A 53,565-nucleotide genomic window follows, 5' to 3' on the forward strand; every position below is an offset into this window, starting at 1 on the left:
TGTTCTCCGCCAGGAAGGCGCCGAGGCGCGCGGGCTCGGGCGCCTTGGCGCGCAGATCCTCGATGGGGCAGGGCAGCGGCGCGTTCTCGTCGAGTGTGACGAGGCGCAGCGAGATGCGCGCCATCTCCGCATGGGTCTGCAGCAATTCGCGCCGCTTGGGCTGCTTGATCTCGCCTGCGCGGGCCAGCAGCGTCTCGAGGTCGCCATATTCGGCGAGCAGCGTCGCCGCCGTCTTCACGCCGATGCCGGGGACGCCGGGCACATTGTCCGTCGCATCGCCGGCCAGCGCCTGGACCTCGGCCACCTTGTTCGGCGCCACGCCGAATTTCTCCAGCACCTCGGGCTCGCGGATCGGCTTCTGCTTGATCGGGTCCAGCATGATCACGCGCTCCCGGATCAGCTGCATCAGGTCCTTGTCGGAGGAGACGATGGTGACGCGGCCACCCTGCGCCTCGAACGCCTTGGCATAGGCGGCGATCAGATCATCCGCCTCATAGCCCGGCAGCTCCACGCGACAGACGCCGAAGGCTTCCGTCGCCTCGCGGATCAGCGCGAATTGCGGGACGAGTTCCTCGGGCGGTTCCGGGCGGTGGGCCTTGTATTCGGGGTAGATGTCGTTCCTGAAGGTCGTGCGCGCCGTGTCGAAGATGACGGCGATATGCGTCGAGACATTCTGGCTGAGGAAGCGCTCCAGGATCTGCGCGAAGCCGAAGACGGCGTTCACCGGCGTGCCATCGGGGCGCGTCATCGGCGGCAGGGCGTGGAAGGCGCGGAAGATGTAGCCGCTGCCGTCGATCAGGATCAGATGGGGATCAGTGGTGTCCGTCATCGCCCGCGCCGTCCTTCAGCCGATAGGTGCGCGAGCAATAGGGGCAGGTAACCTGGTGCTCCTCGATCCGCATCCAGATCAAGGGATGACCCAGCGCGCCCTTGCCGCCGTCGCAGCTCACGGCGCGGCTTTCCACGAGGATCACATCCTCGGGCGTCACGCCCTCGACGGGGTGGGGGGCATAGCCGGTCATCTGCGGGTCGCGCATCAGCGTGTTCATCCTTGGCCGCGTGGTGGCCGTGATCATAAACCGCTGGCCAGGGATGGGCCAGCGGGCCATATCCGGACGCGATGAAGCTGCTGGCCGCCCTGTTCCTCGCGCTGCTCTCGCTCGCCGGATGCTCGCCCGTGGTGGTTCCCGCCGGGCCGCCCGTGCGGGAGGCGGGCATTGAGCCCTTCGTGGCGCCGCCGCTGCCCTGGATGCCGGTGCCCGCCTGGGCCTTCGCGCCCTCGCCCCCGCCGCCCGAGCCCACGGGCCCGCGGCCGGAATCCATGCTCGTCATGCCCGATGGCGCGCGGCTGCCGCTGCGCGTCTGGCGACCGCCGGGAGGGGATGGCGCTGCGCCCCGGTTCCTCGTGCTGGCCATCCATGGCCTGGCCGATCATGGCGGCAACATGCTGATGGAGGGCGGGCCCATGCTCGCGGCCGGCGGCGCCGTGGTCTACGCCTATGACCAGCGCGGCTTCGGCTGGACCAGCCCGCGCGGCTACTGGGCCGGCGCCGAGACCATGGTGAACGACGCCAACACCGCGCTGGACCTCCTTCGCGCGCGGCATCCTGGCGTGCCGGTCTTCCTGCTGGGCGAGAGCATGGGGGGCGCCGTGGTGCTCGCCATGCGGCGCACCGATGTGGCGGGAATCATCCTCTCCTCCCCCGCGCTCTGGGGGCGGGCCTATATGCCGAGCGTCCTGCGCGGGCTGCTCTGGACGGCGGGGCATGTGCTGGGGCCGGTCGCCCTGCCGCCAAGCGCCCCCAACATCTCGGCCACCGACAACCGGGAGGCGCTGCTGCGCTTCGGGCGGGACCCGCTGACGCTGCGCGATGTGCGCTTCGACATGGTGAAGGGCCTGGTGGACCTGATGGACCAGGCCATCGCCGCCCTGCCCACCTGCTGCCGCACGGTGCCGACGCTGGTGATGGTGGGCGGCAATGACCAGGTGGTGCCGACGCCCATCGCCCGCCGCGCGCTGCGCGACGCGCAGGTGCCGCGCGTGGCGCTCTATCGCGAGGGCTGGCACCTGCTGCTGCGCGACGGCGTGCGCGCGGAGGTGGCGCGCGACATCCTGGCCTTCATGAACGCGCCCGACCGGCCGACGCCGCGCGAGGCGGATGGGGCGGCGTGGATCGCGCGGACGCCGCCATGAAGGGGGCCTCCGGCGGCTGGGGCCTCAGGCCCCAGACCCCGTTCATTGGAGCGATTGACCCCTCGCCCCGCGCACGGTCCCGACGCGATGGGGCGCCGACCCAAGGCAAGGGGTCTGGGGCCGCCGGAGGCCTTTCCTGCCTCAGGTCTCCGCCCCGCCATTCACCGCCAGCATCTGCCCGTTGATGAAGGCCCCCTCATCCGAGGCCAGCAGCCGCACCATCGCCGCCACTTCCGCGGGCTGACCGAGGCGGCCGACCGGCACGCGCACCACCATCTCCTGCCGGTGCGCGTCGGGCGCGACATCCTCGTCATCCGAGGCGATGGGGCCGGGCGAGATGGCGTTCACGGTGACGCCCTTCGGGCCGAATTCCTTGGCGAGCGACTTGGTGAGGCCCCAGACGCCATGCTTGGCGACGGAGACCGGCGCGCGCCCGGCATAGCCATGGATCGCGTTCATGCCGGCGAAGTTCACGATGCGGCCCCAGCCGCCCTCCAGCATGCCCGGCAGGCAGGCCTGGGAGAGCCAGAGCGCGGCGTCGAGGTCCACCGCCATCACGCGGCGATAATCCTGCTCGGTGAGGTCGAGGAATTTGTTGGTGGGGCGGAGTGCCGCGTTGTTCACCAGCACATCCACGCGGCCGAAGCGGGAGATGGCGGCCTCGGCCAGGCGGCGGCAGGTGGCGCGCTCGCCCACATCGCCCATGGCGACCAGCGCCTCCACGCCCAGGGCGCGGGCCTCGTTCGCCACGCGCTCGCAGGCCGCCTGGTCGGAGGAGCCGTTGATGACGACGTTCATCCCCTGCTTTGCGAGCGCGAGGGCGACGGCGCGACCGATGTTGCGGCCTGCGCCGGTGATGAGGGCGGTTCGGGTCATGGGCGTCTTCCTTCGGGTGGGGCTGTCGCGAGGGCCGGGTTTTCCGGCCAGTCATGCTTGGGGTAGCGGCCGCGCATATCCTTGCGCGCATCCGCCCAGCCGCCCTGCCAGAAGCCGGCGAGGTCGGCCGTGATGGCAATCGGGCGGCCGGCGGGGGAGAGCAGCGCGACCTGCAGGGGGATGCGCCCGCCGGCCAGCGGCGGCATGGCGCCCATGCCGTAGAGGTGCTGGGCGCGCGCCTCCAGCGTCGGGATCTCGGCGGTGTAGTCCACGGCGGCGCTGCGGCCCTGGGGGAGGGGGATGCGCGGCGGCAGCGCGGCGTCGAGCGCGCGGCGGAGATCATGCGGCAGCAGCATGGCGTGAAGGTCGAGCGACTTGAGCTCGGCCAGCTTCGTCATCCCGTTGCAATAGGGGGCAAGCCAGTCCTTGGCGGTGGCGGTGAGGGCGGCGTCGCTCACATCCGGCCAGGGCGCGCCTTCAAGGGCGTGCATGCGGGCGATGCGGGCGCGAAGCTGCTTCGCCGATTCACTCCAGTCGAGGTCGCGGAAATCGCGTCCAGCGGCGGCTTCGGCCAGCGCCTCGGCCATGGCGGCGGGATCCGCGCCGGCGAGCGGCGATTCTTCCAGGATGAGCGGGCCGAACATCAGGCGGCGGCGGGCGAGCACGGCGCCGGCGCGGGCGTCGAAGCTCGCACCTTCGACGGTCACGAAGCGTTCGGGGAAGCGGGCTTCCAGCACGGCGCGGCTGATGGGGGCGGCCATGCGGATGCGCGCCTCGGTGCCCTTGAGCTCGAGATCGGCGACGGCGAGCAGGCTCTGCTTGGCGAGCGGGTCGGCGCTGGAGAGGCGCGCGCCCTGGCCGGAGGCGAGGCGGAAGGCGCCATCCATCGTGCCGCGCTTGAGCGCGATGCGGTCGGGGAAGCCGGCGGCCAGCAGCGCGCCCGCATCGCCCTCGGGCGGGGTGTTGCCATGCACGCCCAGGCGCCGGCGATGCATGGCGGCGGAACGGCGGATGGCACGGATGGCGATGCCGTCGCTCTCGGCATGGGCATGGCCGTGCAGCACATCGAGGCGCAGCGTGATGTCGGCGGGGGGCTCGCGGCCACGGAGCGGGTCGCGTTCCTCCAGCAGCGCCGCGAGATCGGCGGCGAGGGCCGCTTCGCCCTCATTCTCCACGGCGCACATCATGCGGGCGAGGCGCGGATGCGTGCCCATGCGCGCCATTCGTTGGCCGGTGGTCGTGATGCGGCCCTGCGCGTCCATGGCATCCAGGTTGCGCAGCAGGGCGCGCGCGGCGGCGACCTGGCCGGCGGGCGGCGGGTCGAGGAAGGGGAGGGCGAGCGGGTCCGCGCCCCAGGCGGCGCAGTCGAGCACGAGGGAGGAGAGCTCGGCCTCCAGCATTTCGGGCCGGTCCTGGAGGGGCATGCCGCGCTGCACCGCCTCGCTCCAGAGGCGGATGGCGACACCGGGCTCGGTGCGGCCGGCGCGGCCGGCGCGCTGCTCGGCGGCGGCGCGGCTGATGCGGAGCGTGACCAGGCGCGTGAGGCCCGTCGCGCCATCCAGGCGCGGCGCGCGGCGGAAGCCGCCATCCACCACGATCCGCACGCCGGGGACGGTGAGGGAGGTCTCGGCGATGCTCGTCGCCAGCACGACGCGGCGGCGTTCGCCCTGGGTCAGCGCGCGGTCCTGCTCGGCGGGGGAGAGTTCGCCATGCAGCGGCAGGACATCGGCGTTCAGGCCGCTGAGGCGCTCGGCGGTGCGGCGGATCTCGCCCCAGCCGGGGAGGAAGGCCAGCACATCGCCCGGCTCGCGCGCCATGACGCCGCGGATGGCGGTGGCCATGGCTTCCGGCAGGTCACGCGGGTCGGTGATGTCGCGCTTCACATGCTCGACGCGGACCGGGTGCGCGCGGCCGGCGCTTTCGATCAGCGGCGCGTTGAGCAGGCGCGTGAAGGCGCCGCCATCCAGCGTCGCGGACATCGCCAGCAGGCGCAGTTCGGGGCGCAGCCCGGCCTGGAGATCGAGGCAGAGGGCGAGGCCGAGATCGGTGTCGAGATGGCGTTCATGCGCCTCGTCGAAGATGACGGCGGCGACCCCTTCCAGGCCCGGGTCGGATTGCAGGCGGCGGACCAGCAGGCCCTCGGTGATCACCTCGATGCGGGTGGCCGCGGAGACGGCGCGATCGAGGCGCGTGGAGAGGCCGACCACGCCGCCCGGCTGCTCGCCGAGCAGCGAGGCCATGCGGCGCGCGGCGGCGCGGGCGGCGACGCGGCGGGGTTCGAGGACGAGGAGTTTCTGGCCGCGCGCCCAGTCCTCGTCGCGCAGCGCCAGCGGCACGAGCGTGGTCTTGCCCGCTCCGGGTGGGGCGACCAGCACGGCGTTGCTGCCCTCGCGCAGCGCGTCGCGCAGCGCGGGCAGCGCCTCCTCGACCGGGAGCGTCATGGCCGCTGGATCCGTGCTCACCAGAGCGGGCGACGCGAAGAGGAGCGCGCCTTTCGAGGATGCGAAGGCGAAGAGCCGAGCCGAAAAGCTTCAGCTTTTCGAAGCCAAGCCGGCGGAGCCGGCGCCCAGCGCTTGAGGGCGGGAAAAATCTTCATTCCCAGCCTTCGGCGACCGCCTTGCCGATCATCGTGCCGCTTTCCACCAGCTGGTGCCCGGTGGCGAGGTTGGCCGCGTTGATGCGGCCCAGATGGCGCGTCATCGTGTGGCGCAGCTTGCCCTGCTCGATCAGCGTCGCGACCTCGTTCAGCAGCAGGTGCTGCTTCGCCATGTCGGGCGTCTGGTAGATGGCGCGGGCGAACATCCCCTCCCAATGGAAGCTCGCGGCCTTCGATTTCAGGCGGCCGATCTCGATGGTGCTGAGGTCGTCAATGGCGCAGAGCGCGCCTTGCGGGGCGATGATCTCGCAGAGCGCGCGCCAGTGCTTCGCGGTCTGCGTGGTGGAGAAGATCCAGGGGAAGGCATGGCCCAGCGCCCGGGCCTGGACGACGAGGTCCTGGCTGTGGTCCAGCACCTCATGCGCGCCCATCCTGTGGCACCAGTCGCGCGTCTCGGGGCGGGAGGCGGTGGTGACGACGGTGAGGCCGGTGAGCTGGCGGGCGAGCTGCACCGCCATGGAACCGACGCCGCCCGCGCCGCCGATGATGAGCACCGCGCCCGTCGCGTCGCGCGCGATCTTCAGCCGGTCGAACAGGGCCTCGTAGGCGGTGATGGTGGTCAGCGGCAGGGCGGCGGCTTCGGCGATGGAGAGGCTCTTCGGCTTGCGGCCGACGATGCGCTCATCCACCAGATGGAGCTGCGCGTTGCTGCCGGGGCGGTTCACGGCGCCGGCGTAGTAGACCTCGTCGCCCTCCTGGAAGAGCTGCGCCTTGTCGCCGCGGGCGCGCACCACGCCGACCGCGTCGAAGCCCAGGATGCGGGGCTCGCCCGCCGGGTCGGCCCCGGCGCGGAGCTTGGCGTCCACCGGATTCACCGAGACGGCGCGCACCTCGACCAGCAGGTCATGGCCGCGCGGGGCGGCGGGGTCGGCCAGGATGAGGTCGAGCAGCGCGTCCTCATGCGTGGCGGGGTGGCAATGGGTGTAGGCGACGGCCTTCATGGCTTGCGTTCCTCGGGGCGGATTTCGTCATGGATTCATACGCCAAGGGCTGACAGGGCGCGAGCCAGCCCCTAATTCTGCATTCCCCGTCATCAAGGAGCCATGTGATGCAGGATCTCGCCTTCGCGCGCCGCGCTGCCGTCCTGGGTGGTGCCGCCGCCGCCGCTTTCGCCGCCATGCCACCTGCCGCCGCCGCCGCCGCCGTGCCGCCGCAGCAGGGCGCCAACCCGCCGCGCTTCCAGCGCCTGAAGGTGGGCGATGTGGAGGTGACCACGCTGCTGGATGGCGCGATGCAGGGCACGAACGAGAACATCCAGCGCTTCTTCCCCGACAGCCGGCCGGAGGAGATCGTGCCGCTGCGCGCGCGCGCCTTCGCGATCGAGCCCGGGCTGCACCAGCCGGTCGGCGCCTATCTGCTGAACACGGGCCGCAACCTCGCCATGATTGATTGCGGCGGGCATTCCAGCTTCATCCCCACCACGGGACAGACGCTCGCCGCGCTGCGGGCCAGCGGCTACACGCCCGAGCAGGTGGACACGGTGGTGCTGACGCACATCCACCCCGAGCATGCGCTGGGGCTGAGCTATGACGGCGTGACGCGCAACTTCCCCAATGCCGAGATCGTCGTCACGCAGATCGACCACCAGTTCTGGACCGACCCCGCGATGGAAAGCCGCGTGCCGCAGGGGCAGCGCTTCATCGAGGCGGCGCGCCGCGCCATCCGCCCCTATCAGGGCCGCATCCGCACCACCGAGATGCGCGCGGGGCTCGAGGTCATCCCCGGCGTCTTCATGGAGCCCGCCCCGGGCCACACGCCCGGCCATGTGAGCTACCGCGTGACGAGCCAGAACCAGTCCATCTTCATCTGGGGCGACATCGCGCACCAGATGGTGATCCAGCTCGCGCGTCCGCGCTGGCGCGTCGGCGTGGATGTGGACAGCGCCATGGGCGTGGAGAGCCGCGTCCGCACGCTGGACATGCTGGCCACCGAGGGGGTGCTGATGGGCGGCGTGCATGTGCCCTGGCCCGGCTTCGGCCGCATCATCCGTGATCCTTCCGCCGGGGGCGAGGGCTACCTGTATGTGCCGCGCCCGGCGCAGTTCACGTAACGGCGGATCATTTCGCTGTTGGCTCGCGCGGGGGAATGTGCGGTGATGACCGCACCCTTCCCCCGGAGCCCCCCATGAAGCCCGCCACCCTCGCCTTCGGCTTTCTCTGCGCCTTTCTCGGCGTGTTGTTCTTCCACCAGGCGACGATCGGCTTCTACCACGGCATGGGCTGGAGCCCGAACCCGCCCTTCCGCCAGACGCCCATTCCGCCCTTCGGCGTGCCGCAGATCTGGAATGCCTGCTTCTGGGGCGGCATGTGGGGCATCCTCTTCGCCCTGCTGGAGCCGAAGCGCCCGGCCGCCATGCCGGTCTGGCTCTTCGCCGTGATCTTCTGCCTCGCGCTGCCGCTGGTGGTGGGGGCCTGGATCCTCGTGCCGCTGATCAAGGGCACGCCGATGTTCGCCAATGGCAACACCACCGCCATGCTGCGCAGCCTCGGCATCTACGGCGTCTGGGGCCTCGGCCTCGCGCTGTTCTGGCGCGGGCTGCCGGCGCTGTTCCGCAAGGGCTGATCAGGGGACGGGCGTCAGCACCGGTCGGCCCGCGAAATGCGCCTGGAGATTGGCGACGACGAGGCTCGCCGTCGCCAGGATCGACTCGGGCGAGCGGCCGGCGATGTGCGGCGTGATGATGAGGTTGGACAGCGCGCGCATGGCGTCTGGCACCTCCGGCTCGCCATCCACCACGTCGATCGCGGCGCCGGCGATGCGGCTTTCGCTGAGCGCGGCGATGAGCGCCGCCTGGTCCACCACGCTGCCGCGGCCGATATTCACCAGGTAGCCCGCCGGCCCCAGCGCATCGAGCACCGCCCGGTCCACCAGATGCCGCGTGCCCGCCCCGCCCGGTGCGGCGATGAGCAGCACATCGGCCCATGCCGCCAGGGCGTGCGCCGATTCCATCCAGGCATGCGCGCAGCCCGCGCGTGGGCGGCGGTTGTGATAGGCGATCTCCATCCCGAAGCCGCCCTGCGCACGGGCCGCGATCATCGCACCGATCTCGCCCATGCCGAGGATGCCGAGGCGCCGCCCGCTCACCATCGGGCGCGGCCAGCGCACGCCCATCCATTCGCCGCGCTTCACCGCCGCATCGAGGCGCGGGATGTCGCGCAGCAGCGCGAGGGTGAGGGCCATGGCGTGATCCGCCACGGAGGGCGCGTTGGTGCCCGGCCCATGCGTCACCACGATGCCGCGCGCCCGCGCCGCCGCGACGTCGATGTTCTCATGCCCGACCGCGATGGCGCAGATGATCTCGAGCTGGGGCAGCGCGTCCATCTCCGCCGCGGTGAAGCCGGTGGCGCCATTGGTCAGCACGCAGCGCAGCCCGGGCATCTCGGCGATGGCCTGCGCCCGCGCCTCTGCCCCCAGCGCCACGCGCGGCGCGAAGCCGCCCTCGGCGATGCGCGCCAGCCGGTCGGCGTCGAGCGGGTTGAGGACGAGGAGCGGGATCGGGGCCATGCCCCCTTTCTCCGGCGCGCGGGCTGGCCTGTCGAGGGCCTCCCCGGCGGCTTGCGCTGGATCATTGCCGCCGCGACGCGCCCACGCCTAGGCTGGCCCATGGAAGGACACGCATGCGCATCGCCCTGCTCGCGGATATCCACGGCAATCTCGAGGCGCTGGAAGCCTGCCTCGCGCATGCGCAGGCGCAGGGCGCCGCCCGCCTGATCTTCCTGGGCGACCTCGTCGGCTACGGCGCGGATCCGGAAGCGGTGACGGCGCGGGTGCGGGGCCTGATGGAAGCGGGCGCCATCACCCTGCGCGGGAATCACGACGAGGCGGCGCTGCGCGGGCCCGAGGGCTTCAGCCCCCTGGCGGCCGAGGCGATGCGCTGGACGCAGGGGCGGCTCGATGCCGCGACGCGGCAGTTCCTCGCGGGCCTGCCGCTCACGCATGAGGAGGGGGATTGCCTCTACACCCATGCCGACGGCTCCAACCCGGCCGATTGGCGCTACGTCACCGATGCGCGGGAGGCGCGGCGCAGCCTGGAGGCGACGACGGCGCGGCTCACCTTCTGCGGCCACACCCATGTGCCCGCGCTGTTCGGCCTCACCGCCACCGAGAAGCTGCTGCACCACCGCCCGATGGATGACCTGATGCTCCCCCTCCTCCAGCCGCGCCGCTGGCTCGGCGTCATCGGCGCGGTGGGCCAGCCGCGCGATGGCAACGCGGCCGCCTGCTACGGCCTGTTCGACACGGCGCGTGCCGAATGCGGCTGGATGCGCGTGCCCTACGACATCGAGGCCGCGGCGCGGAAGATCCGCGCCGCCGGCCTGCCCGAGGCGCTGGCCGCGCGCCTCTTCGCGGGGCGTTGAGCATGCCAACCGAAGTCGGCGGCTTCACCCTTGGCCCCGTCCTGCATGAAGGCGGCATGGCCGTGCTGCGATCGGCCACCCACCCCGACCATGCGGGCCCCATCCTCGTGAAGCTGCCCCGCCTGGCCGAGGGCGCGGACCCGGCCGCCATCGTCAGCTTCGAGATGGAGCAGATGATCCTGCCCCGGCTGGACGGCCCGCATGTGCCGCGCTGCCTGGGCGTGGGGCATGAGCCGCTGCCCTGGATCGCGATGGAGCGCATCCAGGGCGAGACGCTGCTGCCGCTGCTCGACCGCCTGCCCCTGCCCATCGCCGAGGTGGCGGAGGTGGGGGCGATGGTCGCCGAGGCGCTCTGCGCGCTGCACCGCCAGGGCGTGGTGCATCTCGACGTGAAGCCGGGCAACCTGATGCAGGTGGATGGGCGCGTGGTGCTGCTCGATTTCGGCCTCTCGCACCACGCGCACCTGCCCGACCTGATGACCGAGGAATTCCGCCTGCCCTATGGCTCGGCGCCCTACATGGCGCCGGAGCAGGTGATGGGCATCCGCGGCGACCCGGCCTCGGACCTCTTCGCGCTGGGTGCGCTGCTCTATGCGCTCACCACCGGCCGCAACCCCTTTGGCGATCCGCAGCACATGGCGCACATGAAGCGCCGCCTCTGGTGGGACCCGCCGCCGCCGCGCGCGCTGCGCCCCGACTGCCCGCCCTGGCTGCAGGAGATCATCCTCCGCAACCTCGAGGTGGAGCCGGTGCGGCGCCACCCGACGGCGGCGCAGCTCGCCTTCGACCTGCGCCACCCCGAGCAGGTGAGCCAGACCTCGCGCGCGACGAAGCTGAAGCGCGATGCCTGGTCGGCCCGTATCCGCCGCCGCTTCCACCCGGACCACCAGCCGCGCCTGAGGCGCGACGCCGTCGCCATGGCGCAATCCGGCGCGCCCATCATCATGGTGGCGGTGGACCTCGGCGGCATGACGGCGGCGCTGGCGGATGCGATGCAGGGCATGGTCACGCAGATCATGGCGACCTTGCCCGGCGCGCGCGTGGCCTGCGTGAACGTGCTGCAGACCCACCTGCTGCGCCCCGACATGACGCTGGATGACGAGGGGCGCAACAAGCACCTGCAACGCCTGCTGGAGCTGCGCCACTGGTCGGCGCCGCTGAAGCTGCCCGAGGCGCGGCTGACGCATCATGTGCTGGAGGCGACGGGCCCGGCCGCCACGCTGCTGGAATACGCGCAGCAGAACCGGGTGGACCACATCATCCTCGGCGCCCGCGCACACAGCCTGGGCCGCCGCGTGCTGGGCAGCGTCGCGGCCGAGGTGGCACGGGACGCGCCGTGTTCGGTGACGGTCGTGCGGCTGCGCGCGGGGTAGATCGCGGCTGCGCGCGGGGTAGATCGCGGCTGCGCGGCGCAACGTCGCATCCGCGCCCCGTGCAACCAGCCAAGCCCGCGGGCGTTTCCACCCTGAATCACACAGGGGAGCACCCGTGATGCGCAAGATCATTCATCTCAGCCTCGTCGTCGCATTGGCCGGCGGCCTGGCTGCCTGCGGGCAGACCACGGGGGACCGTGCCCTTTCGGGCGCGGGCCTCGGGGCCGCGGCCGGCGCCGGCGTCGGCGCGCTGACCGGCACCAGCGTGCTGGGTGGCGCGGCGCTGGGCGGCGTCGCGGGCGGCGCCGCCGGCGCGCTCACCTCGCCCAACACCGTCAACCTCGGCCGCCCCGCCTGGCGTTGACGCCCATTTCCCCGAAAGGAACTTCCATGTCCTACAAGCAGATTTCCGAGACCGCCGAATCCCTGGGCCATGACGCGGCCGAGGAACTCGCGCGGCTGCGCACCCAGGTGGAGACGCTGATGAATGAGCGCGTGACGCCCATGCTGGGCTCCGTCGCCCATTCGGCCGAGCACGCGGCGAAGGTCGCGACCGACGAGGTGCGCCACCAGGCGGCGCGGCTGACCGATGCGGTGCAGGAGAAGCCCCTGGCCGCGCTCGGCATCGCCGCGCTCGCGGGCTTCGTGCTGGCCTCCTTCCTGCGGCGCTGAGCATGCGCGCCCTCCGCCTGCTTTCCACCGCGGCGCAGGCGGAGGGCCTGCTGCTGCGGCGCCAGGGGGCGCGCATGGGCCGCGCCGCCGTGTTCGGCGCCATGGCGGCGGGCTTCGGCCTCGCCATGCTGGCCCTGCTGCACCTGGCCGGATGGCTCTGGCTGGAGGAGCGCCACGGCGCGCTTCCGGCCAGCCTCTTCGTGGCCCTGGCCGATGGCGTGCTGGCGGTGATCCTGCTGCTCCTGGCGCGCGGCGGCCGCGACCCCGTGGCGGAGGAGGCGCGTGCCCTGCGCCAGCAATCCGTCGCGCTGCTCACGGCGCCCAGCGCCATCCGCCCCGAATGGGAGCGGCTGGCGCTCAGCGTCGGCGGCTACCTGCTGGAGCGGGCGCTGCGACAGCGGCGCTGACCCGGCGGGGGGTGATCCCCCCGCTCCGGCCCCCGCCTTACCCCGCCAATTCGCGCGAGCGCGCCGTCGCCGCCTCGATCGCCTCCTGCATCAGCGCGGGCCAGGCCTCCTCGCGCATCAGCACGGCCAGCGCGCGCTCCGTCGTGCCCTTGGGGCTGGTGACGTTGCGGCGGAGCTGGGCCGCGTCCTCCGTGCTGGCGCCGAGCAGCGCGCCGGAGCCGGCCACGGTGGCGCGCGCCATGCGCCGGGCGAGATCCGCCGGCAGGCCCTGGGCGAGCGCCGCCTGCTCCATCACCTCGGCCAGCAGGAACACATAGGCCGGCCCGCCGCCCGAGACGGCGGTGACGGGATCGATCAGCCCTTCCTCCTCCACCCAGGCGGCCTCGCCGATGGCGCCGAGCAGGCGGTCGCTCAGCGCGCGCTGTTCGGCGCTCACCCCTGGCCCGGCGCAGGCGACGGTGAAGCCCAGGCGCAGCGCGGCCGGCGTGTTGGGCATGGCGCGGATGATGCGGGCCTTGCCGCCCAGCATGGCGTTCATGCCGCCGATGGTGCGGCCCGCCATGATGGAGAGGAACACCACCTCGGGCTTCGCCAGATGCGCCAGCGCGGGCAGGGCGTTCGGCGCCTCCTGCGGCTTGGTGGCGAGGATGATGGCGGCGGGCGCGAAGCCGGCCGGGATCTCCGCGATGCTCGCCACATGCCGCACGCGGCCGGCGAAGGCGCTGACCGCGGCGGCGTTGGGCTCCACCACCACCGTCTCGGGCGGCAGGCCCAGCTCGAGCCAGCCGGCCAGCATGGCGCCGCCCATCTTGCCGCAGCCGATGAGCAGGAGGGGGGGGAGGGCGGGTTCGGACATGGGCGGGTTCCTGGCGGCCGGTGGGGCGGTTTCGCCGGAGTGTAGCCGCTTGCCCGCCGCACCGGGAGGGCGGTCCGCCTCAGCAGCTGACGCGCAGGTTCAGCACCGCGACATTGGCGGACCAGGCGGGCATGGCCGACATCTGGGCGGGGATGGTGACGAAGGTGATCTCCTGGCTCTGGCCCGGCATGAAGCTGTAGCGCTGGGTCGGCACGGGCGGCGCGCCCTCCACCGGGGGGTGGCCGATCAGCGGCGCGATGGCGGGGCCGTTGTTCTGCAGGACGACGTTCAGGTTGACCCACTGCGGGTCCGGCGTGCGCGCGCCATAGATGCGCGTCGCGACGAGCTGGCCGTTGCACCAGCTGGGCGCGCCCTGCGCGGCGGCGGGGCTGGCGCCCGCGAGCGTGGCGGCGATCAGGCTGCTCCCCACCAGGGCGGCGGCGAGCAGGGGGCGGGGCGAGGGCATGCGCGGGTCTCCGTCTGGGCTCAGCGCAAGCTAGGCGGGAGACGACGCATCGGCCAATCGGCCCGGCCGATGCGCGGCATCGGCTTAAGCTTCCCTTCACGCGGAGGCTTTATCCGGCGGGGAATCCAGAAGGGGCTTTCTCTCATGTCGCTCTCCCGCCGTCTTTCGCTCATGCTCGGCGCGCTGTTGCTGCTCTCGCTGCTCGGCGCCGTGGCCACGCATGTCCTGCTTGGCCGGGCCGGCGCCGATTTCGGCCGCAACCAGGCGGCGTCCGATCGCCTGTCCCGCGTGCTGCAGCTCGAGATCGACCTGACCTCGGCGCGCAACCAGATCAACATCTGGCTGCAGCGGGCCAATCCCGCGCAGGTGCGCGCGGCGGATGACTTCCTGGCGCGGCTGGACGGCGGTGCGACCGGCCTCGCGCAGGAGCCGGCGCTGAGCGAGGCACAGCGCCAGCAGCTCACGGCCTTCCAGGCGGCGCGGGCGGGCTACCTCAATTCCTGGCGGCAGATGCAGGAGATCGTGGCCACGCGCCTCACGGCCGAGGCCGAGCAGGCCCGCGCGGGCGACGCGCTGTTCCAGGGCCTGGGCTCGCTGCCCTCGAACCAGGCGGAGGCGGTGGAGCGTTCGGCGGCGGCGGCACGCGTGGCGGCGCTGCGCTTCCGCCTCGATCCGCTGCCCGAGCAGCGTGACCTCGCGTCGCGCGCGGCGGAGGCGGCGGCGATGGCGCTGCGGCGCGCGGGGATCGAGGCGGGCTCGCCGGTCGGTGCGAATTTCGCCGCCTGGCAGGGCGCGACGCAGGTCATCCTCCAGCAATCGCAGCGCTTCGCCGATGTGCTGGTGGATTTCCGCGCCCAGGGCAACGCCATGTCCGCCGCCATCGCCGAGCTGCGGCGGATGGAGGGCGAGGCCGCGCAATCCGCGAAGGCGGCGGCCTCGGCCGGGCTCGCCTCGACGGAACAGGTCGCGATGCTCGCCTCGGGGCTGGTCCTGCTGGGCGGCATCATCTGCATCGTGGCGCTGATCCGCGCCATCGTGCCGCCGCTGCGCGGCATCAACGCGGCGATGGGCCAGGTGGCGGGCGGCGATTTCAACGCCGCCATCCCCTTCCTGCAGCGCAAGGATGAGCTGGGTTCCATGGCGCGCGCCCTGGCGGTGTTCCGCGACGGGCTGGCGGAGAATGCGGGGCTGCGCGCCGCGCAGGAACGCGAGCGGGCCGAGGCCGAGGCGGCACGCCGCGCGGCGCTCACCGAAATGGCCGAGCGGGTGGAGCGCGAGGCCGGGGCCGCGGTGGAGGAGGTGCGCGCCCGCGCCGATGGCATGTCCGAATCCGCCGAGGTGATGGCCGGCCGCATGCGCGAGGCGGCGCAGCGCAGCGAGGCGGCGACGCAGGCGGCCGGCCGCTCGCTCGACAACGCCCAGGCCGTGGCCTCCGCGACGGAACAGCTCTCGGCCAGCGTGCGGGAGATCTCGGAGCGGCTTGCCGGCGCCAATGCGCTGACGCGCCAGCTGGCCGAGCGCGGCGATGCGAGCCGCGCCGTGATCGCGGGCCTGTCCGACGGCGTGGGCCGCATCGGCGAGGTGGTGCGAATGATCTCGGAGATCGCGGGGCGGACCAATCTGCTGGCGCTGAACGCGACCATCGAATCCGCCCGGGCGGGCGAGGCCGGCAAGGGCTTCGCCGTGGTGGCGAGCGAGGTGAAGGATCTCGCCGCGCAGACCGCGCGCGCGACCGAGGAGGTGGGCAAGCAGGTGCAGCAGATCGGCCAGGCGACGGAGGGCGCGGTGCGCGCGGTGGCCGAGATGGCCGGCTCGGTGGGCGAAATCGACCGCATGGCGACCTCCATCGCGGCGGCGGTGGAGCAGCAGGCGGCCGCCACGCGTGAGATCGCGGCGCGTGTCTCGGATGCGGCGCAGGAGGTGCGGGCGGTATCGGACAGCCTGGGCGAACTGAGCCGCACCACGGTGGAGACGGCGGCCGAGACCGAGGCGATGCAGGACAGCGCGCGGCAGACCCGGGCCTCGGTGGAGGGCTTCAGCGGCTCGCTGGTGCGGATCGTCCGCAGCGCGACGGGGTGACGGGTCAGCCGACCTGCTTGTGGAAGAACAGCGTGTCCCGCGCCACGCCCTCGGCATCGAGCGCATAGCCCGGGATGCGGCCGGATTCCTGCCAGCCGAGGCGGCGGTAGAGCGGTGCCGCGCGATCATCCGCGCGGGTGTCGAGGGTGAGCAGGCGGCGGCCCAGGCGCTGGGCGGCCTGCTCGGCCCGGCGCATCAGCGCCTCGCCCACGCCCTGGCGGCGGAAGGCGGGATCCACCAGCAGCTTCGCGACTTCCGCGCGGTGGGGCTGGTTTTCAGGCGTGGCGAGGTCGAGCTGGACGGTGCCGGCAAGCGCGCCATCCGCCCAGGCCGCGAGCAGCACGCGGTGGCCCTGCGCGACATCGGTGGAGACGCGCTTCCAGAAGCCGCGCGCCTTGGCGGGCGAGAGCGGCGGCAGGTAGGAGACGCTGGCGCCATCGGCCACGCAGGCGATCAGGATCTCGGCCAGGCGGCGTTCGGCGCTGGCGGCGGCCGCGGCGTCGAGCATTTCCACCACCAGGCCGCGGCAGGGCTTGGCGTAGCGGAATTCGAGCGATTTCGAGAGGTCATCCAGGATGCGGATGGCACCCTGCCGGACATAGCCGGCCTTTTCGTAGAAGGCGTGCGCCGCCTCGAAGCGGGTATCGGTCCAGAGGACCATGCGCTCGGCGCCATGCGCGCGGGCATGCGCCTCGGCCGTGGCGAGGAGGCGCTGGGCAAGGCCGGTGCCGCGGGCGGATTTCGCCACATACATGCGGCCGATTTCCCAGGCCTGGTCCTCGCGCAGGGGGCGGGTGGCGACCATGCCGACCCCCTGGCCGGTGCCGTCCTCGGCCAGCCAGAGGGCGCCGTCGAGGGTGGCGAAGTGGCTGGCGAGCGCGCGGAGCTCCGGCAGCTCGCCATCCACGTCGAAGACGATGCCGGGGAACTCCGCCCAGGCATCGCCGATCAGGCGGATATAGGTGGCCGCATCGTCGTCACGTCCCGCACGGAGCATCAGGAAAGCCCGCGGCAGAACTCCTGGATGCGGCCACAGGCCTCGCGCAGGCTCGCCATGTCGGTCGCGTAGCTGATGCGGATATAGGGCGACATGCCATAGGCCGCGCCCTGCACGACCGCCACATGCGCCTCGCTCAGCAGGGCCATGGCGAAGTCGGTGTCGGTCTCGATCTTCGCCCCGCCCTTGCTGGTCTTGCCGAGGCAGCCGGCGATGTTCGGGAAGACGTAGAAGGCGCCCTCGGGGCGGTGGCAGGCGATGCCCGGGGCCTCGTTCAGCATGTCCACCACGAGGTTGCGGCGCTCGCGGTATTCGGCCGCGCGCTCGCGCACCAGGTCCTGCGGGCCGTCCAGCGCGGCGGCGGCGGCGGCCTGGCCGATGGAGGAAACGCCGGACGTCGCCTGGCCCTGCATGTTGAACATGGCCGCGATGAGCTCCTTGGGCCCGCCGCAGAAGCCGATGCGCCAGCCGGTCATCGCATAGGTCTTGGAGGCGCCGTTCACCGTCAGCGTGCGGCTCTTCAGCCGGGGCTCGACCTCGGCGATCGTGCAGAATTCGAACCCGTCATAGACGAGGTGCTCATACATGTCGTCCGTCATCACCCAGACATGCGGGTGGCGCATCAGGACATCGGCCAGCGCCTTCATCTCGGCGCGGGAGCAGGCGGCGCCGGTCGGGTTGTTCGGGAAGTTCAGCATCACCCACTTGGTCTTGGGCGTGATGGCCGCTTCCAGATCCTCGGGGCGGAGCTTGAAGCCGTTGTTCTGCGGGCAGGAGATGGTGACCGGCACGCCGCCCGCCACCTTCGCCATGTCGCCATAGCTGATCCAGTAGGGGGCGGGGATCACTACCTCGTCGCCCGGGTCCACCGTCGCCATCAGGGCGTTGAAGATGGCCTGCTTGCCGCCATTGGTGATGAGGATCTCATCCATCGCGTAGTCCAGGCCGTTGTCGCGCTTGAACTTGCGCTGGACGGCGGCCTTCATCGCCGCGGTGCCGCCCTGGGGCGGGTATTTCGTGTCGCCCTTCAGCGCCGCCTGGTGGGCGGCCTCGATCGCGTGCGCCGGGGTGTCGAAATCGGGCTCGCCGGTGGTGAGGCTGATGACCTTGTGGCCCTGTGCCGCGAGTTCGCGCGCCTTGGCGCCCATGGCGACCGAGGCGGAAACCTTCACATTGGCAAGGCGTTGGGCGAGGGCGGGCATTGGAAAGTCCTGAGGTTGCGGAAGAGGCGCAAGTTTAGGCCGCCCCCCGGCCCCCGCCAACCCGGCGCCCGGCCCCTGTTTTCCCCGGCACGGGTTTCCGCTAGACGCCCAAGCCATGCGTCACTTCCTCGATTTCGAAAAACCCATCGCCGAGCTGGAAGGCAAGGTGGAAGAGCTGCGCCGGGCGACCGATGCGGGCGGAATCGACGTGGCCGAAGAGGTCTCCAAGCTGCGGGACAAGGCCGAAAAGCTGCTGGCCGCGACCTATGCCAAGCTCACCCCCTGGCAGAAGGCGCAGGTGGCCCGCCACCCGGAACGCCCGAAATGCCTGGATTACGTGGGGGCCTTGATCGAGGAATGGACCCCCCTCGCCGGCGACCGCGCCTTCGCCGATGACGCTGCCGTGATCGGTGGCCTCGGCCGGTTCCGCGGCCGCGCCGTGGCCGTGCTGGGCACCGAGAAGGGGCGGGACACCGAGACCCGCGTGAAGCACAATTTCGGCATGGCCAAGCCCGAGGGCTACCGCAAGGCGCGCCGCATCATGGAGCTGGCCGGGCGCTTCGGCATGCCCATCATCTCCTTCGTGGACACCTCGGGCGCCTTTCCGGGCATCGAGGCCGAGGCGCGCGGCCAGGCCGAGGCCATCGCGCGCTCCATCGAGGCCGGCCTCTCCGCCCCCGTGCCCTTCGTGGCGACCATCATCGGCGAGGGCGGTTCCGGCGGCGCCATCGCGCTGGCGGCGGCGGACCGCGTGCTGATGCTGGAACACGCCATCTATTCGGTGATCAGCCCCGAAGGCTGCGCCAGCATCCTCTGGCGCGACGCCGCCCAGGCGGCGACAGCGGCCGAGGCGCTGAAGCTCACCGCCGAGGATTTGAAGCGCCTCGCGCTGATTGACGCCGTGGTGACGGAACCGCTGGGCGGCGCGCATCGCGACCCCGGGGCCACGATGGAAGCGGTGGGCGATGCCGTCTGGGGCGCGCTGGAGCCCCTGCTGAGCCTGGATGGCGCCACGCTCAAGGCCCGCCGGCGGGAGAAGTTCCTGGAGATGGGCCGCAGCGCGGTCGCCTGATGGAGGCGCCCCAGCCTTCCTCCAGCGAGGCCCGCCGCGCGTTTTTCCGGGCCTTCCCGACGATCGCCATCGCGATCTTCGTCACCGCCATTGACCAGACGATCACGGCGACGGCGCTGCCCGCCATGGCCGCGCAGTTCGGCGTGGTGGAGCGCATCTCCTGGGTCGTCGTCGCCTATCTGATCGCGGCCACCATCGCGGCGCCGATCTTCGGGCGGCTGGGCGATGCCTATGGGCGGCGGCCCATGCTGTTCATCGCCTTCATCCTCCAGGGCCTCGGCATGCTGGCGGCGGGCCTCGCACCCAGCTTCGAGGCGCTGCTGGCCGGGCGCGCGCTGCATGGCTTCGGCGGCGGCGCGCTGCTGACGCTGGCCATGGCGCTGATCGGCGAATCCGTTCCGGCGCGGGAGCGCGGGCGCTACCAGGCCTATCTGGTGGCCTGCTTCATGGGCGCCTCGGCCGCCGGGCCGCTGGCGGGCGGCTGGCTGACGCAGAGCTTCGGCTGGCGCTGGGTGTTCCTGGCGGGGCTGCCGCTGATCCTGGTCGGCTTCGCCATGGCCTGGCGCCTGCCGAAGCGGGGCCTGATGGGCGGCAGCTTCCGCTTCGACGCGGCGGGGACGGCGCTGTTCACCCTCTTCGTGGCGCTGCTGCTGCTGATGTTGGACCGCGCGCAGCGGATGAACCCGGCGGATTACGCCGTGGCGCTGGGCTTCGGCCTGGCCGGGGCGGTGGCGCTCTGGGCGCTGCTGGTGATCGAGCGCCGCGTGCCGGACCCGCTGCTGCCTTTGCCGGTGCTGACGGACCCGGTGATCTGGCGGACCAACCTGCTGGCGGCCTGCGTCTCGGGCACCATGGTTTCGCTGATTTCCTTCCTGCCGCTTTATCTGAGCGTGGTGCGGGGCGTGCCGATCGCCACCGTGGGGGCCATGCTGCTGCCGATGAGCCTGGGGGGCGGGCTGGGGGCACTCGCCTCCGGCACCTTCCTGGCGCGGACGGGGCGGAACATGCTGCTGCCCTCGCTCGGCCTGGTGCTGGCGACGGTGGTGCTCTGCGTGATGGCCTTCGGCGCGGGGCGGATCTCGCTGACCTGGTTCCCCTGGCTGCTGGCGCTTTCGAGCCTGGGCTTCGGCTGCACCTTCCCGGCGGTGCAGACCACGGTGCAGGTGGCGGCGGGGGCGGCGCGGCTGGGCGTCGCGACAGCCTCGGTCCAGTTCATGCGGAATCTGGGGGCGGCGGCCGGGACGGCGGTGCTGGGGGCGCTGATCTTCGTGGCCTTCGCCCTGGCCGATGCGGAAGTGGCGGAACGCTTCGCCAGCGCGATGCGCGGGGGGCGGGAGGCGCTGGGCAACCTGCCGGCGGCCGAACGCGCGGTGATGGCGGAGGGGCTGGCCGTCGGGTTCCGGGCGATGTTCGCGGGGGCCGCGGTGATGACGGGGGTGGCGGCGGTGCTGGCGTTTCGGGTTCCGTTGAGGCGGGTTTAGCTAGCGTTCGATCTGGTCATTACTTTTCCCACGGAGTAGGCGGGTTCACTTTGGGGCCTTGGACAGCACTCTCCTTCATGCGTTCGATTTTTTTATCAGCAATTTCATTATTCTCTTTATATTGTTGATCTGACGCCGCCGTATCAATCAATTCTTTCTGTAGTTTGACGACATCGATGTCTCGCCAAACAACATAAATCATCCTTATAATTGATATACATATCGTAAACCCAACAAGGCCAACTATGAGTTTACTCGACGATCTGCTCCAAATTTTTATTTCATCTTGTCCAGCTATAGCGAGAGCCAAAAGAAATAGACAGGCGACCGCTGAAGACGCTACTATTGCGGCATACTCATAGGTAATCTCTACAATTTTCGTGGTTAGTTTTGCTCGTTTGTTTGGTTCTAGGGATTTCCATTCTAAGGTTGGCATGCCTCTATTTAGGCGAACAAAAACGGCGGCAACAATTATTGAAAGTGTGACAATTAGCGGCTGTAATCCAGAAAAAATATGCTCAATCGGTACATATTGAGCAAATGCCCATGCACCTGATAGGCACAGAAGTAAGGTTAGGATGCGATTCATTAGGCATCAATCTTTCGATCTTTTACAAATCGGCCGTAAACTTCTCGCAATTGATCGGCTACATGATCAAATTCAAGCAGGTTGCTGCCTTCATGCGGAAGATCAAATGGCATATTTGTGCGAAGGATAATATCACCACCTGACAGCTTGCCATCTTTCCCTTCGGCTTGGACTTTAGCGTCAGTCCAATCCGCTATTTCGTTTGCTATCTCACGCATTTGTTCGCGAGATTCAGTGCTTCGGCTGCCCATGACTTTGACCGACGCATCAACCGAAAGATACTCGCCTTTGCCCAGGCTCGCCACAAGACTTTCTGCGCGATCAGGTCCGAGTAGCGCCCTCACAATGGGTACGGCCTGTTCAAATTCAGCGGCCTTCTCAACTACGCGCCGGGCGGTTCGCCTCAGTCGGCCCTGGGGCGCTGCCGGGGCCTGGGGTGCAACCACGGTTACCTGGGGTGCCGATTTTCCGCTCACACGAAGCGCTCGGATATCCCCGATATCGCCAGCTAATTGTGATCTGTCGAATTCGGCCTTCAATACGAACCCCGTCTCCGGGGTGAGCGTTGCGGTTTGCACCTGAAAAAGCCACGAAAAATAAAAATGCATGAATTCGGCGGTCATGCCGTGCGTCTTAACGAAAAAGAGATGATTTCCGATAGCCATCCAGTACGCCATGCCACGAACAAACTGGGTGCCGGTCGGAGCGGTACGTTCATCTAAATTGTAGACACCTGCAGTTGTTATTTTCGAAAGTTTTACCGTAGACGCTTTACTTGATAGCAGCGCTTGTAAATCGTTTTCCTGTATAAGGCACATTTCGCCAATGATTGCGTCGGTCAGATCTGCTACTTTGTTCAGATGTACCTGGCGATCACTTTCTGCAATCTTACAGAAGCGATCTTCTGGGCGAATCCAAAGTTTCCTCTTTGCTGAATCTGCTGAATCTAACGATTTTCTGCAAAGGGACTCCAACGATTCATTGTTTATATTGGCTCCAACAATGCTAAATAAGCGATAGTGCACTGTATGGTAAACAGTAGCCATCAGATTTGCTCCGATTATGCTTGTTCAAAGCAGAGAGCGGATACTTATAGAACGGAATTCGTGCATTGCCTATTATTATTTGGAATAGTTCCATTGGCGTTTCGGTTTGGCGCGAAGAGTTTGAGGTTGTGAAAGTGTGCCGAGCGCGCTGGCCGGGTCTCTGCAGTGGGGATGGGGAGTGAATTAAAATCCTTAGCATAGAAATTGATTGATCTGCCATAGCTGACTGGTGATCCGCGAGTTCCACAACTGCTCACTAAGTTCTTGCTTTGTTCCATGGCTCGCGCTATAAAATCCGATGCGCGACGAACTCGACCTCCTCCTCCCTGCCATCTTCCGAGAGCCCCGGGTCTATCCGCGTGGCCCGCGCCCCCGGCGGCCGTCCTGGATTCTCGTGCCTTATGACAAGCTGACGGATGAGCAGTGGACGGTGCTCTCCATCTATCTGCCCATGCCGCAGCGCGGGCGGCCCTGTGACCAGCGGGCGCGGATGGATGCGATCTTCCGGGTGGCGGCGACGGAGGGGCCCTGGCGGGATTTGCCGGCGCATTATGGCCAGGGCGCCTCGGTCGCGCGGCATTTCCGGCGGCTGACGCATGCGGGCGTGTGGGAGCGGCTGCTGGTGGCGCTCGCGGCCGCGCGGCCGGGTTCGGTGTTGCGGCAGCTGGAGGGGTTGATCTGCCGGGCGGCGCGGCGGGCCATTCGCATCCGGGGCATTGCGCTGATCGCGCTGGTGCGGCGGCTCGGGCTGTTCCGCGCCTTGCCGGGGCCGCCCTTGATGATGCCGGACCCGGATTTGTCCGAAATCATCCGTCGCATGCCCATCGCCGCGCAATTCGCGCGGTGGCGGGAGGATCTGGCCGGCGTGCTGCGCATGATCAAGGCGCTGAAGGCGCTGCACAGCCTCGCCGGGGGCCGGAGACGCATCCCCCGCGAGGTTCGCGAAGCCTGGCTATAGATCATGGTCCAGGAAGCTGGCTTCCTGGTGGGGGTGAAGGGGGCGACGCCCCCTTCGTTACTTGCGGGCTCGTATGAGCACCCCCTGCACCGCCGCGCCCTTCTCCTGCCGCAGCACCGCATCCTCCCGCCGCACCAAGGTCAGGCCCGCGGCGGTGGCGAGGCTCAGGGCGTGGTCCGGGTTGTGGCGGAAGCGCATCCCTTCGCCCAGCGCCACGGGGTCCGTGCCGGTTTCCAGGCTGAAGAGGGCGGTGCCGCCGGGCTTCAGCGCGGTGGCGATGGCGGTGAAGGCGGGCGTCAGGTCGCCCAGGTAGTTCAGCACGTCGGCGGCGGCGATGAGGTCGTAGCGGGCCGGGTGTTTCGGCAGGAAGTCCAGCAGGTCGGCCTCGTGCAGGGTGGCGTAGAGGTTGCGGGCGCGGGCCTCGGCCAGCATGCGGGGCGAGAGGTCCAGGCCTTCCAGCCGGGTGGCGAAGGGCTTGAGCGCCAGCCCGGACAGCCCGGTGCCGCAGCCGAGGTCGAGCACGCGGCCCAAGGGGGGATTCCGGGGCAGATCCTCGATCATCGCGGCCAGCAAGGTGGGCGTGCGGTAGCCCAGCGCGCCTTCCAGCTCCGCATCGAAGCGCGGCGCGAAGGCGTCGAAGAGCTCCCGGACGTAGCTCGCTGGCGCCCGGGCGGGGAGTGGCGCGGCGCCGAGGGCGGCGAGCAGGAAGCCCGCCTGTTCGGCCAGCGGCCCGCGCACGCGGGCGGCGGCGGCGCGGGCGAGGTCGGGCTGGTTCGCCTCGCGGGCGGCATGGGCCAGCGCCAGCCAGGGCTCCGGCGCGTCGGGGTGCAGGCGCGTCGCGGCCTCGAGCGGGGGCAGCGCCGCCTCGGGCCGGCCGGCGGCGGTCAGCGCCTGGCCCAGGTTCCGCAGGCTGATGGCATCGGCGGGGTTGAGGGTGACGGCGCGGCTCAGCGCCGCGATGGCCTCGGCCAGGCGCCCGGCCTCGGCCAGGGCCGCGCCCTGGTTGGCGAGGAAGAGGGGGCTGTCGGGCACCGCGGCCACGGCGCGGGCGGCATGGGCCAGGGCGGCGGGCAGGTCGCCCTTCTGGCGGGCGGCGACGCCCAGCAGGTTCTCGGCATCCGGGTGGTGCGGGGCGAGGCGGAGCGCGCGGCGATAGAGGCTCACCGCCTCGTCCAGCCTTCCCTCGCGATGGCGGGCGATGCCGCGCTGCAGCAAATCCTCGGCGGTGGTCATGGCAGGTGGGTCACGGGCGAAGGCTGCGTGGCATGCATGGCGGATAGACAATCCCGGGGCGCGCGGCCAGTCGCTTTCCCATTGCAAATCCCGTTGAACATGACGAAGAAGCCATCACTTCACGGCCACCCCAAGAAGTTCCTGAGGAGGATCGCATGCCCCGTTTGACCCGGCGCCAGCTGCCGGCCCTTGTCGCTGCCGGTCTGGCGGCCCCCGCGCTGGCTTCGGCCCAGGCCTATCCGAGCCGCCCCATCACGATCATCGTCCCCTTCGCGGCCGGCGGCCCGACCGACACGGTGGCCCGCCTGCTGGGCGAGGCGATGGGCCGTGACCTCGGCCAGTCCGTCGTGGTCGAGAATGTCGGCGGGGCGGGCGGCACGCTGGGCGCGCAGCGCACGGCGCAGGCCCGGCCGGATGGCTACACGCTGCTGGTGCACCACATCGGCATGAGCACCATCCCGACGCTGTATCGCCGCCTGGCCTATGACCCGATCAACGGGTTCGAGACGGTGGGCATGATCACCGAAGTGCCGATGACGATCGTGGCCAAGCGCAACATCGCGGCGAACAACCTGGCGGAGCTGGTGGCGCTGGTGCGGCGCGAGCGGGACAAGATCAACCTCGCCAATGCCGGCGTGGGCGCGGCCTCGCACCTGTGCGGGCTGCTGTTCCAGCAGGCGATGAACGTGCCGCTGACCACGGTGCCCTATCGCGGCACGGGCCCGGCGATGAACGACCTGGTGGCCGGCACGGTGGACCTGATGTGCGACCAGACGACCAACACGACGGAGCACATCCGCGCCGGCACCATCAAGGCCTTCGCGGTGACGACGAACAGCCGCGTCGCCTCGCTGCCCGACGTTCCGACGGCGATCGAGGCGGGCATGCCCGGCTTCGAGGTGAGCGTGTGGCACGGCCTCTACGCGCCGCGCGGTACGAATCCTGAGCTGGTGACGCGCCTCTCGCGCTCGCTGCAGGTGGCGCTGCGCGATCCCGGCCTGATCCGGCGCTTCGCGGACCTGGGCACCGAGCCGGTGCCGCAGGAGAAGGCGACGCCGGCGGCGCACCGCGCCTTCTGGACGGCCGATGTGGCGCGCTGGCGCCCGGTCATCCAGGCGGCCGGTCAGTTCGCCGACTGATGGGCGCGGCCGGGGCCTCGATGAGGCGGAACCCGGCCGGCAACTGGAACAGGGTGGGATCCGCCGAAATCATGCGGATCCCGCTCTGGCGGGTTTCGAGGATCATGGGCCCCTCGGGGCCGGGCTGGAGCTGGCGCGCCTCCAGCAGAACGCCGTCGCGGCGGCAGAGGTGGCGCGCCACCTCATGCCACTGCCCGCTCTCCCCCTGCACCTCCTGGATGACGAGGACGCCGCCGCGCTGCGCCTCCTGCCGCTCGCGCCGTGCCGCGGGGCTGGGCGGGGGCGGCATGCGGAGCGCCACGGGCGGGCTGGCATTGGTGGCGAAGACGGCATGCAGCCCCGGCGTCATGAGGGTGACGAGGCGGGCCTCGCCCGGGGCGGGGGTCTCGAGGCGCAGCTTCGGGCCGGCCTGGAACATCTGCGCGGTGACCGGGGGCGCGGCGCCCCAGGAGGTGACGCGTGTGGCGGTGTAGCTCGGCTGCCCAAAGCGCGCGCAGCGCGGATCGGCCCAGGCTGAGGCCGGCCACAGGAGCATGGCGAGGCCCGGCCAGAGCAACGCCGCGATCGGGGGAAGGGCCCGCATCAATAGGGGATCGGGAAGCTGGTGAGCGGCATGACCATGCCCTGGATGGCGCGCGCGAGGCTGGTCTCGACCGAGACGCCGTCCCGCACGGCCTGGAGGGGGGAGGTGTTGGGCAGCCCGTCGCCACGGCGCCAGACGGCCAGCACGGCCCCGGTGAATTCGCGGCGGAACTCGTCATCCAGCATGGTGACCTGGCCGCGGATGGGGTCGGCCAGGTAGTGGAAGCCGTCGCGGCTGGCGCGGAGCACGGAGAAGTGTTCCCACTCGCCCTTGTCGAGATGGATGATGACGGGGCCGGCGATGCGCGGCAACTCGCGCACCTCGATCCGGGCGGCCTGGGCGGAGAAGCCGAGCTGGCCGGCGGCGAAGATCAGGTCCTCGAGGGAGAAGCCGGTCTCCTGCTTGCGGTGCCACTCGGCCTCGGTCGGGTAGCGGCGCATGAGCATTCCGATCACCTCGGCCTCGCTGGTGGGGCGGCCCAGGTAGTGGGTGAGCAGCGTGGCGAGCGAGGCGCTGCCGCAGGAGAATTCCAGCACCTGGCGGACGACGTTCGAGAAGCGCCGCTGCTGCCAGGATTGCGGCCGGCGCATCAGCGGTTCCTGCGCGCGGGCCTCGAGGGGCGCCAGGGCGGCGAGGGCGAGGAGGGTGCGGCGTGAGGGGCGCATCGTCAGAACCTGTAGCGAAGGCCGAGACCGACCTGGACATTGGGGCTTTCGGACACGAGGCCCATGCCGAGCGAGGGTTCGATCCAGAGGCCCTGGGCCAGGCGCTGCACGAGGGAGAGGCGAAACACCGCGGCCTCGCTCGCCGTGGCGCGGTACTGGATGGAATTGGCCTGCAGGGCCGCAGTGTAGTTGCCGATGAAGGTGAAGCCGAGGGTGGAGCGATCGCTCAGCGCGAAGCTGACCCCGGCATTGTAGCTGATGCGCCAGCCCGGCCTGAAGGTGATGCCCGACTGCTCGACGGGGAAGGCATATTCATAGGCGATGCCCCCGAAGATCACGAGCGGGTCCACCGTCTTGAACATCTGCACGCCGCCCCGCAACGCCCAGGCGGCGCGGGTGGAGATGAACTGCGTGATGTCCACCGGAACCTGTTGCGATGTGATTCCCTGCTCCGGATTCACAAAGGGCGAGGGGCCGGTCGGCGTGACGAGGGCCGCGGTGAAGACGGCGCCGGGGCGGTATTCGCGCTCGCCCCAGCCGCGGATGTTCACCTGCGCGGTCACGTCGCCCATCGCCCGCGTCTCGCGGTCGGTCACGAAGGTGGGCGAGAACTCGAAGGAGCGGGTGGCGATGAAGAAGGGCACGGTGACCGAGGCCTCCACGCCGTCCAGCAGGCCGACGCGGCCGGTCAGCACGGCGGAGCCGCTGCGGTCGGAGGAGACGGTGCGGCGGTCCCGCAGGTAGCCGAGGTCGAGCGAGAGTTCGGCCTTGCCGGGGCGAAGCGTCACGGCCTGGTCGCGGAAGACGAAGGCCTCTTGCGGGATTTCCTCCTCGCGCGGGTCGCGCAGGCGGCTGGCGGGTTCGGTGGGGGGCGGGGCGGGGGTGGCCACCGGTGCGATCGGGGCTGGCGCAGGGGCGGCGGCGCTTGCTGCGGCGGGGCGGGCGGGCGCCGGGCGCGTGGTCCGCTGCGGCGAGCGCTCGAGCTGCTCCAGCCGCTGCTCCAGCAGGCGGATGCGTTCCATCAGCGCGGCACGGTCGCCGTCGGACTGGGCGATGGCGGGGAAGGCCGCGCTCCCGAGGAGAAGGAGCGCGGCGGAAAGGCTTGCCCTCTTGGCGATGCGGGGCCTGACATCCTGTCGGCGCGATGGCATGGGGCGGCTACATGCCGGCCGCGGAATAGGCCGCCGCCCAGGCGCTGTAGAGATGCGCGTAATAGGCGTACCACGCGGCAGCCGTGTACCAGGACTGCTCCTGCGCGGAGCCGCTCACCGAGTAGTAGCGGGCATAGAACGCGAAGACATAGGCGCTGTAGGAGAAGGAGACGGCAAGCCCGCCGAAGTAGTTGGCCAGCTCGCCCCGCGCCGTGATGTCCCGCGCCGCCTCCTGCGAGATGGCCTCGATGGTCGCGCCGCCGAAGATCGGGCTGCGATCCGCCCAGGCGGGCGTCTGGAAGATGGCGGCGAGCGTCAGGCTGGCCGCCAGCCAGAGTCGTGAGAGTTTGGTGAGCATCATGAGGGACCGTCCTTTTTTGGGGGTCCCTCACGCTATCGAGGCCGGCTTAAGACAAGGTGAAGCGGCGGCCTCAGGCCGGTGGGTAGAGATCCGCCCGCGTCAGCGGCAGGCCCGAGGGGCCGCGGGTGCGCTTGGTGGCGACGGTCTGGAAGATGCAGACCGTCCCGCGCTCGAAGGCCAGCGCGCAGCCGGCGAGATAGAGCAGCCAGATGCGCGTCTTGGCGGCCCCCACCTCGGCCTCGGCGGCCTTGCGGTTGGCGTAGAGGCGTTCGGTCCAGATGCGGCAGGTGCGGCCGTAATGCTCGCGCCAGTTCTCGGTGTCATGGATCTCGAAGCCGTTGCGCTCCATGGAATCCGTGCTGCCACCGATGTGGTCCAGCTCGCCCCCCGGGAAGATGTAGTTCACCAGCGCCGCGAATTCCGGACGCTTCTTGCGGAACTCCCGTTCGTTCTTCTTCATCGGGCGCGCGATGGCGTGGTGCAGGTAGATGCCGCGCGGCCGCAGCAGGTTGCGGATCTGGCGGAAATAGCCCTCGCGGTTGTCGAGGCCGATCGCCTCATACATCCCGATGGAGGCGATCTTGTCGAACTCCATCCCTTCCAGGCTGCGGAAGTCGCGCAGCTCGATCGTCACGCGGTCTTCCAGCCCCAGGCGCTTCACCTTCGCCACCGCGAAATCGTACTGCGCCTGGCTCAGCGTCACGCCATGCGCCTTCGCGCCATAATGCTGCGCCGCGTGGCAGACGAGGCCGCCCCAGCCGCAGCCGATATCCAGCATGCGGTCGCCCGGCTGCAGGCGCAGCTTGCGGCAGATCATGTCGAGCTTGGCCTGCTGCGCCTCGGCGATGCTGTCATTGCCGTTGGGGAAGTAGGCGCAGGTGTAGACCATCTCGGGGTCGAGGAAGAGCGCGTAGAACTCGTTCGACAGGTCGTAGTGGAACTGGATCAGCGCTGTGTCGTCACGCCCCGCCTCGAAGCGTGCCGTCTGCGCGCCGGCATAGGCGTGGCTCGGGTTGGCCTCGCCCGGCCCGAAAAAGAAGGGCAGCAGCGCGCGGAAGGCCGCGAACTTGTCGATCTGCTTCAGCAGCCCCCGCGTGCGCCGGTTGCCGATGCGATCGGAGAAGGCGAGCAGGCTGCCGCCCTCCAGGTCAATCTTCCCCTCGGCCATCAGGTCGAAGAGCGTCGGCGTCTTGGGCTTGCGCAACAGGCGCGTGATGGCGGCTGGGTCGTTGATGGCCAGCGCCAGGTCCCCGCTCCAGCGCGAGCCGAGCGGCACCGCCTCGCCATCCCAGAGCCGCACGGCGAGGTCGAGCTCGAGCTTGCTGCCGAGATCGGCGATCAGGCGGCGCAGGGCCGCGATCCGGCGGTCCGGCGTGGCAAGGGGGGATCGGTTGGGTTCGGGCGCCATGGTGGCGCCCTCATAAGCGCAAGCCCGCCGGCGCGGAAGGGTGCGGGGGAATGCCCCCTCAGCCGACCTTGCGCATCACGAAATCCGTCTTGGCCGCGCCGCAATCCGGGCAGGACCAGGTCTCCGGCACGTCGCGCCAGCGGGTGCCGGGCGGCAGGCCATCCTCCGGCGCGCCCTTGGCCTCGTCATAGACGTAGCTGCACAGCTCGCATTCCCAGACGTGGAACGGTTCCTCGGCGCTCATGCGGCCCTCCCTCGATCGGGGGCGAGCATCGGAAGCACGCGCCGCTTCCGTCAAGCCCGGGCGGCGTGGCAGGTTGGATTCATGCCGTCCGATCATATCGCCATGCTCCGCCACAGCCTCGCCGTCGCCCGCCGGGCGCGGCAGAACGGCAAGCACCCCTTCGGCGCCATCCTGGTGGATGCCGAAGGCCGCGTGCTGATGGAACAGGAGAACGCCTTCGACACGGAGGGCCGGACCGGCCATGCCGAGACGGTGCTGAGCCGCCGCGCCTGTGCCGCCTACACGGCGGAAGAACTGGCGCAGACCACGATGTATGTGAGCGCCGAGCCCTGCGCCATGTGCGCCGGCAGCCTCTACTGGGCCGGCATCGGGCGCCTCGTCTATGCGATGAGCGAGCACAAGCTCGGCCGCATCATCGGCCCGCACCCGGACAATCTGACGCTGGACCTGCCCTGCCGCACCGTGCTGGCGGCCGGCCAACGCCCGGTGGAGGTGATCGGCCCGCTGCTGGAGGATGACGCGGAGGCGGTGGCGCTGCACGATGGCGCCTGGGATCACTGAACTCAGCGCGGCAGCTCATACCCCGTCGCGGCCTCGTCCCGCAGCACGCGCTGCACGGCCGGGCGCGCCAGCACCCGGTCGTGATGCGCGGTGAGGCGCGGGAATTCCCCCGGCTCCAGCGTCGCGCCGCCCCGGAAGCGCCAGAACAGCCGGAACAGGTGGATATCCGCGATGGAAAAGGCCGCGCCCAGCGCATAGGGCCCATCCCCCAGCCGCGCCTCGGCCTGCGCCCAGACCGTGCGGGCATGCTCCAGCCCCTGCCGCCGGGCGGGGTGCACGGTCGCGGCCAGGAAGCTCATCCAGGAGATCGCCCGCGCCTCCGCCATGGCGCCTTCGGGCAGCAGGTGGGCCTCGGGGTGGCGGCGGGCCAGCCAGAAGAGGATCGCTGCCACCTCGGTCAGCGGCCCCTCCGGCGTCACCAGCACCGGAACCTGCCCGGCCGGGTTCAGCGCCAGGAATTCGGGCGTCCGCGTCTCCCGTGCCGCCAGGGAGACCGGCCGCGCCTCGAATTCCGCCCCCACCTCATGCAGCGCGATATGCGCCGCCATGGAACTGGACCCCGGCGCCAGATAGAGGGTCAGCACCGCCAAGCCCTCCCCATCCGCATCGTCATGGGATAGAAGCCGCGCATCCCTCTCCTTCCCTGCAGGACCGAGCCATGCCCGCCTACCAGTATGTCTATGTGATGAAGGACCTGACGAAGTCCTATCCGGGCGGCCGCGAGGTCTTCAAGGGCATCACGCTCTCCTTCCTGCCCGATGCCAAGATCGGCGTGCTCGGCCCCAATGGCGCGGGCAAGTCCACGCTGATGAAGATCATGGCCGGCATGGACAAGGATTTCGGCGGCGAGGCCTGGGCGGCGGAAGGGGCTCGCGTCGGTTACCTCGCGCAGGAGCCGCAGCTCGATCCCGACAAGACCGTGGGCGAGAATGTCCGTGCCGCCTTCGCCACTTTGGAAGCCCAGCTGAAGCGCTTCAACGAGATCAGCGAGCGCTTCATGGAGGAGATGAGCGAGGAGGAGATGAACGACCTCCTCGCCGAGCAGGGCACGCTGCAGGAGGCGATCGACGCCGCCGATGGCTGGGAGCTGGACCGCCGCGTGGAGATCGCGCTCGACGCGCTGCGCTGCCCGCCGGCCGAGGCCTCGGTCGAGAAGCTCTCGGGCGGTGAGCGCCGCCGCGTGGCGCTCTGCCGCCTGCTGCTGGAAAAGCCCGACCTGCTGCTGCTGGACGAGCCGACCAACCACCTGGATGCGGAAAGCGTCTCCTGGCTCGAACACACGCTGCGCGACTATCCGGGCGCCGTGCTGGTCGTCACCCATGACCGCTACTTCCTGGACAATGTGACCAACTGGATCCTGGAAGTGGATCGCGGCCGCGGCTTCCCCTACCAGGGCAACTACTCCTCCTACCTCGAGGCCAAGCGCAAGCGCCTGGAGCAGGAGAACCGCGAGGACACGGCGCGCATCCGCACGCTGGCCGCCGAGCAGGAGTGGATCGGGCGCAGCCCCTCGGCCCGCCAGGCCAAGAGCAAGGCGCGTATCGCCCGCTACGAGGAACTGCTGGAGAAGAGCCAGGAGAAGGGGCCGGGCGAGGTCGAGATCCTCATCTCCCCGCCGCCGCGCCTGGGCAACACCGTCATCGAGGCGGAGGGGCTGCGCAAGGCCTATGGCAACCGCCTTCTCATTGACGATCTCAGCTTCAAGCTGCCGCCCGGCGGCATCGTCGGCGTCATCGGCCCCAATGGCGCGGGCAAGACCACGCTGTTCCGCATGATCACCGGGCAGGAGACGCCGGATGCCGGCACGCTGCGCATCGGCGACACGGTGAACCTCGGTTACGTGGACCAGTCGCGCGACAGCCTGGACGACAAGAAGACCGTCTGGGAGGAAATCTCGGGCGGCGACGACACGATCAACATCGGCAAGCGCTCCATCGCGTCCCGCGCTTATACCGCCGCCTTCAACTTCAAGGGCGCGGACCAGCAGAAGCGCCTGGGCGTGCTCTCGGGCGGCGAGCGCAACCGCGTGCACCTGGCCAAGATGCTGCGCGTTCCGCACAACGTCCTGCTGCTCGACGAGCCGACCAACGACCTCGACGTGGACACGCTCCGCGCGCTGGAAGAGGCGCTGATGGAATTCGCCGGCTGCGTGGTGGTCATCAGCCACGACCGCTGGTTCCTCGACCGCCTCGCGACGCACATCCTCGCCTTCGAGGGCGACAGCCATGTCGAATGGTTTGAGGGCAACTTCCAGGCCTATGAGGAAGACAAGCGCCGCCGCCTGGGGGCGGCCGCCGACCAGCCGCACCGCATCAAGTACCGTCCGCTGGTGCGGTAGCCGATGATCGAATCCGCCTATGCGCCCGGCGTGCTCGTCGTGGGTCCTGATGAGGTGGGCATCGCCTGCCGCTACAAGGCGGGGCCCTTCGCGCGCAGCACGGATGAGGGCGGCCATGCGGATGCGATCCTGCCGCGCGGCGTCCCCGTGGGCTATTACGCGCGCACCAGGCGGGACCGGCGCCTCGCGCTGATCGCGCCCGGCATGGTGCGCGATGCGCAAGCCCTGCTGCGCGACCGGCCGGAATACATGCGCGCGGCCGAGGCGCGGGCGCGTATCTGCCCCACCACCTTCTGCATCCTGCGCGTGGGCGAATCCCGTGCGGCGGATTTCGTGAGCGTCTGGCAGGAGATCGCCGAGAAGCCGCCGCTCTTCCTGGCCGTCGGCGGCAATTGCGCGCAGGTGATCGCGGGTGCGCTGATCCGCATCGGCGCCATGCCGCGCGGCTGGATCCGCCCCGGCAGCCCCGATGGGCTCTTCCGCGCCCTGCATGCGGCCGCACCCCTTGCGCGCATCGCCACCGGCTTCGCCGAGTTCGAGCCCGACGAGGCCGGCGGCTACCTGATCCGGCTGGAAGGCTGAGGCGGTGTCCCAGGTCCTGGGCCAGCGGCGCAGCATCACCACCGCCCGCCTCTCGCTGCTGCCGCCCGGTCTCGAGCACCTGCCGGACCTGATCCGGCTGAAGGCGGATGAGGCGGTGTTCGGCTACATGCTGCACGGCACCCGCACGCCCGAGCGCACGCGCGAGGAACTCGAGGACGACATCGATTTCTGGCAGGTGCGCGGCTACGGCACCTGGAGTGTGTTTCTCCGCGAGACGGGCGAATTCCTCGGCATTGCGGGGCTCATGGAGCGGCCGGATGGGCGGGGTGTCGCGGTGCGCTTCGCGCTCTGGCCTGAATGTCGCGGCAAGGGCTACGCGCGCGAGGCGGCGCGGGCCGCGCTGGAATTCGGCCATGCGGTGGGGCTGAAGCGCATCATCGGCGTGGCGCGGGAAACCAACCTTGCCTCACGCGCCGTGCTGGCGGATTGCGGCATGCGTGAATGCGGCGAGTTCCAGCATCGCGGCCATCGCATGGTGGTGTTCGAAAGCCTGGCGCCGGCCTAGATCACGCTGCGTCCATAGGCGTCCACGCCGCATGGTCCAGCCTTCGCGGGGAGGGTGATTCGGCGTTTCGGCGATGCCGCCGCAACGCATCATGCGCTAGCCGGGCTTCGGCGCCTCGAAGGGCAGGATGGTGCTGCCTTCCGGTCGGCCCAGCGGCGCATCTGCCACGGCCCGCGCGGGCTGGCTCTGCGCCGCGATCTGGCGGGCATGGCGGTCGAATTCCGAGAGCATGATGAGCGTATTGCTGCGCGCCCGCCGCACATAGGGTGCCCAGAGCAGGGCGACGCTGCCGCGCTCCTCCGGCGCGAAGGCGGCGAGGCCGTCGAGATCCGCATGCAGGGTGCGCAGGGCCTGCGCCGTGCTGCTGCCGGCGGTATAGCCCTGCAGCCGCAGCCTGAGCCGCAGCGCCTGTGCCCGATGCAGCAGGGGCGGGCCTTCGCGCCGCAGCAGCGCGATGACACGGGCCACCGTCTCCTGCGTGCCGGAGAGAAGATCGTGATGCTCCGCCTCATGCGCTTCCAGCGCTTCCATGCGTTCGAAGACGCTCTCCAGCGCCTCCAGGCTGCGCGCCATGGCGTGCAGCGCCTGGCAGGTGCGCTGGATGAGGGGCTGCAGTGCGGTGGAATCGGCCCCGGCCGGTGCGTTGACGGCGGGTGGCGCCTCGTTCGCCTCGGGGGCCGGCGGGTCGGAGGGGAGGCTTTGCGGCATGGGCTTTTCCCGGTCTCTCACCGCGGCGCCAGGCTGGCCCGCGGCGCCGTCCTTCGCGGCTGTCCGCCGAGAGATGCGCGCAAAAGGTGAAGCCTTCGTGAAGGCGGCTCAGAGCAGGGTGGCGGCTTCGGCGCGCGGCGGTGGAACGGGCGCGGGCAGGGGGCGCGCGCCGCAGGCCTGGAGGAAGGCGGCGATCGCGTCCATCTCGGCGGCGGGACGTGTCGCGTCATGGAAGGGGTCATCGGCCGCGCTGCCGGGCGGCACCCAGATCACCGTCTCATACCGGGCGCGGGTGAGGAGGACGCGATAGGTGTTGCGGATGAACTCCTGCTCCGCCGCGCCGTTCACCTGCTGCCAGCCGCGCCCGGCGAAGCGGCGGCAGCGCCAGGCGGCTCCGGCGCGCATCATGTCGCCGCCCCAGGCCAAGCCCACCGCGTCCAGCTCAAGCCCCTGGCAGGCATATTCGGTGGCCGCGACCTCCAGCGCGTCGGAGGCCCGGATGTCAGGCCAGCGTTCCAGGAACCAGGCGACCGGCTCCTCCGTCCCGATCAGCTGCGCGTCGAAGCCCTCAGCGCGCAGCCGCCGCGCGCCGGAGGACCGCACGAAGCCCGCGCGGCGCAGCCCCGGCGTCCAGCCCCGCAGCGCGGCGCGGGCGGCGCCGAGCGAGCGGGTGAGGAAATAGGGCACGCCGCCAGCCTCCTCCGCGATGGCGCGGGCGCCGGCGGCATCGCCGCGCAGCATCGCATCCACCCAGGCGGCGCCTGCTTCGCTCCGGACGCTGCGGATGGGCACGGTGAGGTCGAGCGCATCATCCAGGGTGAGCCAGGGCGCAGGACCCGCGTTCAGCCGCTGCGCGGCTTCGCGCGCGGTCAGCGCTCGGGGGGCCGCGACGGCGCGCCAGCCCGGCGTGGCGGCGATGACGCGGCCCCATTCAGCGAGCCCGGCCTCGCCCGTGTTGATCTCCTGCCCATGGCCGATCAGCGCCACGATGGCGGCGAAGCCCGCATGCCGCCCCATGATGGCGAGGGCATGCGCGGGCTCGCTCATGGTCAGCACGCTCTTGCGGCGCTGCGTGTCGCGCCCGGCCTGGGCTGCGTCCCAGGCGCGCTGCGCCTCGTCGAAGATGATCACGCGCTCGGCCGGCGGCGCGGCGGCATGGGCGTTGTCGGCCAGGAAGCGGTGCACGTTCTGCAAGGCCTGCGCCGTCTCATGCCGCGCCTGGCGCAGCTTTCCGGCGCGCTGCCGCCGCAGCGGGTCGTGGCTCGGGCCGAGGGCGAGGTCGATTCCCGCGCGGTCGCAGGCCAGCGCCTCGCGCAGGACCGCCACCAGCGGTGCATTGCCGGTGAGGAAGGCGGTGCCGAGGCGCCGATGCTCGCCAAAGACGATGTTCAGCCCGCACAGCGTCTTGCCCGCGCCGGGGACGCCGGTGACGAAGACCACCACGCGCTCCTCCGCCGCGCGCGCCGCTTCCAATGCGCGCAGGATGGCCTCGGTGGTGCGCGTCAGGTTGTCCGTGTCGGCACGTGCGGCGGCGATGTCGGCCACGCTGTTGCGGGCAAAGAGCCGCGCCGCCGCCTCGACGATGGTGGGCACGGGCTTGTAGGGCGCGGTGATCCAGGCCGCCGGGTCGAGCGGTGCGACTGGCGCGGGCAGGGCGTCCTGCAGCGCGGCCAGGCGCTCGCCCAGCGCGGCGCCGTTGCAATCCGCGACGGGTGCGACGCCCGGCGTGGGCAGGCCGAATTGCAGGGGCGGGAGGCGCCGCGCCTCGGTGGCGACCAGCACCGGCAGGATCGGATGGGCGCGGCTGTTCGCGTGGAAATCCCAGAGGTCCTGTGCGTAATCCTCGGCCTGGGCGCGATCCACCGGGGTGAAGGCGGTGGCGCCCACCTTGAACTCCAGCACGAAGATCGCGCGCGGCGTGACCAGCACGGCGTCGATCCGTTTCTCCAGCCGCAGCATGTCGTATTCGAAGGCGATCCGCGCCTCCGCCCAGCGCGGCCCGGCCAGCGCCGCCTGGAGCAGCGCGACCTGCGTGGTCCAGGCGCGGAGTTGCGCCGGCTCCCCGCTCAGCCGCCGCGCCATCTGCGCCGCGGCGAGTGCGGCCGCGATGCCCTCCGGCGCACTGCGGAGCAGGTCAGGGACGGTCAGGTCGAGCCATGGGCGCATGCCCGGGCATGCTGGCAGCTTTCCCCCGCCCCGGCCAGGTCGCCAGCAGCAGGCTCGTCATCATCAGCACGAAGCCGGCGAGGTGGATCAGCCCGAAGTCCTCGCCCAGGAACAGCACGGCCGTCACCGCCGCGCTCGCCGGCAGGAAGGCGGTGAAGACGCCGGCCGTCGCCGCCGGGACGCGCTTCATGCCGGCATACCAGAGCAGCAGGCAGAGCACGCTTGCCGTGATTGAATGGAACAGCAGCAGGCCGAGCAGATACGGGTCCGCCAGCGCGGCAATGGCGGCGTAGCCAGGGGCGGCGAAGGGCAGCAGGAACAGTGCGGAGAAGGCCTGCATCCAGAGCGAGGCGGTGATCACCGGCACGGCACCCGCCACGCGGCGGGCCAGCAGCACATAGATCGCCTCACCGCAGACACCGAGGAAGACCAGCAGGTTGCCGAGGGCCGAGCCACCCCCGCCACCGCCCAGACGCGCCAGTGTGATCGCCGCCATGCCGAAGCCGGCGAGGCCCGCCGCCAGCCATTGCCGCGCCGAAAGCCGCTCGCGCAGCCAGAGGAAGCTGCCCAGCGCGACCACCGCCGGCAGCGTCGCCAGCACCAGCCCACCCTCCAGCGCCGAGGTGAAGCGCAGGCCCGCCAGCAGCCCCGCATTGTAGAGCGCCGTGCCGAACACCGCCTGGAGGAAAAGGTTGCGCTTCACGGCCGCGGGCACCGAGACGCGCCCCTCGATCATCCGCGCCAATGGCCAGAGCACCACGACGGCGAGCGCGCAGCGCAGGCAGGCGATCATCGCGATAGGCAGCGCATCGGCGAGCAGCTTCGCCACGCCGACATTGGCGCCGACCAGGATCATCGCCAGCGCCAATTGCCCGTAGGCGAGGATCATCTGCGCGAGGCCGGTGCATTGGCCGGCCGCTGCTGTCGCGGCACGCCATGCGGCAGCGCTGCAACATCCAGCGCGTCCGCCGCCTTGGCCACCACGCGCCCGGCTGGGAAGGCGGCGCGTTCCTCGGCGTCCAGCATCTTCAGGATATAGGCGACATGGCGGGGCATCACGTCCAGATGCGCGCCGATGTCGCGGAAGGTCACCACGCCGCCCTCCGGGATGCTCGCCACGATCGTCAGCACATCGGCCTTGATCCGCGCGAAGAAGGGCGACTTCGCCATCAGGCCTCGCCCTCGCGCCGATAGGGCGAGAGTGTCGCCAGCTCCGCCATGCGTTCCTCGATCGCGGGGCGTTCATGCTCCAGGAAGCGCGCCACCGCATCCGAGAGGCCGCGATGCGCGATGAGATGCGCGGAATAGGTCATGGCCGGCAGGTAGCCGCGCTGGATCTTGTGCTCGCCCTGCGCGCCGGCTTCGACGCGGCCGATGCCGTGCGCGATCGCGAAATCAATGGCGCGCAGATAGCACAGCTCGAAATGCAGGAAGGGCACTTCCTCGTCGCAACCCCAGTTGCGGCCGTAGAGCGCCTCGCCGCCCAGCAGGTTGAGCGCCCCCGCGACAGGCTTGCCGTCGCGCTCCGCCCACATCAGCACCACGCGATCGCCCAGCTTCTCGCCCAGCAGCGGCCAGAAGGCTTTGGTGAGGTAGGCGCTGCCCCAGCGCGCATCCACCGTGTTGCGATAGAAGCGGTTGAAGGCTGCCCAGTGCGCGGGCGTGATCTCGGCGCCGCGCAGGGTTTTCAACGTCAGCCCGCTTTCCGCCACCGCGCGGCGCTCGCGCTTCAGCGTCTTGCGCTTGCGGCTCGAGAGTGCGCCGAGGAAATCGTCGAAGTCGGAAAAGCCCTGATTCTGCCAATGGAACTGCACGCCGATGCGCTGCAGCCAGCCAGCCTCACCCAGCGCCTCCCATTCCTCGCGCGTGCAGAAGGTGATGTGGGTCGAGGAGAATTTCAGCGCGCCCATCGCCTGGGCCAGGCCCTGCGCCAGGGCCGCCACCGGCACGCCGGGCCGGCGCAGCAGGCGCGGGCCGGGCACCGGGCTGAAGGGCACCGCCACCTGCAGCTTGGGGTAGTAGCGCCCGCCCGCCTGCTCATAGGCCTGGGCCCAGCCATGGTCGAAGACGTATTCGCCATAGGAGTGCGATTTCGCATAGGCCGGCGCGCAGGCCACCAGCGCGCCCCCCGCATCGCGCAGCGCCAGATGCTGCGGCAGCCAGCCGGTCTTGGCCGAGGCGCTGCCGCTTTCCTCCACCGCGCTCAGGAAGGCATGGCTGACGAAGGGGTTGTCACCCGCGCAGGCATCCCACTCCGCCGCCGGAATTTCGGCGATGGCCGGGTGCAGGGAGAGGCGGAGTTCAGGAGAATCCATCGCCCCATAATGGGGCGAAACCTCCGATAGAGAATGATGCGTGAAGGCGGAATCGCCGGAACGCTGAATCATTCTCTCAAATGGCATCTAGACCAGTTCGAGAATCGCCTCGACCTCGACCGCGGCCCCGCCCGGCAGCGCGGCCACGCCGACGGCGCTGCGCGCATGCCGCCCGGCCTCGCCGAACACCGCCACCGCGCAATCCGAGGCGCCGTTGATGACGGTCGGCTGGTCGCCGAAGTTCGGCGTGGAATTCACATAGCCGGTGATCCGCAGCACCCGCGCGATCCGGTCCAGGTCCCCACCCGCCGCCACCTTCGCGTGCGCGAGCACCGAGAGGAAGCATTGCTGCGCCGCCGCCTTGGCCTCCTCGATGGAAACGCCGGCGCCGAGATGGCCCACGGGATGGATCGCCCCATCCTTCCGCGGCACCTGGCCCGAGACGTAGATGAGCTTCCCCGAGACGGTGAAGGGCACGTAGTTGGCGATGGGCGCGCCGGCCTCGGGCAGGGTCAGGCCCAGCTCGGCCAGGCGCGCTTCGATCTTCGACATCAGGCGACAACCCTCAGATTGCGTTTCGGGCGCTCGGCCACCGGCGGCAGGTCGAGCGGGAGAAGCGGCGATTGCTCGGCCGCGCGGGAGAGGCTGCCCGGCGCCACATCCTCGGCCTCGGGCTGCGGCAGCGCGCCGCCCAGATAGTCCATGGCGAGGCGACGGAAGGCCCAATCGAGCACGGAGGTGGCGCGGGGGATGTCCGGGTCGCCCTCCACCACGCCGGCCGGGCCGAAGCGGGTATAGGCGAAGGCGTCCACGTAGTCGGCCAGCGGCACCCCGCGCGCGAGGCCGGCCGAGACCGCCTGGGCGAAGGCATCCATCAGGCTGCGATAGGCGGCCCCCTCCTTGGAGAGGCTGAAGGCGATCTCACGCAGCGCGCCCTCCTCCTCGGCGGTCCGCAGCGCGACGCGATGGCCACCCACGGTGACATGCAGCGTCTGGCCCGATTGGCGGCGCAGCGTCGGGCGCGGCGCCGAGCGGGCGGCCGGGGCCGGGCGGGGGGCGGCGGGCAGCGCCACGGGCGCGGGCGGCGCCACATGCAGGAAGGGCGCGACGGCGGCCTGCATCGCCCGGCGCGAGGCCTGGCTGACCGGGCCGAGCAGCGCGGCGACGCGGGCCTGCGGCGCGCGCATCGCGGCGCGCGTGGGCACATCCACCACGCCGGTCGGCGTCTCGACGGCGCGCGTGGCGCCGGGGGCCGGCGCGATGCCGGCGGTCTCGGCGCCCAGCAGCGCCTCGGCCGCATCGGCCGGCGCGAGGGCGACCAGCGCCTGGTGCCGCAGCCCCGGCGAGGCCATGGCGGCGTCGAGCGCGGCACGGGCGGCGGCCGCAAGGCCAGGGACGACGGTCTGCGACGGCGGCTCGGGCCAGATCAGGGCGATGGGCTCGCGCGCGCCCAGGCGCTCGGCCATGCGGCCGCTCTGCGCCTCGGCCGCGCCGCGGGTGAGGGCCGCGATGCCGGCAGCCACCTCGCGCGCCTCGGAGCTGTCGTAGGGAAGGCCGAGGCCGGCCAGCAGGCCCGCGAGGTCGGCGAAGCCCAGGCGCAGCCGGGTCGCCTTGCCGGCGGTCACGGCATCGAGGAAGACCACGGCCAGCGCGCAGGCTTCGGCATAGCCCTCGAGGTCCAGGCCGCCCTCGGGTTCCAGGAAGGCGGGCAGGTTCAGCACGAAGCGCGGCTCGGCCTTGGTGTCGCCGCGCCAGCATTCGGCGCCGGGCGCGCCGCGGCGGGTCAGCAGCAAAGCGCGCCAGCCCTCGGCCAGGTGCGGCGCCTCGGCGGGGGTCACGAGCCCGGCCTTCTCGCCGGATTTCAGCGCGCGGGCGATCCAGGCCTCGGCGATGCGGGGGAGTGCCACTGGGCGCTCGCCGGGAACGAGCGCGGCCAGGGCGGCGGCGGCGTCATCCTCCCAGGAATCCGGCAGGGCGACGGCGCGGGGTGGCGCGTCGGGGTCCGCGCCGATCCGGGTGCGCCTGAGCGCGACCCCTTCCCACAAGCTTCCAGCGATGCGTGCCATGCCAGGAGCCTAGCCCGCACCCCGCCTTGCGGGAAGCCGCATGATGTGGCCAGAACAAGAACGGCCCACAACATCTTGTGGAAAACTCCCAAGCCCCCGCGCGCCCGGGGATGCTTTGCCGCGGCCCGGAATTGTGGGATCATGGGGCATGTCCACGATCGATCTTTTCCTGACCCGCCTGACCAGCCGCAAGATCGGCCGGGATGAGGCCGGCAACACCTATTACGAGTCGCGCCGGCCGGATCCGGTCTATGGCCGCACCCGCCGGACGGTGGCGCTGGCCAAGGGCCTCGACTCCTCGATCGTGCCACCCGAGTGGCATGCCTGGCTGCACCACACGACGGAGGCGCCCCTCGCGGGCCCCCGGCACGCCTGGCAGAAGCCGCACCAGCCCAACCTCACCGGCACGCCGGGCGCCTGGCGCCCCAAGGGGCATGACTATGCCGGTGGGCAGCGCCGCGTGACCGGCGGCGATTATGAGGCCTGGACGCCGGGCGGCTGACAGGCCATCTGTCCCCGCATGGAAAACATGATCGCATGAAGGCCCGCAGCCTCACCGAAGTGCTGACCGGCGCCGTGGTCCTGGTCTGCGCCGGGGCCTTCCTCGCCTATGCCATCCTGCATGGCGGCCGCTCCCCCCAGACGGACGGCATCGCGCTGACCGCCGAGTTCGACCGCGTGGACGGGCTGAACCAGGGTGCCGACGTGAAGATCGGCGGCGTGAAGGTGGGTTCGGTCAGCGACCTGCGGATCGATCCCCGCAGCTTCCAGGCCGTCGTGACGCTGCGCGTGCGCCGCGACCTCGGCCTGCCCATCGATTCCTCGGCCGAGGTCACCTCGGAAGGGCTGCTCGGCGGCAAATACGTCTCCATCGTGCCCGGCGGCGCCGAGCGCCTGCTGGCCGATGGCGGGCGCATCACCGAGACCCAGGGCTCCGTCAGCCTGGAGAGCCTGCTCGGCCGCTTTATCTTCTCGGTCACGCAGATGAATTCCGGCAGCGGTGCCGCGGCCGCCGAGGCCACGCCGGCCCCGCCGCGATGAGCACGCCGCCCGCCATCTGGCCGGGCAGCGACGGCCAGCCCATCTCCTGCCGCGAAAAGGTGAAGGTGCTGGTCGAAAACCACACCGAGGCGGCGCAGGTCCTGCGCGACGCCTTCGAGGATGCGGTGCTGATGGGCGTGGACGAAGCGGCGATGCGCGCCATCCTCGCCGAGATCATCGCCACCCTGCCGAGCCCGCGCCGGAAATGAGCTGGCTGCGCCCGGCCCTGCTCGCCCTGCTTCTCGCCGCTCCCCTGCCTGCCGCCGCCCAGGAATGGGTGCCGCGCCGCGTGGGCGAGATCCAGGCGCTGGACAAGGTGAATGCGCGCGTCGCCACGCTGCGCGCGACGGTGGGCGAGCCCACGCGCTTCGGTACGCTCACCATCACGCTGCGCGCCTGCCATGCCCGCCCGCCCGACGAGGTGCCCGACGCCGCAGCCTTCCTGGAGGTGACGGATGCCCAGCGCGGCGGTGGCAACCAGCCGGTGTTCCGCGGCTGGCTCTTCGCCGATGCGCCCGCAGTGAACATGTTCGAGCACCCGGTCTATGACCTGCGGATCCTGAACTGCCGGTAGCGGCGGTTCAGCCCGGCCCCTTCTCCAGCAACCGCGCCTCCAGCACGCGCAGCCGCTGCCGCAGCGGCGCCTGCGCCCCCTCGACCAGCGCCTCCACATGGTCGAGCGAGATGGCGGCCGAGAGGGTGGGGGCGGGCGGCACCGTGCCGGCCAGCCGCGCCTCCAGCGCTGCGATGCGCTCGGTCAGTTCCGTGCGCAGCCCCTCCAGCGCGGCGCCGAGCGCCATGATCTCCCCCGCGAGGGCGGAGGGCTGCCCGGTCCCGGCCGCCTCGCGCGGCGCGGCGATGGCGGCGCGCAGGACCTCGGTCCGAAGGCGCAACTGAGCGGCGAGCGCCTGCTCCGGCGGGACCGGGCCCGCCGCGTCCAGCCGGATGCCGGGCGGCCGCTGCCGCGCCTCCTCCGATGCCAGGAAGCCCTGGACCAGACCGGCACGGCCCTCGGGCTTGCCGGCGATCAGGTCCAGGTGATGCACATAGCCCGGCTCATCCGGCCAGCGGCCCAGCGCCGCGAGGTAGAGGTTGACGACGAAATCCTCATCCGTGCCGTGCAGCAATTCGCCGAGCGTGATCATGCGTCGCCCCCCGTGGGCAGGATCCCGAGCCGGGCGTAGAGCGCCCCCAGCCGCTCGGCGTAGCGGTCCGGGCTGAAGAAGGCGGCGCGCTTCGGCCCGGCCGCCTCCAGCCCGCGCCGCAGATCCTCGTTGCCGTCCAGTGCCTGCAACGCCTCGGCCAGGGCGCGCGTGTCGGTCGGCGTGACGGTGAGCGCCGCGTCGCCCACCACCTCGGGCATGCAGGAGGTGTTGGAGGTCAGCACCGCCGTGCCGGCCTGCATCGCCTCCACCGCCGGCAGGCCGAAGCCCTCGTAGAGCGAGGCGAAGCAGAGCGCGCGCGCGTGGCGCACCAGGATCTCCACGTCGAGCTGCGGCACATAGCCGATGTAGCGGATGCGCCCGTCGGCCGAGCGCGTGCCGCCGGCCTCGGTCAGCAGGCGCAGCTCCTGCTTGCCGTGATGCGCCATGCCACCGACGATGATGAAGGGGATCTGCGTGCCGGAGGCGAGATAGGCGTCCAGCATGCGGGCCAGGTTCTTGCGCGGCTCGATGCGCGAGAGGAAGAGGAAGTAGCCGCGCGGCTCCAGCTGGTGGGCGCGCCTGAGCCGCGCCACCGACATCTCCTCATCCATCGCGAAGGCCGGCGGGAAGACCGCCTGGTAGGTGTTGGTCACGCGCTCCTCCGGGATGCCGATCTGGTCGATCAGGTCCCGCCGGGCATGCTCGGAGACGGTGACGATGTGGTCCGCCTGCTGCGCGAGGCGACGGACGGTGTTCAGCCAGTTTGCCTTGAAGTCGAGCGTGGCCCAGGGCAGGCGGAGCGGGATCAGGTCATGCACGGTGTAGATGTTGCGCGTGCCGGCCAGGCGGATCGGATGGATGTGCGTCCAGTGCATCAGCGCCGGCGGGCTGGGGGCCCGGATGGACATCAGGCTGCGGCGCACGGCGAAATGCAGCTGCGCGCGGCCGAAGGCGTCGTCCGCGTTCCACAGCTCGTCCACCGCGGGCAGGTTCGCTGTCGCGAAGGTCTCGTAGGTGATGGCGGAGGTCGCCGCCGTGTCCACCATGCGCGAGAGGGGGATGGGCTGCGCCATCGGCCCGCGCGGGTTGCGCAGCAGGCCGAGGAAGCGCTGGTGCAGCGGCCGCCCGGGCAGCACGCGCGCGTCGAAGAAGCGCACCTCGCGCTCCGCGGGGTCGGCGATGGAGGGCAGGGGCCGGCCATAGAGCATGCCGAGCGAGAGGCCGAGGCGGCGCAGCGTCGCCGCATGGCCGCGGGCATAGGTCGTGATGCCGGTCCCGTGCGAGAGGGTCAGGGGGAAGCCATCCGTCCAGACCCGGGGTGCAGGGAGAGTCATCCCGACAACTTGCCTTTCGGGCGGCAACGGGACAAGGGTGCCATGAAATCACCGGGATTCCGTTTCATACGTCCGCCGAGTTCCTGAAAGGTCAGCCATGAGCGTTCCCGACATCGTTCCCGTCATTCTCTCCGGCGGCACGGGCAGCCGCCTCTGGCCTCTCTCCCGCGAATCCAACCCCAAGCAGTTCTGGCCGCTCCTCTCGGAGCACAGCATGGTGCAGGAGACGGCCCGCCGCGCGGCCGGCCCGGGCTTTGCGCCGCCGGTGGTGGTGGTGGGCGAGGCGCACCGCTTCCTGGTGGCCGAACAGCTGCGCGATGCCGGCATCGCCAGCCCGCAGATCGTGCTCGAGCCGGAGGGGCGCAACAGCGCGCCCGCCATCGCCATCGCCGCCCTGCTGGTGGCCGAGGCGCAGCCCGATGCGGTGCTCTGGATCATGGCGGCGGATGCCGCGATCAACGATGTCGCGGCGCTGCATGCGGCGCTGGAGCGGGCCGCCGCGGCGGCGCGCGGCGGCCGCATCGTCACCTTCGGCATGCGCCCGACCGAGCCGCACACCGGCTTCGGCTATATCGAACTGGGCGAGGCGCTGGCCGATGTCCCGGGCGTGCAGGCGGTGCAGAGCTTCACCGAGAAGCCCGACCACGCGACGGCCGAGCGGCTGGTGGCTGGCGGCCGCCATGTCTGGAACAGCGGCATGTTCGTGGCGACGGCCAGCACGCTGATCGCCGAACTGCGCGAGCATGCGCCCGCCGTGCTGGCCGCGGCGCGCGGGGCGCTGGACGGCGCGGCGCGCGACCTCGACTTCATCCGGCTCGGCGCGGATGCCTTCCGCCAGGCGCCCGCCATCTCGATCGACTACGCCGTCATGGAGCGGACGCGCCATGCGGCGGTGGTCCCCGCCGATCTCGGCTGGAGCGATGTCGGCAGCTGGGACGCGCTGTGGGACGCCACGCCGAAGGACGCCGCGGGCAATGCCACCAAGGGCCCGGTCGAGCTGCTCGACGCCGAGGGCTGCTACATCCGTTCCGAGGGCATCCTGACCGCGGTGCTCGGCCTGAAGGACGTGGTGCTGGTCACGACCGATGACGCCGTGCTCGCCATGCCGCGCGCCCGCGCGCAGGACGTGAAGAAGATGGTGGAGCGGCTGAAGGCGCGCGGCCTGAAGCAGGCCAGCGAGCATCGCCGCATGTATCGCCCCTGGGGCCATTACGAGGGGCTGATCATGGGCGACCGCTTCCAGGTGAAGCAGATCGTCGTCCGGCCCGGCGGCCGGCTCTCGCTGCAGAAGCACCACCACCGCGCCGAGCACTGGGTGGTGGTGAAGGGCACGGCGCGCGTTCATCGCGACGCGGAGAGCCTGCTGCTCTCGGAGAACCAGTCGGTCTACCTCCCGCTCGGCTGCGTCCACCGGCTCGAGAATCCGGGGATGATCCCGCTGGCCCTCATCGAGGTGCAGGTGGGCTCCTATCTGGGCGAGGATGACATCGTCCGCCTCGAGGACACCTATGGGCGGAGCTGAACCTTAGCGCTGAGCCGCCGAGATGTCCGCGCCCCGCTTCGTGGTGGATCTGACCGACCTCCTGGAGTTCCTGGAGCATTTCCGCACGCCCATGGGCGTCGCGCGCGTGCAGATGGCGCTGCTCGACGCCGCACTTGCCCTGGAGGAGGAGCCGCTCTTCGAGCTGACCGCCTTCTCGTTGGAGCAGGGGCGCTTCGTGCAGTTCCCGGCAGCGCTGATGCTGGCGCTGATCCAGGGCGGGCGGCAGGGCGGGCGGCTGGACGAGCCCGCCTGGCTCGCCCTGCAGGAGGCGCGCGCCGCCGCCTGCCGCGAGGGGCCGGCCTTCGCCTTCCAGCCGGGGGATCGGCTGCTCGCCCTCGGCCTCACCGGGCGCAATCCGGTGCAGCTGCGCCGCCTGCGCGAGGTGCGCCAGGCGCATCGCGTGCTGGTCTGCGTGCTGTTCTACGACGCCATCCCGCTGGCCACGCCCGAGCATTGCGAAGCGAGCCTGACCCGCAGCTTCGCCGAGCATTTCCTCGGCCTCTGCCTGCAGATGGATCGCGCGGTGGCGATCAGCGACTGCGCGGCGCGCGATTTCCGCCTCTGGCAGCGCCGCATGCTGCCGCATCTCGACATCCCCGTGGGCGTCATGCCGCTCGATGCGCGCTTTCCCGCGATGCCCGCGGCGGAGCCGCACAGGAGGAGTGCGGCGGAGCCGCACAGGAGGAGTGCGGCGGAGCCGCAAAGGGGAGCCGCGGCGGAGCCGCCTGACGCAGCCGCGGCGGAGGCACCGGAATGGCCCGAGCGCCTTCGCGACGGGCGGCCCTTCGTGCTCTGCGTCGCCACCATCGAATCCCGCAAGAACCACGCATTGCTGCTGCATGCCTGGCTCACCCTGCTGCGGCGCCATGGCGATGCGGTCATCCCCGACCTTGTGCTGGTCGGCCGCCCCGGCTTCCAGTCGGAGCCGGTGCTGCACCTGCTGCAATCGGCGCCCGAACTGCGCCGCCGCGTGATCCACCTGCAGGATGTGGGCGATGCGCTGCTCGGCCAGCTCTATGAACGCTGCCTCTTCACCGTCTTCAACAGCTTCTACGAAGGCTGGGGCCTGCCGGTCACCGAGGCGCTGGCCCATGGCAAGATCCCGCTCACGCCCGACCACACGAGCCTGCGCGAGGCGGGCGGCGCGGCCGCGCAATACTTCTCGCCGCAAAGCGAGCCCGAGCTGGCCGAGCTGGCCTGGAGCCTGATCCGCGACCCCGCGCACCGCCAGCACCTGGAATCGAAGATCCCCGAGCGCGTGCGCATCCGCTCCTGGCGGGAGGTGGCGGAGGGCCTGATCGCGACCCTCTCGGCCGAGGCGCCCGCCCTGCCGGACCCCATCCGCCGCCTTTTCTTCCCGCTGGGCGAGCGCATCGTCTTCGAGCAGCCCGCCGTGCCCGATCTGCCCGCGCTGCCGCAGCCCTTCAGCCTGCTGCACCAGCTCCTCTGCGAGGGCGAGGGCTGGGCCGAGCAGGAGCGCTGGGCGATCGGCGCCGGCGGCGGGCCTGTCCTGCTGCGCCTGCCGCTCGGCGCGCCGGCGCCGGAGGGCCTGGTCCTCACCCTCGAGATCGCCGCCTCCGTCACCGCTCCGGCGCAGTTCCGCCTGCGCGTGCGCCGGCCGGAGGAGCCGCCCGGCCCCTGGTTCCGCGAGGAGATCCCGACCGGCGCGGTGCAACTGGTCCGCCTCGACATCCCGCCCTGCCACCCGGGCGATCTTCTCATCGAGTTCGACACCGGCCCGCCGGTGCCCGGCGAGGGGCGCCGCCCGCGGATCTTCTTCACCGGGCTGATGCTCTGCGACGCCAAGGATCACGCGGCGCAGCTGCGCTACCTCGCGGTGCGTTCCGGCGTCCGCACCCCACGCCCTGCCTGACCTGGCCTGGACCTCCGCGCATCGCGGAGGGATCATCCTCGGGCAAGAGAGGGGATTGAGCATGAGCCGAAACATCATCGAGGCGGTGCGGGCCTGGCAGCCGGAGCTGGCGGCGATCCGCCAGGACATCCACGCCCATCCCGAGCTTGGCATGGAGGAGGTGCGGACCTCCGCCCTCGTCGCGCGCCACCTGCGCGAATGGGGCGTGGAAGTGACCGAGGGCGTGGGCCAGCTCGGCGTGGTGGGCACCATCCGTGGCACGAAGCCGGGCCAGCGCGTCATTGGCCTGCGTGCCGACATGGACGCACTGCCCATCCCCGAGCAGACCGGCCTGCCCTACGCCTCGAAAAATCCGGGCGTGATGCATGCCTGCGGGCATGACGGGCACACGACCATGCTGCTGGGCGCCGCGCGCTGGCTCTCGGAAAACCGGGACTTCGCCGGCACCGTCCACCTGATCTTCCAGCCGGCCGAAGAGGGGCGCGGCGGCGCGCGGGCGATGCTGGCAGACGGGCTGTTCGAGCGTTTCCCCTGCGATGCCATCTATGGCCTGCACAACGCGCCGCGCCGCCCGGCCGGGCATTTCGCCATCCGCCCCGGCCCCACCATGGCGGCGGCGGACCGCTTCGTCGTGATCTTCCGCGGCACCGGCGGGCATGGCGGCTCCACCCCGCATCTTGCGACCGACATCACCATCGTGCAGGCGCATTTCGTGCTTGCGCTGCAGACCATCATCGGCCGCAACGTGGCGGCGAAGGATGCGGCGGTGCTGAGTGTCGGCGCCATCAGCGCGGGCTCGCATGTCGGCCCTAACGTGATGCCGGCCGAGCTCACCATCAGCGGCACGGCGCGCAGCTACACGCCCGCCGTGCGGGACCTGCTGGAGCGCCGCATCGCCGAACTCGCGCATGGCCTCGCCGCCGCGCATGGCTGCACGGCCGAGGTCGAGTACCGGCGCGGCGTGCCGGCCACGGTGAACCACCCCGAGCAGACCAAGGTCGCCTATGCCGCCGCCGCTGCCGTGGTGGGCGAGGCCGCGGTGGACCCGAACCCCGACCCCAGCACGGGGGCGGAGGATTTCGCGCTGATGCTGGAGCAGCGGCCCGGCGCCTTCATGTCCATCGGCGGCGGCGCGCCGGATGGCTCCTCGCCCGCGCTGCACACGCCGCTGTTCGATTTCAATGACGCGACGATCCCGCTCGGCGTCGCCTATTGGGCGAGCCTGGTCGCGCAGGAATTGGGCAACCCCGAGGGCTGAGCCCAGGGGAGCGGGCAGGGGGCGCGAGGCAGGACTCGATTTGGCGCGCAACCCTGCTATGTGTGCTGGTAATGGTTCGTTGAGAATTGAGCGTCGCTTCGATGCGCTGGGAGAATGGCTATGGGTGAAGACGATCTGCGCCAGATGATCGGGCGCGTGAAGAATGGCAGCCTGTCGCGCCGCGGCTTCGTCCGGCGCATGGCGGCGCTTGGCCTGACGGCGCCGATGGCGACGCAGCTGCTCGCCATCGCGGGTGCGGGCTCGGCCCAGGCGCAGGGCAGCGTGCCGGTCTATCGCCCGACGCGGCGCGGCGGCGGCGGCCAGCTCAAGGTGCTCTACTGGCAGGCCTCCACGCTGCTGAACCCGCATTTCGCGGTCGGCACCACCAACCAGGATGCGAGCCGCGTCTTCTACGAGCCGCTCGCCGGCTGGGCCGCCGATGGCACGCTCCACCCCGTCCTCGCCGCCGAGATCCCCTCGCTGGAGAATGGCGGCCTCGCGGCCGATGGGCGCTCGGTCACCTGGAAGCTCAAGCGCGGCGTGAAGTGGCATGACGGCCAGGATTTCTCGGCCGATGACGTGGTCTTCAACTGGGAGTATTCGCGCAACCCCGCCGTGGCCGCCGTCACCTCCGGCAGCTATCGCGACGTGAATGTGGTGAAGGTGGATGACCACACGGTGCGGGTCGAATTCACCCAGCCCACGCCCTTCTGGGCCGATGCCTTCGTGGCCGCCACCGGCCAGATGATCCCGAAGCACCTGTTCCAGGCCTTCAACGGGCCCAATTCGCGCGATGCGCCCACCAACCTGCGGCCCGTCGGCACCGGCGCCTACCGCTTCTCCAGCTTCCTGCCGGGCGACACGCTGCGGGCCGAGCTGAACCCCAACTACCACATGAACAACCGCCCCTTCTTCGACACGCTCGAGGTGAAGGGCGGCGGCGACGCTGTCTCGGCCGCGCGCGCCGTGCTGCAGACGGGCGATTTCGACTATGCCTGGAACCTGCAGGTCGAGGATGAGCTGCTGAAGCGGCTGGAAGCGGCAAATCGCGGCCGCGTGAACATCGTCGAGAGCGGCGGCATCGAGTTCGTGCAGCTCAACTGCACCGATCCCAATCGCGAGATCGATGGCGAGCGCTCGCATATCAGCACCCAGCATCCGGCCTTCAGCGACCCCGCGGTGCGCCAGGCCATGGCGCTGCTGATCGACCGCAACGCGCTGCAGCAGTTCATCTATGGCCGCGGCGGCCCGGCGACGGCGAACTTCCTGAACAACCCGCCGCGCTTCACCTCACCCAACATGCGCTGGGAGTTCAACATCGCCCGCGCGAACGAGATCCTGGACGCGGCCGGCTGGGTGCGCGGGCGGGACGGCATCCGCGCCAAGAACAACGTGCGGCTGCGCTTCGTCTACCAGACCTCGGTCAATGCGCCGCGCCAGCGCACCCAGGCGGTCTACAAGCAGGCGGCGCAGCGCGCGGGCATCGATCTCGAACTGAAGTCGGTGACCGCCTCGGTGTTCTTCTCGTCGGATGTCGCGAACCCCGACACCTTCACCAAGTTCTACGCCGACATGCAGATGTACACGACCACGATGCCGCAGGCGGATCCGCAGCGCTTCATGAACCAGTACGTCTCCTGGGAGATGTCCACCCGCGCCAATTCCTGGCAGGGCCGCAACATCGTGCGCTGGAAGAACGACGAGTATGACGCGGCCTTCCGCGCGGCCGAGAGCGAGATCGACCCGGTCAAGCGTGCGGCGCTGTTCATCCGCATGAACGACCTGATCGTGGGGAGCAACCACATCATCCCGCTGGTGAAGCGCCCGCTGGTGAGTGGCAGCGTGAACAATCTGCGCCATGTGCTGAGCGGCTGGGACGGCACCTTCTGGGCGCTGCAGGACTGGTGGCGCGAGACCTGATCCACCCGTGGCCCAGTATCTTCTCCGCCGCCTGCTGATCGCGATCCCGAGCCTGCTCGGGATCAGCGTCATTCTCTTCACCGTGCTGGCGCTCGCGCCGGGCGACCCTTTCGAGGAGCTGGCCACCAACCCGGCCATCCCACCCGAGGTGCGGCTCGCGCTGCGCGCCAGCCTGGGCATCGATGACCCGGTGCATATCCGCTATTTCCGCTGGCTCACGTCCATGCTGCAGGGCGAATGGGGCTTCTCCTTCGTCAGCCGCGTGGATGTGGACCAGCTGATCCTCCAGCGCCTGCCGGTGACGCTGGTGGTGATCGGGCTGTCGCAGGTGCTCGCATTGGCCATCGCGCTGCCCGTCGGGATCATGGCGGCGACGCGGCCCTACTCCATCTTCGACCAGGTGGCGAACACGCTCGCCTTCGTCGGCTTCTCGCTGCCCACCTTCTTCACCGGGCTGCTGCTGATCATGCTGTTTTCCATCCACCTGGACTGGCTGCCCTTCGTCTATCGCGCGCAGATCGACGCCTCGGGCTGGCAATGGTGGTGGGAGCACATCAAGCAATCCATCATGCCCATCGCCGTGCTCGGCCTGTTCCAGGGGGCGGCCTGGACGCGCTTCGTGCGCTCCGCCGTGCTGGACGTGGTGCGCCTCGACTATGTGACGACGGCGCGCGCCAAGGGCATCCCGGAGCGGCGGGTGATCAACCGCCATGTGGTGCGCAACGCGCTGATTCCGGTGGTGACGCTGGTGGCGCTGCAGATGCCCGCCGTGTTCGGCGGCGCCATCGTGACCGAGCAGATCTTCCGCGTCCCCGGCATCGGCTCGCTGCTCATTTCGGCGGTGCTGGCCAATGACACGCCGGTGATCATGGCGGTGACCTTCGTCTTCGCCTGCCTCGTCATCTTCTTCAACCTGCTCGCGGATGTGATCTATGGCTGGCTCGACCCCCGCATCAGCTACAGCTAGCGCGGTGGCCGGAGCCGTTCGCCGGCCGCCCGTCACCCCCACCGCCGAGGCCTGGCGCCGCTTCCGCAAGCACAAGCTCGCGGTGGGCAGCGCCGTGGTGCTTGGGCTGATGATCCTGGCCGTACTCTTCGGCCCCTTCATCTGGACCGTGCCGATCGACGAGATCGACTTCACCGCGCGCCTCCAGGGCCCCTCGATGGAGCACCCCTTCGGCACGGATGATCTGGGGCAGGATCTGCTGGCGCGCGTGCTCTATGGCGGGCGCATCTCGCTGGCCGTCGGCTTCGCCGCCATGGGTGTCGCGGTCACCGTCGGCGTGCTGGTCGGCGCCATCGCCGGCATGTCCAAGGGGCCGGTGGACGTGGCGCTGATGTGGGTGACGGACCTCTTCCTCTCGCTGCCGCAGCTGCCGCTGCTGCTGCTCATCATCTACCTCTTCCGCGACGCGCTGGCCGAGGTGGTGGGGCAGGAGCTCGGCGTCTTCATCATGATCGTGGCCGTGATCGGCCTGTTCAACTGGATGCAGGTGGCCCGCCTCGTGCGCGCGCAGTTCTTCTCGCTGCGCGAGAAGGAATTCGTGGAGGCGGCCCGCGCGCTCGGCGCCTCGCGCGTGCGGATCGTGGTGCAGCACATCCTGCCCAATGCGCTGGGCCCCGTGATCGTCGCGGCTTCCATCGACGTGGCGGGCGCGATCCTCGCGGAATCCACGCTCTCCTTCCTCGGCCTGGGCTTCCCGCCGGATACGCCGACCTGGGGGCGCCTCCTCTTCGACGCGAAGGACAACCTCGATTTCGCCCCGCATTGGGCGATCTTCCCCGGCCTCGCCATCTTCCTGACGGTGCTGACCATCAACTTCGTCGGCGATGGCCTGCGCGACGCGTTGGACCCGAGGCGCGTTCAGTGAGCGCCGCCGCCCCCCTGCTCGACATCTCGGGCCTGAAAGTCCACTTCAAGACGGATGACGGCATGGTCCGCGCCGTGGATGGCGTGGACATCTCGGTGAACCGTGGCGAGACGGTCTCGATCGTCGGCGAATCCGGCTGCGGCAAGACGGTCACCGCGATGACGGTGCTGAAGCTGATCGCCATGCCGCCCGGCCGCATCATGGCCGGCAAGATCCTCTTCGAGGGGCGGGACCTGGTGCCCATGGCGCCGG

Annotated in this window: 57 protein-coding genes (2 of these 57 cut by a window edge); 28 read left to right on the plus strand and 29 right to left on the minus strand. The window is 70.6% G+C overall.

Translation table 11 applies throughout. The features are described from left to right. Both polA and R9Z33_RS04805 read right to left on the minus strand, forming a co-directional pair. A protein-coding gene (gene polA / locus R9Z33_RS04800) for a DNA polymerase I (protein WP_318650163.1) crosses the window boundary here: on the minus strand, positions 1-829 show its beginning. The gene continues 1,928 nt to the left of window position 1, outside the view; the window shows 829 of its 2,757 coding nt (coding positions 1-829); the start codon lies at positions 827-829; the stop codon falls past the left edge of the window. Further along, positions 813-1,049: a zinc-finger domain-containing protein gene (locus tag R9Z33_RS04805; RefSeq protein ID WP_404830655.1), complete on the minus strand. Its 237-nt coding sequence runs from the start codon at positions 1,047-1,049 to the stop codon at positions 813-815. Before R9Z33_RS04805 ends, polA begins: the two co-directional genes overlap by 17 nt. A 71-nt stretch (positions 1,050-1,120) precedes the next feature. On the opposite strand from R9Z33_RS04805, the gene R9Z33_RS04810 reads away from it, so the two are divergent. Further along, entirely contained in the window at positions 1,121-2,194 is a 1,074-nt protein-coding gene (locus R9Z33_RS04810) for an alpha/beta fold hydrolase (protein ID WP_318650164.1), read from the plus strand. Between the two features lie 141 nt (positions 2,195-2,335). Here the strand turns inward: R9Z33_RS04810 and R9Z33_RS04815 are convergent, their stop codons facing one another. The 3 genes from R9Z33_RS04815 to R9Z33_RS04825 all read right to left on the minus strand — a co-directional run bounded on the left by R9Z33_RS04815 (position 2,336) and on the right by R9Z33_RS04825 (position 6,667). After that, on the minus strand, positions 2,336-3,070 hold the full coding sequence (locus R9Z33_RS04815; protein ID WP_318650165.1) for an SDR family NAD(P)-dependent oxidoreductase: 735 nt from the start codon (positions 3,068-3,070) through the stop codon (positions 2,336-2,338). Continuing rightward, on the minus strand, positions 3,067-5,511 hold the full coding sequence (gene hrpB, locus R9Z33_RS04820) for an ATP-dependent helicase HrpB (protein ID WP_318650166.1): 2,445 nt from the start codon (positions 5,509-5,511) through the stop codon (positions 3,067-3,069). The genes R9Z33_RS04815 and hrpB overlap by 4 nt, the downstream gene beginning before the upstream one ends. A 151-nt stretch (positions 5,512-5,662) precedes the next feature. Continuing rightward, entirely contained in the window at positions 5,663-6,667 is a 1,005-nt protein-coding gene (locus R9Z33_RS04825) for a zinc-binding alcohol dehydrogenase family protein (protein WP_318650167.1), read from the minus strand. Between the two features lie 107 nt (positions 6,668-6,774). Between R9Z33_RS04825 and R9Z33_RS04830 the strand changes: the two genes are divergently transcribed. Both R9Z33_RS04830 and R9Z33_RS04835 read left to right on the plus strand, forming a co-directional pair. Further along, a complete protein-coding gene (locus R9Z33_RS04830; protein WP_318650168.1) occupies positions 6,775-7,776 on the plus strand; it encodes an MBL fold metallo-hydrolase in 1,002 nt (333 codons plus the stop codon). Between the two features lie 74 nt (positions 7,777-7,850). Further along, positions 7,851-8,288: a hypothetical protein gene (locus tag R9Z33_RS04835; RefSeq protein WP_318650169.1), complete on the plus strand. Its 438-nt coding sequence runs from the start codon at positions 7,851-7,853 to the stop codon at positions 8,286-8,288. Here the strand turns inward: R9Z33_RS04835 and R9Z33_RS04840 are convergent, their stop codons facing one another. Then, the gene (locus R9Z33_RS04840; RefSeq protein ID WP_318650170.1) at positions 8,289-9,230 is read right to left on the minus strand and encodes a 2-hydroxyacid dehydrogenase; all 942 of its coding nucleotides are present in this window, start codon (positions 9,228-9,230) and stop codon (positions 8,289-8,291) included. It lies immediately after the preceding gene. 113 nt (positions 9,231-9,343) lie between these two features. Here R9Z33_RS04840 and R9Z33_RS04845 point away from each other — a divergent pair, with 113 nt between their 5' ends. The 5 genes from R9Z33_RS04845 (at position 9,344) to R9Z33_RS04865 (ending at position 12,536) form a co-directional block, all read left to right on the plus strand. Further along, entirely contained in the window at positions 9,344-10,084 is a 741-nt protein-coding gene (locus tag R9Z33_RS04845; protein ID WP_318650171.1) for a metallophosphoesterase family protein, read from the plus strand. 2 nt (positions 10,085-10,086) lie between these two features. Beyond that, complete coding sequence (locus tag R9Z33_RS04850) at positions 10,087-11,457, plus strand: serine/threonine protein kinase (RefSeq protein WP_318650172.1); 1,371 nt, start codon at positions 10,087-10,089, stop codon at positions 11,455-11,457. A gap of 118 nt (positions 11,458-11,575) precedes the next feature. Then, positions 11,576-11,821: a hypothetical protein gene (locus tag R9Z33_RS04855; protein WP_318650173.1), complete on the plus strand. Its 246-nt coding sequence runs from the start codon at positions 11,576-11,578 to the stop codon at positions 11,819-11,821. Positions 11,822-11,847: 26 nt separating this feature from the next. After that, positions 11,848-12,129: a hypothetical protein gene (locus tag R9Z33_RS04860; protein WP_318650174.1), complete on the plus strand. Its 282-nt coding sequence runs from the start codon at positions 11,848-11,850 to the stop codon at positions 12,127-12,129. 2 nt (positions 12,130-12,131) lie between these two features. Further along, positions 12,132-12,536 carry a hypothetical protein gene (locus R9Z33_RS04865; protein ID WP_318650175.1) on the plus strand — a complete coding sequence of 135 codons (405 nt, stop codon included), beginning with the start codon at positions 12,132-12,134 and terminating at the stop codon, positions 12,534-12,536. Positions 12,537-12,573: 37 nt separating this feature from the next. On the opposite strand, the gene proC is transcribed toward R9Z33_RS04865, so the two are convergent. Together proC and R9Z33_RS04875 are read right to left on the minus strand one after the other, a co-directional pair. Further along, positions 12,574-13,392, minus strand: coding sequence for a pyrroline-5-carboxylate reductase (gene proC, locus R9Z33_RS04870; protein WP_318650176.1), 819 nt, complete (start codon positions 13,390-13,392; stop codon positions 12,574-12,576). Between the two features lie 79 nt (positions 13,393-13,471). Beyond that, complete coding sequence (locus R9Z33_RS04875) at positions 13,472-13,858, minus strand: hypothetical protein (RefSeq protein ID WP_318650177.1); 387 nt, start codon at positions 13,856-13,858, stop codon at positions 13,472-13,474. A gap of 144 nt (positions 13,859-14,002) precedes the next feature. On the opposite strand from R9Z33_RS04875, the gene R9Z33_RS04880 reads away from it, so the two are divergent. Beyond that, the gene (locus R9Z33_RS04880; protein WP_318650178.1) at positions 14,003-15,937 is read left to right on the plus strand and encodes a methyl-accepting chemotaxis protein; all 1,935 of its coding nucleotides are present in this window, start codon (positions 14,003-14,005) and stop codon (positions 15,935-15,937) included. A 4-nt stretch (positions 15,938-15,941) separates the two neighbouring features. Here the strand turns inward: R9Z33_RS04880 and R9Z33_RS04885 are convergent, their stop codons facing one another. Then, positions 15,942-16,934: a GNAT family N-acetyltransferase gene (locus R9Z33_RS04885; RefSeq protein ID WP_318650179.1), complete on the minus strand. Its 993-nt coding sequence runs from the start codon at positions 16,932-16,934 to the stop codon at positions 15,942-15,944. Further along, the gene (locus R9Z33_RS04890) at positions 16,934-18,136 is read right to left on the minus strand and encodes a pyridoxal phosphate-dependent aminotransferase (RefSeq protein ID WP_318650180.1); all 1,203 of its coding nucleotides are present in this window, start codon (positions 18,134-18,136) and stop codon (positions 16,934-16,936) included. The genes R9Z33_RS04885 and R9Z33_RS04890 overlap by 1 nt, the downstream gene beginning before the upstream one ends. A 115-nt stretch (positions 18,137-18,251) precedes the next feature. Between R9Z33_RS04890 and R9Z33_RS04895 the strand changes: the two genes are divergently transcribed. Together R9Z33_RS04895 and R9Z33_RS04900 are read left to right on the plus strand one after the other, a co-directional pair. Then, positions 18,252-19,208 (plus strand): acetyl-CoA carboxylase carboxyltransferase subunit alpha, encoded by a 957-nt coding sequence (locus R9Z33_RS04895; RefSeq protein WP_318650181.1) that lies wholly within the window; start codon positions 18,252-18,254, stop codon positions 19,206-19,208. Further along, entirely contained in the window at positions 19,208-20,689 is a 1,482-nt protein-coding gene (locus R9Z33_RS04900) for an MFS transporter (protein WP_318650182.1), read from the plus strand. The genes R9Z33_RS04895 and R9Z33_RS04900 overlap by 1 nt, the downstream gene beginning before the upstream one ends. Positions 20,690-20,708: 19 nt before the next feature. Here R9Z33_RS04900 and R9Z33_RS04905 read toward each other — a convergent pair whose 3' ends face one another. Continuing rightward, the gene (locus tag R9Z33_RS04905) at positions 20,709-21,278 is read right to left on the minus strand and encodes a hypothetical protein (protein WP_318650183.1); all 570 of its coding nucleotides are present in this window, start codon (positions 21,276-21,278) and stop codon (positions 20,709-20,711) included. Beyond that, positions 21,278-22,324 carry a hypothetical protein gene (locus tag R9Z33_RS04910; protein ID WP_318650184.1) on the minus strand — a complete coding sequence of 349 codons (1,047 nt, stop codon included), beginning with the start codon at positions 22,322-22,324 and terminating at the stop codon, positions 21,278-21,280. Before R9Z33_RS04910 ends, R9Z33_RS04905 begins: the two co-directional genes overlap by 1 nt. A gap of 298 nt (positions 22,325-22,622) precedes the next feature. Between R9Z33_RS04910 and R9Z33_RS04915 the strand changes: the two genes are divergently transcribed. Then, the gene (locus tag R9Z33_RS04915; RefSeq protein ID WP_318650185.1) at positions 22,623-23,282 is read left to right on the plus strand and encodes a transposase; all 660 of its coding nucleotides are present in this window, start codon (positions 22,623-22,625) and stop codon (positions 23,280-23,282) included. 57 nt (positions 23,283-23,339) lie between these two features. On the opposite strand, the gene R9Z33_RS04920 is transcribed toward R9Z33_RS04915, so the two are convergent. After that, positions 23,340-24,515, minus strand: a complete 1,176-nt coding sequence (locus R9Z33_RS04920) for a tetratricopeptide repeat protein (RefSeq protein ID WP_318650186.1) — start codon at positions 24,513-24,515, stop codon at positions 23,340-23,342. 155 nt (positions 24,516-24,670) lie between these two features. Between R9Z33_RS04920 and R9Z33_RS04925 the strand changes: the two genes are divergently transcribed. Further along, positions 24,671-25,654: a tripartite tricarboxylate transporter substrate binding protein BugD gene (locus tag R9Z33_RS04925; protein ID WP_318650187.1), complete on the plus strand. Its 984-nt coding sequence runs from the start codon at positions 24,671-24,673 to the stop codon at positions 25,652-25,654. On the opposite strand, the gene R9Z33_RS04930 is transcribed toward R9Z33_RS04925, so the two are convergent. The 6 genes from R9Z33_RS04930 to R9Z33_RS04955 form a co-directional block, all read right to left on the minus strand. Then, positions 25,623-26,237, minus strand: a complete 615-nt coding sequence (locus R9Z33_RS04930) for a hypothetical protein (protein ID WP_318650188.1) — start codon at positions 26,235-26,237, stop codon at positions 25,623-25,625. The genes R9Z33_RS04925 and R9Z33_RS04930 overlap by 32 nt on opposite strands. After that, complete coding sequence (locus tag R9Z33_RS04935) at positions 26,237-26,902, minus strand: C39 family peptidase (protein ID WP_318650189.1); 666 nt, start codon at positions 26,900-26,902, stop codon at positions 26,237-26,239. Before R9Z33_RS04935 ends, R9Z33_RS04930 begins: the two co-directional genes overlap by 1 nt. A gap of 2 nt (positions 26,903-26,904) precedes the next feature. After that, positions 26,905-27,924 carry a transporter family protein gene (locus tag R9Z33_RS04940; RefSeq protein ID WP_318650190.1) on the minus strand — a complete coding sequence of 340 codons (1,020 nt, stop codon included), beginning with the start codon at positions 27,922-27,924 and terminating at the stop codon, positions 26,905-26,907. Positions 27,925-28,060: 136 nt separating this feature from the next. Next, positions 28,061-28,414 carry a hypothetical protein gene (locus tag R9Z33_RS04945; RefSeq protein ID WP_318650191.1) on the minus strand — a complete coding sequence of 118 codons (354 nt, stop codon included), beginning with the start codon at positions 28,412-28,414 and terminating at the stop codon, positions 28,061-28,063. Between the two features lie 70 nt (positions 28,415-28,484). Then, a complete protein-coding gene (locus R9Z33_RS04950; protein WP_318650192.1) occupies positions 28,485-29,822 on the minus strand; it encodes a cyclopropane-fatty-acyl-phospholipid synthase family protein in 1,338 nt (445 codons plus the stop codon). 58 nt (positions 29,823-29,880) lie between these two features. Continuing rightward, positions 29,881-30,066 (minus strand): rubredoxin, encoded by a 186-nt coding sequence (locus R9Z33_RS04955; protein ID WP_318650193.1) that lies wholly within the window; start codon positions 30,064-30,066, stop codon positions 29,881-29,883. Positions 30,067-30,147: 81 nt separating this feature from the next. Between R9Z33_RS04955 and R9Z33_RS04960 the strand changes: the two genes are divergently transcribed. Further along, positions 30,148-30,627, plus strand: a complete 480-nt coding sequence (locus R9Z33_RS04960; protein WP_318650194.1) for a nucleoside deaminase — start codon at positions 30,148-30,150, stop codon at positions 30,625-30,627. A gap of 2 nt (positions 30,628-30,629) precedes the next feature. On the opposite strand, the gene R9Z33_RS04965 is transcribed toward R9Z33_RS04960, so the two are convergent. After that, on the minus strand, positions 30,630-31,211 hold the full coding sequence (locus R9Z33_RS04965) for a glutathione S-transferase family protein (protein WP_318651614.1): 582 nt from the start codon (positions 31,209-31,211) through the stop codon (positions 30,630-30,632). 74 nt (positions 31,212-31,285) lie between these two features. Between R9Z33_RS04965 and ettA the strand changes: the two genes are divergently transcribed. From ettA to R9Z33_RS04980, 3 genes are read left to right on the plus strand one after another with little or no spacing between them, the layout of a single operon-like run. Further along, positions 31,286-32,965 (plus strand): energy-dependent translational throttle protein EttA, encoded by a 1,680-nt coding sequence (ettA, locus tag R9Z33_RS04970; RefSeq protein WP_318650195.1) that lies wholly within the window; start codon positions 31,286-31,288, stop codon positions 32,963-32,965. A gap of 3 nt (positions 32,966-32,968) precedes the next feature. Next, on the plus strand, positions 32,969-33,547 hold the full coding sequence (locus tag R9Z33_RS04975; protein ID WP_318650196.1) for a hypothetical protein: 579 nt from the start codon (positions 32,969-32,971) through the stop codon (positions 33,545-33,547). Positions 33,548-33,551: 4 nt separating this feature from the next. Beyond that, positions 33,552-34,073: a GNAT family N-acetyltransferase gene (locus R9Z33_RS04980; protein ID WP_318650197.1), complete on the plus strand. Its 522-nt coding sequence runs from the start codon at positions 33,552-33,554 to the stop codon at positions 34,071-34,073. 96 nt (positions 34,074-34,169) lie between these two features. Here the strand turns inward: R9Z33_RS04980 and R9Z33_RS04985 are convergent, their stop codons facing one another. The 7 genes from R9Z33_RS04985 to R9Z33_RS05015 all read right to left on the minus strand — a co-directional run bounded on the left by R9Z33_RS04985 (position 34,170) and on the right by R9Z33_RS05015 (position 41,328). Then, positions 34,170-34,781, minus strand: a complete 612-nt coding sequence (locus tag R9Z33_RS04985) for a hypothetical protein (protein ID WP_318650198.1) — start codon at positions 34,779-34,781, stop codon at positions 34,170-34,172. Positions 34,782-34,889: 108 nt separating this feature from the next. Next, the gene (locus R9Z33_RS04990; RefSeq protein WP_318650199.1) at positions 34,890-36,947 is read right to left on the minus strand and encodes a DNA/RNA helicase domain-containing protein; all 2,058 of its coding nucleotides are present in this window, start codon (positions 36,945-36,947) and stop codon (positions 34,890-34,892) included. Next, positions 36,916-37,836 (minus strand): DMT family transporter, encoded by a 921-nt coding sequence (locus R9Z33_RS04995; RefSeq protein ID WP_318650200.1) that lies wholly within the window; start codon positions 37,834-37,836, stop codon positions 36,916-36,918. Before R9Z33_RS04995 ends, R9Z33_RS04990 begins: the two co-directional genes overlap by 32 nt. Beyond that, positions 37,833-38,117, minus strand: coding sequence for a hypothetical protein (locus R9Z33_RS05000; protein WP_318650201.1), 285 nt, complete (start codon positions 38,115-38,117; stop codon positions 37,833-37,835). Before R9Z33_RS05000 ends, R9Z33_RS04995 begins: the two co-directional genes overlap by 4 nt. Continuing rightward, positions 38,117-39,262, minus strand: a complete 1,146-nt coding sequence (locus tag R9Z33_RS05005; protein ID WP_318650202.1) for a GNAT family N-acetyltransferase — start codon at positions 39,260-39,262, stop codon at positions 38,117-38,119. Before R9Z33_RS05005 ends, R9Z33_RS05000 begins: the two co-directional genes overlap by 1 nt. 87 nt (positions 39,263-39,349) lie before the next feature. Continuing rightward, positions 39,350-39,814 carry a RidA family protein gene (locus R9Z33_RS05010; protein ID WP_318650203.1) on the minus strand — a complete coding sequence of 155 codons (465 nt, stop codon included), beginning with the start codon at positions 39,812-39,814 and terminating at the stop codon, positions 39,350-39,352. Continuing rightward, a complete protein-coding gene (locus R9Z33_RS05015) occupies positions 39,814-41,328 on the minus strand; it encodes a TSCPD domain-containing protein (RefSeq protein ID WP_318650204.1) in 1,515 nt (504 codons plus the stop codon). Before R9Z33_RS05015 ends, R9Z33_RS05010 begins: the two co-directional genes overlap by 1 nt. A 148-nt stretch (positions 41,329-41,476) precedes the next feature. Between R9Z33_RS05015 and R9Z33_RS05020 the strand changes: the two genes are divergently transcribed. From R9Z33_RS05020 to R9Z33_RS05035, 4 genes are read left to right on the plus strand one after another with little or no spacing between them, the layout of a single operon-like run. Further along, a complete protein-coding gene (locus tag R9Z33_RS05020; RefSeq protein WP_318650205.1) occupies positions 41,477-41,830 on the plus strand; it encodes an NADH-ubiquinone oxidoreductase subunit NDUFA12 family protein in 354 nt (117 codons plus the stop codon). 35 nt (positions 41,831-41,865) lie between these two features. After that, a complete protein-coding gene (mlaD, locus tag R9Z33_RS05025) occupies positions 41,866-42,369 on the plus strand; it encodes an outer membrane lipid asymmetry maintenance protein MlaD (protein ID WP_318650206.1) in 504 nt (167 codons plus the stop codon). Then, on the plus strand, positions 42,366-42,578 hold the full coding sequence (locus R9Z33_RS05030; RefSeq protein ID WP_318650207.1) for a hypothetical protein: 213 nt from the start codon (positions 42,366-42,368) through the stop codon (positions 42,576-42,578). Before mlaD ends, R9Z33_RS05030 begins: the two co-directional genes overlap by 4 nt. Next, on the plus strand, positions 42,575-42,943 hold the full coding sequence (locus R9Z33_RS05035) for a DUF2155 domain-containing protein (protein WP_318650208.1): 369 nt from the start codon (positions 42,575-42,577) through the stop codon (positions 42,941-42,943). The genes R9Z33_RS05030 and R9Z33_RS05035 overlap by 4 nt, the downstream gene beginning before the upstream one ends. A 7-nt stretch (positions 42,944-42,950) precedes the next feature. On the opposite strand, the gene R9Z33_RS05040 is transcribed toward R9Z33_RS05035, so the two are convergent. Then, positions 42,951-43,514: a DUF4214 domain-containing protein gene (locus R9Z33_RS05040; RefSeq protein WP_318650209.1), complete on the minus strand. Its 564-nt coding sequence runs from the start codon at positions 43,512-43,514 to the stop codon at positions 42,951-42,953. Next, positions 43,511-44,848, minus strand: coding sequence for a glycosyltransferase family 4 protein (locus R9Z33_RS05045; protein WP_318650210.1), 1,338 nt, complete (start codon positions 44,846-44,848; stop codon positions 43,511-43,513). The genes R9Z33_RS05040 and R9Z33_RS05045 overlap by 4 nt, the downstream gene beginning before the upstream one ends. A gap of 97 nt (positions 44,849-44,945) precedes the next feature. Between R9Z33_RS05045 and R9Z33_RS05050 the strand changes: the two genes are divergently transcribed. The 7 genes from R9Z33_RS05050 to R9Z33_RS05080 all read left to right on the plus strand — a co-directional run. Continuing rightward, the gene (locus R9Z33_RS05050) at positions 44,946-46,370 is read left to right on the plus strand and encodes a mannose-1-phosphate guanylyltransferase/mannose-6-phosphate isomerase (RefSeq protein WP_318650211.1); all 1,425 of its coding nucleotides are present in this window, start codon (positions 44,946-44,948) and stop codon (positions 46,368-46,370) included. Positions 46,371-46,392: 22 nt separating this feature from the next. Beyond that, entirely contained in the window at positions 46,393-48,264 is a 1,872-nt protein-coding gene (locus R9Z33_RS05055; protein ID WP_318650212.1) for a glycosyltransferase, read from the plus strand. 61 nt (positions 48,265-48,325) lie between these two features. Beyond that, the gene (locus R9Z33_RS05060) at positions 48,326-49,522 is read left to right on the plus strand and encodes a M20 aminoacylase family protein (protein ID WP_318650213.1); all 1,197 of its coding nucleotides are present in this window, start codon (positions 48,326-48,328) and stop codon (positions 49,520-49,522) included. Positions 49,523-49,642: 120 nt separating this feature from the next. Beyond that, on the plus strand, positions 49,643-51,442 hold the full coding sequence (locus R9Z33_RS05065; RefSeq protein WP_318650214.1) for a peptide ABC transporter substrate-binding protein: 1,800 nt from the start codon (positions 49,643-49,645) through the stop codon (positions 51,440-51,442). Positions 51,443-51,449: 7 nt separating this feature from the next. Further along, on the plus strand, positions 51,450-52,409 hold the full coding sequence (locus R9Z33_RS05070; RefSeq protein ID WP_318650215.1) for an ABC transporter permease: 960 nt from the start codon (positions 51,450-51,452) through the stop codon (positions 52,407-52,409). Between the two features lie 4 nt (positions 52,410-52,413). Next, positions 52,414-53,313: an ABC transporter permease gene (locus R9Z33_RS05075; protein ID WP_318650216.1), complete on the plus strand. Its 900-nt coding sequence runs from the start codon at positions 52,414-52,416 to the stop codon at positions 53,311-53,313. Positions 53,314-53,375: 62 nt separating this feature from the next. After that, on the plus strand, positions 53,376-53,565 hold the 5' portion of the coding sequence (locus R9Z33_RS05080; RefSeq protein ID WP_318651615.1) for an ABC transporter ATP-binding protein. The gene runs 722 nt beyond the window's last position; 190 of the gene's 912 nt are visible here — the first part of the coding sequence; the start codon lies at positions 53,376-53,378; its stop codon lies off the right edge, out of view.

The organism is Sediminicoccus rosea, from assembly GCF_033547095.1.
Taxonomy (GTDB): Bacteria; Pseudomonadota; Alphaproteobacteria; order Acetobacterales; family Acetobacteraceae; genus Roseococcus; species Roseococcus rosea.

Excerpts from the sequence above, each read along its gene's own strand:
- R9Z33_RS04805 (WP_404830655.1), bottom strand. The coding sequence starts at position 1,049 with ATGAACACGCTGATGCGCGACCCGCAGATGACCGGCTATGCCCCCCAC.
- R9Z33_RS04810 (WP_318650164.1), top strand. The coding sequence starts at position 1,121 with ATGAAGCTGCTGGCCGCCCTGTTCCTCGCGCTGCTCTCGCTCGCCGGA.
- R9Z33_RS04815 (WP_318650165.1), bottom strand. The coding sequence starts at position 3,070 with ATGACCCGAACCGCCCTCATCACCGGCGCAGGCCGCAACATCGGTCGC.
- hrpB (WP_318650166.1), bottom strand. The coding sequence starts at position 5,511 with ATGACGCTCCCGGTCGAGGAGGCGCTGCCCGCGCTGCGCGACGCGCTG.
- R9Z33_RS04825 (WP_318650167.1), bottom strand. The coding sequence starts at position 6,667 with ATGAAGGCCGTCGCCTACACCCATTGCCACCCCGCCACGCATGAGGAC.
- R9Z33_RS04830 (WP_318650168.1), top strand. The coding sequence starts at position 6,775 with ATGCAGGATCTCGCCTTCGCGCGCCGCGCTGCCGTCCTGGGTGGTGCC.
- R9Z33_RS04835 (WP_318650169.1), top strand. The coding sequence starts at position 7,851 with ATGAAGCCCGCCACCCTCGCCTTCGGCTTTCTCTGCGCCTTTCTCGGC.
- R9Z33_RS04840 (WP_318650170.1), bottom strand. The coding sequence starts at position 9,230 with ATGGCCCCGATCCCGCTCCTCGTCCTCAACCCGCTCGACGCCGACCGG.
- R9Z33_RS04845 (WP_318650171.1), top strand. The coding sequence starts at position 9,344 with ATGCGCATCGCCCTGCTCGCGGATATCCACGGCAATCTCGAGGCGCTG.
- R9Z33_RS04850 (WP_318650172.1), top strand. The coding sequence starts at position 10,087 with ATGCCAACCGAAGTCGGCGGCTTCACCCTTGGCCCCGTCCTGCATGAA.
- R9Z33_RS04855 (WP_318650173.1), top strand. The coding sequence starts at position 11,576 with ATGCGCAAGATCATTCATCTCAGCCTCGTCGTCGCATTGGCCGGCGGC.
- R9Z33_RS04860 (WP_318650174.1), top strand. The coding sequence starts at position 11,848 with ATGTCCTACAAGCAGATTTCCGAGACCGCCGAATCCCTGGGCCATGAC.
- R9Z33_RS04865 (WP_318650175.1), top strand. The coding sequence starts at position 12,132 with ATGCGCGCCCTCCGCCTGCTTTCCACCGCGGCGCAGGCGGAGGGCCTG.
- proC (WP_318650176.1), bottom strand. The coding sequence starts at position 13,392 with ATGTCCGAACCCGCCCTCCCCCCCCTCCTGCTCATCGGCTGCGGCAAG.
- R9Z33_RS04875 (WP_318650177.1), bottom strand. The coding sequence starts at position 13,858 with ATGCCCTCGCCCCGCCCCCTGCTCGCCGCCGCCCTGGTGGGGAGCAGC.
- R9Z33_RS04880 (WP_318650178.1), top strand. The coding sequence starts at position 14,003 with ATGTCGCTCTCCCGCCGTCTTTCGCTCATGCTCGGCGCGCTGTTGCTG.
- R9Z33_RS04885 (WP_318650179.1), bottom strand. The coding sequence starts at position 16,934 with ATGCTCCGTGCGGGACGTGACGACGATGCGGCCACCTATATCCGCCTG.
- R9Z33_RS04890 (WP_318650180.1), bottom strand. The coding sequence starts at position 18,136 with ATGCCCGCCCTCGCCCAACGCCTTGCCAATGTGAAGGTTTCCGCCTCG.
- R9Z33_RS04895 (WP_318650181.1), top strand. The coding sequence starts at position 18,252 with ATGCGTCACTTCCTCGATTTCGAAAAACCCATCGCCGAGCTGGAAGGC.
- R9Z33_RS04900 (WP_318650182.1), top strand. The coding sequence starts at position 19,208 with ATGGAGGCGCCCCAGCCTTCCTCCAGCGAGGCCCGCCGCGCGTTTTTC.
- R9Z33_RS04905 (WP_318650183.1), bottom strand. The coding sequence starts at position 21,278 with ATGAATCGCATCCTAACCTTACTTCTGTGCCTATCAGGTGCATGGGCA.
- R9Z33_RS04910 (WP_318650184.1), bottom strand. The coding sequence starts at position 22,324 with ATGGCTACTGTTTACCATACAGTGCACTATCGCTTATTTAGCATTGTT.
- R9Z33_RS04915 (WP_318650185.1), top strand. The coding sequence starts at position 22,623 with ATGCGCGACGAACTCGACCTCCTCCTCCCTGCCATCTTCCGAGAGCCC.
- R9Z33_RS04920 (WP_318650186.1), bottom strand. The coding sequence starts at position 24,515 with ATGACCACCGCCGAGGATTTGCTGCAGCGCGGCATCGCCCGCCATCGC.
- R9Z33_RS04925 (WP_318650187.1), top strand. The coding sequence starts at position 24,671 with ATGCCCCGTTTGACCCGGCGCCAGCTGCCGGCCCTTGTCGCTGCCGGT.
- R9Z33_RS04930 (WP_318650188.1), bottom strand. The coding sequence starts at position 26,237 with ATGCGGGCCCTTCCCCCGATCGCGGCGTTGCTCTGGCCGGGCCTCGCC.
- R9Z33_RS04935 (WP_318650189.1), bottom strand. The coding sequence starts at position 26,902 with ATGCGCCCCTCACGCCGCACCCTCCTCGCCCTCGCCGCCCTGGCGCCC.
- R9Z33_RS04940 (WP_318650190.1), bottom strand. The coding sequence starts at position 27,924 with ATGGAACGCATCCGCCTGCTGGAGCAGCGGCTGGAGCAGCTCGAGCGC.
- R9Z33_RS04945 (WP_318650191.1), bottom strand. The coding sequence starts at position 28,414 with ATGATGCTCACCAAACTCTCACGACTCTGGCTGGCGGCCAGCCTGACG.
- R9Z33_RS04950 (WP_318650192.1), bottom strand. The coding sequence starts at position 29,822 with ATGGCGCCCGAACCCAACCGATCCCCCCTTGCCACGCCGGACCGCCGG.
- R9Z33_RS04955 (WP_318650193.1), bottom strand. The coding sequence starts at position 30,066 with ATGAGCGCCGAGGAACCGTTCCACGTCTGGGAATGCGAGCTGTGCAGC.
- R9Z33_RS04960 (WP_318650194.1), top strand. The coding sequence starts at position 30,148 with ATGCCGTCCGATCATATCGCCATGCTCCGCCACAGCCTCGCCGTCGCC.
- ettA (WP_318650195.1), top strand. The coding sequence starts at position 31,286 with ATGCCCGCCTACCAGTATGTCTATGTGATGAAGGACCTGACGAAGTCC.
- R9Z33_RS04975 (WP_318650196.1), top strand. The coding sequence starts at position 32,969 with ATGATCGAATCCGCCTATGCGCCCGGCGTGCTCGTCGTGGGTCCTGAT.
- R9Z33_RS04985 (WP_318650198.1), bottom strand. The coding sequence starts at position 34,781 with ATGCCGCAAAGCCTCCCCTCCGACCCGCCGGCCCCCGAGGCGAACGAG.
- R9Z33_RS04990 (WP_318650199.1), bottom strand. The coding sequence starts at position 36,947 with ATGCGCCCATGGCTCGACCTGACCGTCCCTGACCTGCTCCGCAGTGCG.
- R9Z33_RS04995 (WP_318650200.1), bottom strand. The coding sequence starts at position 37,836 with ATGATCCTCGCCTACGGGCAATTGGCGCTGGCGATGATCCTGGTCGGC.
- R9Z33_RS05000 (WP_318650201.1), bottom strand. The coding sequence starts at position 38,117 with ATGGCGAAGTCGCCCTTCTTCGCGCGGATCAAGGCCGATGTGCTGACG.
- R9Z33_RS05005 (WP_318650202.1), bottom strand. The coding sequence starts at position 39,262 with ATGGATTCTCCTGAACTCCGCCTCTCCCTGCACCCGGCCATCGCCGAA.
- R9Z33_RS05010 (WP_318650203.1), bottom strand. The coding sequence starts at position 39,814 with ATGTCGAAGATCGAAGCGCGCCTGGCCGAGCTGGGCCTGACCCTGCCC.
- R9Z33_RS05015 (WP_318650204.1), bottom strand. The coding sequence starts at position 41,328 with ATGGCACGCATCGCTGGAAGCTTGTGGGAAGGGGTCGCGCTCAGGCGC.
- R9Z33_RS05020 (WP_318650205.1), top strand. The coding sequence starts at position 41,477 with ATGTCCACGATCGATCTTTTCCTGACCCGCCTGACCAGCCGCAAGATC.
- mlaD (WP_318650206.1), top strand. The coding sequence starts at position 41,866 with ATGAAGGCCCGCAGCCTCACCGAAGTGCTGACCGGCGCCGTGGTCCTG.
- R9Z33_RS05030 (WP_318650207.1), top strand. The coding sequence starts at position 42,366 with ATGAGCACGCCGCCCGCCATCTGGCCGGGCAGCGACGGCCAGCCCATC.
- R9Z33_RS05035 (WP_318650208.1), top strand. The coding sequence starts at position 42,575 with ATGAGCTGGCTGCGCCCGGCCCTGCTCGCCCTGCTTCTCGCCGCTCCC.
- R9Z33_RS05040 (WP_318650209.1), bottom strand. The coding sequence starts at position 43,514 with ATGATCACGCTCGGCGAATTGCTGCACGGCACGGATGAGGATTTCGTC.
- R9Z33_RS05045 (WP_318650210.1), bottom strand. The coding sequence starts at position 44,848 with ATGACTCTCCCTGCACCCCGGGTCTGGACGGATGGCTTCCCCCTGACC.
- R9Z33_RS05050 (WP_318650211.1), top strand. The coding sequence starts at position 44,946 with ATGAGCGTTCCCGACATCGTTCCCGTCATTCTCTCCGGCGGCACGGGC.
- R9Z33_RS05055 (WP_318650212.1), top strand. The coding sequence starts at position 46,393 with ATGTCCGCGCCCCGCTTCGTGGTGGATCTGACCGACCTCCTGGAGTTC.
- R9Z33_RS05060 (WP_318650213.1), top strand. The coding sequence starts at position 48,326 with ATGAGCCGAAACATCATCGAGGCGGTGCGGGCCTGGCAGCCGGAGCTG.
- R9Z33_RS05065 (WP_318650214.1), top strand. The coding sequence starts at position 49,643 with ATGGGTGAAGACGATCTGCGCCAGATGATCGGGCGCGTGAAGAATGGC.